Origin of the sequence: Paenibacillus sp. FSL H8-0315 (genome assembly GCF_038005365.1) — a bacterium.
GTDB lineage: Bacteria > Bacillota > Bacilli > Paenibacillales > Paenibacillaceae > Paenibacillus_AQ > Paenibacillus_AQ odorifer.
The window spans coordinates 4,152,344-4,210,014 of record NZ_JBBOTA010000001.1; the positions used below are offsets into that span (position 1 = coordinate 4,152,344).

The 57,671-nt window shown below is 43.2% G+C and carries 46 protein-coding genes and 1 riboswitch (2 of these 47 running past the window's edge); of the genes, 32 read left to right on the forward strand and 14 right to left on the reverse strand.

What is annotated here, in order from left to right:
* On the reverse strand, positions 1-1,172 hold the 5' portion of the coding sequence (locus tag MHB56_RS18090) for a flavocytochrome c (protein WP_076302898.1). The gene continues 352 nt to the left of window position 1, outside the view; the window shows 1,172 of its 1,524 coding nt (coding positions 1-1,172); it begins with the start codon at positions 1,170-1,172; the stop codon falls past the left edge of the window.
* A gap of 483 nt (positions 1,173-1,655) precedes the next feature.
* Between MHB56_RS18090 and MHB56_RS18095 the strand changes: the two genes are divergently transcribed.
* On the forward strand, positions 1,656-2,543 hold the full coding sequence (locus MHB56_RS18095) for a spermine/spermidine synthase domain-containing protein (RefSeq protein WP_341143831.1): 888 nt from the start codon (positions 1,656-1,658) through the stop codon (positions 2,541-2,543).
* A gap of 51 nt (positions 2,544-2,594) precedes the next feature.
* Positions 2,595-3,464: an aminoglycoside phosphotransferase family protein gene (locus tag MHB56_RS18100; protein ID WP_076128561.1), complete on the forward strand. Its 870-nt coding sequence runs from the start codon at positions 2,595-2,597 to the stop codon at positions 3,462-3,464.
* A gap of 226 nt (positions 3,465-3,690) precedes the next feature.
* Here MHB56_RS18100 and MHB56_RS29875 read toward each other — a convergent pair whose 3' ends face one another.
* Positions 3,691-3,771: a putative holin-like toxin gene (locus MHB56_RS29875; protein ID WP_367946913.1), complete on the reverse strand. Its 81-nt coding sequence runs from the start codon at positions 3,769-3,771 to the stop codon at positions 3,691-3,693.
* A gap of 365 nt (positions 3,772-4,136) precedes the next feature.
* Between MHB56_RS29875 and MHB56_RS18105 the strand changes: the two genes are divergently transcribed.
* The 4 genes from MHB56_RS18105 to MHB56_RS18120 all read left to right on the forward strand — a co-directional run bounded on the left by MHB56_RS18105 (position 4,137) and on the right by MHB56_RS18120 (position 10,363).
* A complete protein-coding gene (locus MHB56_RS18105) occupies positions 4,137-5,693 on the forward strand; it encodes a glycosyltransferase family 39 protein (protein WP_341143832.1) in 1,557 nt (518 codons plus the stop codon).
* 31 nt (positions 5,694-5,724) lie between these two features.
* Positions 5,725-5,973 carry a hypothetical protein gene (locus MHB56_RS18110; protein ID WP_076306694.1) on the forward strand — a complete coding sequence of 83 codons (249 nt, stop codon included), beginning with the start codon at positions 5,725-5,727 and terminating at the stop codon, positions 5,971-5,973.
* 96 nt (positions 5,974-6,069) lie between these two features.
* Positions 6,070-6,822, forward strand: a complete 753-nt coding sequence (yaaA, locus tag MHB56_RS18115) for a peroxide stress protein YaaA (RefSeq protein WP_076279447.1) — start codon at positions 6,070-6,072, stop codon at positions 6,820-6,822.
* Positions 6,823-6,997: 175 nt separating this feature from the next.
* Positions 6,998-10,363: a HEAT repeat domain-containing protein gene (locus MHB56_RS18120; protein ID WP_341143833.1), complete on the forward strand. Its 3,366-nt coding sequence runs from the start codon at positions 6,998-7,000 to the stop codon at positions 10,361-10,363.
* An 81-nt stretch (positions 10,364-10,444) separates the two neighbouring features.
* Here the strand turns inward: MHB56_RS18120 and MHB56_RS18125 are convergent, their stop codons facing one another.
* Complete coding sequence (locus MHB56_RS18125; protein WP_036684845.1) at positions 10,445-12,220, reverse strand: ABC transporter ATP-binding protein; 1,776 nt, start codon at positions 12,218-12,220, stop codon at positions 10,445-10,447.
* On the reverse strand, positions 12,207-13,982 hold the full coding sequence (locus MHB56_RS18130; RefSeq protein WP_076098706.1) for an ABC transporter ATP-binding protein: 1,776 nt from the start codon (positions 13,980-13,982) through the stop codon (positions 12,207-12,209). The genes MHB56_RS18125 and MHB56_RS18130 overlap by 14 nt, the downstream gene beginning before the upstream one ends.
* 274 nt (positions 13,983-14,256) lie before the next feature.
* Here MHB56_RS18130 and MHB56_RS18135 point away from each other — a divergent pair, with 274 nt between their 5' ends.
* From MHB56_RS18135 to MHB56_RS18145, 3 genes are all read left to right on the forward strand, one after another.
* On the forward strand, positions 14,257-14,958 hold the full coding sequence (locus MHB56_RS18135; RefSeq protein ID WP_036684849.1) for an ABC transporter ATP-binding protein: 702 nt from the start codon (positions 14,257-14,259) through the stop codon (positions 14,956-14,958).
* A 13-nt stretch (positions 14,959-14,971) separates the two neighbouring features.
* Positions 14,972-17,617, forward strand: a complete 2,646-nt coding sequence (locus MHB56_RS18140; RefSeq protein ID WP_341143834.1) for an FtsX-like permease family protein — start codon at positions 14,972-14,974, stop codon at positions 17,615-17,617.
* 583 nt (positions 17,618-18,200) lie between these two features.
* Positions 18,201-18,428, forward strand: coding sequence for a hypothetical protein (locus MHB56_RS18145; protein ID WP_341143835.1), 228 nt, complete (start codon positions 18,201-18,203; stop codon positions 18,426-18,428).
* 123 nt (positions 18,429-18,551) lie between these two features.
* On the opposite strand, the gene MHB56_RS18150 is transcribed toward MHB56_RS18145, so the two are convergent.
* Both MHB56_RS18150 and MHB56_RS18155 read right to left on the reverse strand, forming a co-directional pair.
* Positions 18,552-18,998 (reverse strand): GNAT family N-acetyltransferase, encoded by a 447-nt coding sequence (locus MHB56_RS18150; protein WP_076190108.1) that lies wholly within the window; start codon positions 18,996-18,998, stop codon positions 18,552-18,554.
* A 21-nt stretch (positions 18,999-19,019) separates the two neighbouring features.
* Complete coding sequence (locus tag MHB56_RS18155) at positions 19,020-20,009, reverse strand: DUF4003 family protein (protein ID WP_076190109.1); 990 nt, start codon at positions 20,007-20,009, stop codon at positions 19,020-19,022.
* A gap of 223 nt (positions 20,010-20,232) precedes the next feature.
* Between MHB56_RS18155 and MHB56_RS18160 the strand changes: the two genes are divergently transcribed.
* On the forward strand, positions 20,233-21,075 hold the full coding sequence (locus MHB56_RS18160; protein WP_076190110.1) for an aldo/keto reductase: 843 nt from the start codon (positions 20,233-20,235) through the stop codon (positions 21,073-21,075).
* A 44-nt stretch (positions 21,076-21,119) separates the two neighbouring features.
* Here the strand turns inward: MHB56_RS18160 and MHB56_RS18165 are convergent, their stop codons facing one another.
* Positions 21,120-21,686, reverse strand: coding sequence for a TetR/AcrR family transcriptional regulator (locus MHB56_RS18165; protein WP_076128582.1), 567 nt, complete (start codon positions 21,684-21,686; stop codon positions 21,120-21,122).
* 194 nt (positions 21,687-21,880) lie between these two features.
* Here MHB56_RS18165 and lpdA point away from each other — a divergent pair, with 194 nt between their 5' ends.
* From lpdA to MHB56_RS18180, 3 genes are read left to right on the forward strand one after another with little or no spacing between them, the layout of a single operon-like run.
* A complete protein-coding gene (gene lpdA / locus MHB56_RS18170; RefSeq protein WP_076190111.1) occupies positions 21,881-23,275 on the forward strand; it encodes a dihydrolipoyl dehydrogenase in 1,395 nt (464 codons plus the stop codon).
* A complete protein-coding gene (locus tag MHB56_RS18175; protein WP_076128586.1) occupies positions 23,272-23,901 on the forward strand; it encodes an HlyD family efflux transporter periplasmic adaptor subunit in 630 nt (209 codons plus the stop codon). The genes lpdA and MHB56_RS18175 overlap by 4 nt, the downstream gene beginning before the upstream one ends.
* Entirely contained in the window at positions 23,885-25,036 is a 1,152-nt protein-coding gene (locus MHB56_RS18180; protein WP_341143836.1) for an ABC transporter permease, read from the forward strand. Before MHB56_RS18175 ends, MHB56_RS18180 begins: the two co-directional genes overlap by 17 nt.
* Positions 25,037-25,056: 20 nt before the next feature.
* Here MHB56_RS18180 and MHB56_RS18185 read toward each other — a convergent pair whose 3' ends face one another.
* Entirely contained in the window at positions 25,057-25,680 is a 624-nt protein-coding gene (locus tag MHB56_RS18185; RefSeq protein WP_076190113.1) for an NAD(P)H-dependent oxidoreductase, read from the reverse strand.
* 168 nt (positions 25,681-25,848) lie between these two features.
* Here MHB56_RS18185 and MHB56_RS18190 point away from each other — a divergent pair, with 168 nt between their 5' ends.
* Positions 25,849-26,523, forward strand: a complete 675-nt coding sequence (locus tag MHB56_RS18190) for a winged helix DNA-binding protein (protein WP_339246438.1) — start codon at positions 25,849-25,851, stop codon at positions 26,521-26,523.
* Positions 26,524-26,525: 2 nt separating this feature from the next.
* Here MHB56_RS18190 and MHB56_RS18195 read toward each other — a convergent pair whose 3' ends face one another.
* The 3 genes from MHB56_RS18195 to MHB56_RS18205 all read right to left on the reverse strand — a co-directional run bounded on the left by MHB56_RS18195 (position 26,526) and on the right by MHB56_RS18205 (position 29,007).
* Positions 26,526-27,839 carry a purine/pyrimidine permease gene (locus tag MHB56_RS18195; RefSeq protein WP_341143837.1) on the reverse strand — a complete coding sequence of 438 codons (1,314 nt, stop codon included), beginning with the start codon at positions 27,837-27,839 and terminating at the stop codon, positions 26,526-26,528.
* A gap of 100 nt (positions 27,840-27,939) precedes the next feature.
* The gene (gene cynS / locus MHB56_RS18200; protein WP_341143838.1) at positions 27,940-28,383 is read right to left on the reverse strand and encodes a cyanase; all 444 of its coding nucleotides are present in this window, start codon (positions 28,381-28,383) and stop codon (positions 27,940-27,942) included.
* A gap of 39 nt (positions 28,384-28,422) precedes the next feature.
* Positions 28,423-29,007 carry a beta-class carbonic anhydrase gene (locus tag MHB56_RS18205; RefSeq protein WP_076185111.1) on the reverse strand — a complete coding sequence of 195 codons (585 nt, stop codon included), beginning with the start codon at positions 29,005-29,007 and terminating at the stop codon, positions 28,423-28,425.
* Between the two features lie 138 nt (positions 29,008-29,145).
* On the opposite strand from MHB56_RS18205, the gene MHB56_RS18210 reads away from it, so the two are divergent.
* On the forward strand, positions 29,146-29,583 hold the full coding sequence (locus MHB56_RS18210; RefSeq protein WP_341143839.1) for an Lrp/AsnC family transcriptional regulator: 438 nt from the start codon (positions 29,146-29,148) through the stop codon (positions 29,581-29,583).
* Positions 29,584-29,627: 44 nt separating this feature from the next.
* Here MHB56_RS18210 and MHB56_RS18215 read toward each other — a convergent pair whose 3' ends face one another.
* A complete protein-coding gene (locus tag MHB56_RS18215) occupies positions 29,628-30,566 on the reverse strand; it encodes a helix-turn-helix transcriptional regulator (RefSeq protein WP_341143840.1) in 939 nt (312 codons plus the stop codon).
* A 99-nt stretch (positions 30,567-30,665) separates the two neighbouring features.
* On the opposite strand from MHB56_RS18215, the gene MHB56_RS18220 reads away from it, so the two are divergent.
* From MHB56_RS18220 to MHB56_RS18255, 8 genes are all read left to right on the forward strand, one after another.
* Positions 30,666-31,115, forward strand: coding sequence for a VOC family protein (locus MHB56_RS18220; protein WP_076128596.1), 450 nt, complete (start codon positions 30,666-30,668; stop codon positions 31,113-31,115).
* Between the two features lie 240 nt (positions 31,116-31,355).
* Positions 31,356-33,053, forward strand: coding sequence for a hypothetical protein (locus MHB56_RS18225; RefSeq protein WP_341143841.1), 1,698 nt, complete (start codon positions 31,356-31,358; stop codon positions 33,051-33,053).
* A gap of 113 nt (positions 33,054-33,166) precedes the next feature.
* Entirely contained in the window at positions 33,167-35,047 is a 1,881-nt protein-coding gene (locus MHB56_RS18230) for a PAS domain S-box protein (RefSeq protein ID WP_076185104.1), read from the forward strand.
* A gap of 233 nt (positions 35,048-35,280) precedes the next feature.
* Positions 35,281-35,625, forward strand: a complete 345-nt coding sequence (locus MHB56_RS18235) for a YojF family protein (protein WP_076128602.1) — start codon at positions 35,281-35,283, stop codon at positions 35,623-35,625.
* A gap of 23 nt (positions 35,626-35,648) precedes the next feature.
* Positions 35,649-36,302 (forward strand): bacillithiol biosynthesis deacetylase BshB2, encoded by a 654-nt coding sequence (gene bshB2 / locus MHB56_RS18240; protein WP_038574105.1) that lies wholly within the window; start codon positions 35,649-35,651, stop codon positions 36,300-36,302.
* Between the two features lie 203 nt (positions 36,303-36,505).
* The gene (locus tag MHB56_RS18245) at positions 36,506-38,413 is read left to right on the forward strand and encodes a flagellin N-terminal helical domain-containing protein (RefSeq protein WP_076302913.1); all 1,908 of its coding nucleotides are present in this window, start codon (positions 36,506-36,508) and stop codon (positions 38,411-38,413) included.
* Positions 38,414-38,578: 165 nt separating this feature from the next.
* Complete coding sequence (locus MHB56_RS18250; RefSeq protein WP_280753663.1) at positions 38,579-39,952, forward strand: hypothetical protein; 1,374 nt, start codon at positions 38,579-38,581, stop codon at positions 39,950-39,952.
* Between the two features lie 80 nt (positions 39,953-40,032).
* Positions 40,033-40,689, forward strand: a complete 657-nt coding sequence (locus tag MHB56_RS18255; protein WP_038574107.1) for a M48 family metallopeptidase — start codon at positions 40,033-40,035, stop codon at positions 40,687-40,689.
* 57 nt (positions 40,690-40,746) lie between these two features.
* Here MHB56_RS18255 and MHB56_RS18260 read toward each other — a convergent pair whose 3' ends face one another.
* The gene (locus tag MHB56_RS18260; protein ID WP_076305179.1) at positions 40,747-42,444 is read right to left on the reverse strand and encodes a PucR family transcriptional regulator; all 1,698 of its coding nucleotides are present in this window, start codon (positions 42,442-42,444) and stop codon (positions 40,747-40,749) included.
* Between the two features lie 541 nt (positions 42,445-42,985).
* On the opposite strand from MHB56_RS18260, the gene MHB56_RS18265 reads away from it, so the two are divergent.
* From MHB56_RS18265 to MHB56_RS18300, 8 genes are all read left to right on the forward strand, one after another.
* Positions 42,986-43,696, forward strand: coding sequence for a DUF2877 domain-containing protein (locus MHB56_RS18265; protein WP_081383427.1), 711 nt, complete (start codon positions 42,986-42,988; stop codon positions 43,694-43,696).
* A gap of 3 nt (positions 43,697-43,699) precedes the next feature.
* The gene (gene fdrA, locus MHB56_RS18270; RefSeq protein ID WP_076302916.1) at positions 43,700-45,244 is read left to right on the forward strand and encodes an acyl-CoA synthetase FdrA; all 1,545 of its coding nucleotides are present in this window, start codon (positions 43,700-43,702) and stop codon (positions 45,242-45,244) included.
* Between the two features lies 1 nt (position 45,245).
* A complete protein-coding gene (locus tag MHB56_RS18275) occupies positions 45,246-46,676 on the forward strand; it encodes a YlbE family protein (protein ID WP_076302917.1) in 1,431 nt (476 codons plus the stop codon).
* 89 nt (positions 46,677-46,765) lie between these two features.
* Positions 46,766-48,307 (forward strand): hypothetical protein, encoded by a 1,542-nt coding sequence (locus tag MHB56_RS18280; RefSeq protein WP_036684876.1) that lies wholly within the window; start codon positions 46,766-46,768, stop codon positions 48,305-48,307.
* Positions 48,308-48,341: 34 nt separating this feature from the next.
* Positions 48,342-49,607, forward strand: coding sequence for a tetratricopeptide repeat protein (locus tag MHB56_RS18285; RefSeq protein ID WP_339281685.1), 1,266 nt, complete (start codon positions 48,342-48,344; stop codon positions 49,605-49,607).
* A 36-nt stretch (positions 49,608-49,643) separates the two neighbouring features.
* The gene (arcC, locus tag MHB56_RS18290) at positions 49,644-50,594 is read left to right on the forward strand and encodes a carbamate kinase (protein WP_076128616.1); all 951 of its coding nucleotides are present in this window, start codon (positions 49,644-49,646) and stop codon (positions 50,592-50,594) included.
* A gap of 192 nt (positions 50,595-50,786) precedes the next feature.
* Positions 50,787-51,368 (forward strand): hypothetical protein, encoded by a 582-nt coding sequence (locus MHB56_RS18295; RefSeq protein ID WP_076305183.1) that lies wholly within the window; start codon positions 50,787-50,789, stop codon positions 51,366-51,368.
* Positions 51,369-51,389: 21 nt separating this feature from the next.
* Entirely contained in the window at positions 51,390-51,683 is a 294-nt protein-coding gene (locus tag MHB56_RS18300) for a transposase (protein ID WP_076310523.1), read from the forward strand.
* Between the two features lie 69 nt (positions 51,684-51,752).
* Here MHB56_RS18300 and MHB56_RS18305 read toward each other — a convergent pair whose 3' ends face one another.
* Positions 51,753-53,474 (reverse strand): cellulase family glycosylhydrolase, encoded by a 1,722-nt coding sequence (locus MHB56_RS18305; protein ID WP_339281686.1) that lies wholly within the window; start codon positions 53,472-53,474, stop codon positions 51,753-51,755.
* Positions 53,475-53,815: 341 nt separating this feature from the next.
* Positions 53,816-54,016, forward strand: a riboswitch (cobalamin riboswitch).
* Positions 54,017-54,179: 163 nt separating this feature from the next.
* On the opposite strand from MHB56_RS18305, the gene MHB56_RS18310 reads away from it, so the two are divergent.
* Positions 54,180-57,671, forward strand: partial view of an S-layer homology domain-containing protein gene (locus MHB56_RS18310; RefSeq protein ID WP_341143842.1) — the 5' portion only. 2,100 nt of this gene lie beyond the right edge of the window; the window shows 3,492 of its 5,592 coding nt (coding positions 1-3,492); it begins with the start codon at positions 54,180-54,182; the stop codon falls past the right edge of the window.

Below are 57,671 nucleotides of genomic sequence, written 5' to 3' on the forward strand. Positions count from 1 at the left end.
ACACCGATTTCTTTGGCCAAAGCTTCGATGGAATCCGCCTGAATCACGAAGCCCATTTTGTCATATTGTTCAACAGCCTTCACACGGGATTTAACACCGGAATCAAAGACCAGCGTAGCTGCTTTTTCAGGTAGTGTATTGATGGAAGCTGTTACTTTATCACGGGTATCCAATTCATTGGTGAACCGTGTACCTTCACTGGAAACAAGGATAGCGCCTTCCCCACGAACAGCTTCGCCGATGAGGTAGGATTTTTCTTGCTGCACAGTCGGGTGAACTTGGATTTGATCCATATCGACGGTTGTGCCGCCGAGTTTCTCAATCATCTTGATGCCGTCTCCGGTACTGCCGATTTGGTTAGTAGTAACGTAGCCTTCCAAGTCAGGTCTTACTTCGGAGATCAAATCCATATTGGCACCGAATCCGCCAGTGGTTACAACGACAGCATCTGCCGTAATTGTTTTTTCCTCTGTTTGGTTAAAGAGGACCTTGACGCCATTTACTTTGCCATCTTTTTCAGTGATTTCTTTGACATCAGCATTCACGAAAAGTGGGATTTCTTTCTCTTGTACGTTTTTTACTAAACCTTTGACAAGGTATTGACCCACAGCAGAGCCATCTTCAGGACGGTGTGTACGTTTTTCGTTCATGCCGCCTGTAATGGTGATATTGTTCAAGCGGATTCCGATGGAATCCAGCCAATCGATCGCACTCGCGGAATTATCAACGAAGAAACGAAGCATTTCTTTGTCGTTAGTGTCATGGCCACCTTTTAATGACTCTTCATAAAATAAATCATTGCTGTCTTCAATGTTTTGTTCTTTTTGGAATTTCGTTTCAGAAGCGTTCATTCCCGAAGAGGATTTGGTTGTGTTCCCGCCGGCAACCGGCATTTTTTCCAAAATAACAGGGTTCATGCCTTTCTCTTTGGCCTCAAGCGCCGCGGACATTCCCGCACCACCCGCACCGACAATGATGATATCATATTTATCTTTTAATTGATCGAATGGTGTGTAGCTTGCTTCAGATGCCCCGGAGACGGCTTCAACTTCTTTTTTCTCGTTGTTATTACTCTTGCTCTCGTTCACCTTGTCGTTTCCATTACCGCAACCTGCGATAACGAGCATGACAGAGAGGACGAGACTCAGAGCACCAGCTGCTTTCTTTTTCATTGTTAACCCTCCACTTTTATATTTCTCTATTAAGATGTACCAAAAGAACCCGACAAAAAAGAAAGGAAGTATCAGAGGGAGTTGGAAGTGGAGAAGCGCGCGCGTCGCTGTTATTCTCCTAACTTCAAATCTTCTACGGTTACGTCCACAGTTTCCATCGTTATTCTCTTTAGTTCATCTTCTTATTAAGTATACCATCAATCATGACTATTAGTGAAAGTTTTCACAAATTATACAAGTCGTCTATTCTAACATAGGGTAACGAAATATTGAGCGGATTAGGCGGAAAATGGACCATAAACCATATAACTAGAAGATTTGGCGTGAGATTTTCTCACTGTAGAAGTGGTAACTGTCACGGATTAGTAAAGCGGTTTTTGTTCTTCTGGATTTTTAAATGGTAAAATGAGAGTATTGCCTACTAGTCAATCCGGAAAGACTAACATGAGACATAGAAACAAATTCTAATTAATAGGTGAGAATATGGAATTTAATAATGTAATAAAAGAAACAGTAAAAGAAGATAACTATAAAGTATTTGCTTTACTAAGCCGCTATTTGAATAATACCCCCGACTTTATTAACAAAGAAGAAATTGAAGAAATCGTAAACTGTGGTGTATCTTATGAATACGCTTTTGGTTTAATGCTGGCTGCTGCTTTTGGGATGGATACGGTTGATAATGTTGATGATAAGGAATTGTTCAACCAATATTTTAGCAATATGCTTCATAAGCTTGATGCAAATGAATATTATGACAATCCATATTATAAAAATATCAAGATACCAACTATAAAGATTAATAATAGTGAATTAAAATATGAAAAATATAAACCTTTTGAAGGTTTTGTTTGCAATGATATCATCCGGACAGAAGAGGGAAGACAAATTCCTCAGGTTGGTTTTTTTCAAACTGAATTCATGTTCCCGGCTGTCTTGGAGAATGACAGAATCTGGATGACGATCACGCCAAATGAAATAGAAACAATGAAAGAAGCTGTTGATAAAGCGTTTGGGAATGTTCTTACGTTTGGGCTTGGACTTGGCTATTATGCTTATATGGTTTCTGAAAAAGTTAATGTTGAAAGCATAACGGTTGTTGAAAAAAATCAAGATGTCATTGATTTATTTAATAAATATGTACTGCCACAATTCAGTAATGCTCACAAGATCAGGCTTATCCAAGCAGATGCTTTCGAATATGCAGAACAATATATGTCTAAGGAAAAATATGATTTTGTATTTACGGATTTATGGCATGATGTTTCTGATGGAATGGACATGTATTTAAAAATGAAAAAGTTTGAAAAGAAAAGCCCGGATACTGTATTTATGTACTGGATAGAACAATCTATTTTATGTTATTTATAATTTTGAGTTCCGTTAATCTGTTGTAGCTGACTCCGAAAGGAAGACCCATTTTTGAAAACTCCTATATCTATCATAAATTGGCTAGAGCACAACGAAATCATAAACGACTTATTAAATCAGGAAGACAGCTTAACTGCGCATACAATGGATCAAGGATTTGAAGCTGAGGTCATGAGGATTAATTCTGATCAAGAGAGCTATGTACTGAAAACATGGAATAAGGAATCCAGACCGGATGTCCAGTTTCAATATCGTTTATTGGATGTTCTATCCGAACGAGGAGTAGCCGTCTCTAAACCAGTGGGCTGGGGAATCAATCCGGAGGGACATAAGGTGTTGTTAACAAGTTTTGACGGAACCCCTATTCATAAAATGAATACCAGGAAAATGAAGGAACTCGCAAGCCTATTAGCAAAAATACATAAAATTCGCGTTGAAGAGATTGGAAATATACAACTGCCAAAATACGATTTCATCGGCTACTTTTTCCCTGAAGCTAAAGAACAATCTGATATTTATAATGTATTGACTTCTCTGGTTGAGCAAACTCCAATGAAGCAAGACTGTATCATTCATGGGGATTTTCATATCGGAAATATAGTGGAGGATAAAGAGCGATATACCATAATCGATTGGACGAACGGCCAGTTGGGAGACTCTAGATATGATTTTGCCTGGTCACTTATTCTGCTGAAAATATATATCTCTGAGCGTTATGCTGATGTGTTCAGAACTGCTTATCTATTGGAAAATGATATGGATCAGGAAGAACTTGAGATCTTTGAAGCTTGGGCATGTCTACGGTGGATTTTGCTGAATAGAAGAGGTAGCACACCGAAAGGGCCTAATACAACGAAGAGAGTGAAAGGCTTAATCGCTAATAATCGGTTTTTAAAAAAGATGGATAGTAAATTGTTCTGATGTACGCAAGGATGGATGGATTTTCTGGGAGATTGGAAATGTAGTGTAACACCGTACATTATTACGTTATTAAATTATTTGTGGTATATTAAAGGTAGAAAAGACGTAAAATGCAAAGAGAGCCGTGCTGTAACACGACTCCCAAGGCAATAGCCGCTTTTAAGGGCGGTAGGCTTCAGCAAATAGGACACGACAGATAGACCGCATGCCTTTGTGAGTGGGCGGTCTATTTGCGTTTATTGGACAGCAGCGCTACGATAAGCGAACCAAAGGTTAGCATAAGCATCATTGCTTCAAACACTGTCACAAGGCATCCCTCCCTTCGGTGAGAGGTAGCCGACCGACCCTTTAAGCCTATTCTATTTGCTCCACCAGTATAGCATAATCGTTTGAAAGAGAATTAAGACTCTTGTCATAATACTCCCTAGGATTGGAGTAGTTTTCCATTTCCTCTCTTTGTCTCCGCAACTCTCTCCATTTTGAAACTTCCGTATCACATTTGCGATTTTTTGATTCCCAATTGTAGGACGTACCTCTCTTTCTAAATCTCTTCTTTGCGAATTCCCAAACATCCGATTTTCATTGGATTTTCAGTTTGGGTGTTTATAATGCTTTTTATGAATCGGGGCAGCGGATTGTAAAGGGCTTTCGATTGCGCAAAGGAGGTTTTCCATGATAAGAGGAATTAAAAAAACATTGTATCTCATACTTGCATTCTTTATCGGTCTTTTTATCGCATCCTCCTTTTTTATTAGGGCGAAATATAATTATTTCGTATATGGGGACACGCCAATTTTGGAGAGACAACAGCTGGGTCTTTTTATTCTAGTGATCGCAGTGGTGCTGGCATTAAGCGTTATTTTGTATAAAATGTGCCTGAAGCTTAATAAGTACAGTTGGAAAATAGTCATTCCAGCCATACTGCTGTTTTCTTTTGCAATCCAGATGGTGATTATCTTTCTGTTTCCACGCTTGCCGACGGATGATTCGCAGACAGTGCTTTCATTGGCACTCGACATGCTGTACAGGAATGATTATTCGTCGTTTGACACGAACGGCTATCTGCATATGTTTCCGTTTAATTTTTCGATCGTTTTATATTTAAAGACGTTGTTGTTGATCTTTCCGGATAATTATCTGGTAATCAAAATATTTAATATTCTGTTTACACTCTTAACCTCATTAATGATTTACATGCTGTATAAAGAGCTCAATTATAAGTCCAAGGATAAGGATTATGGCATCCTCGTGTTTGCTGCAACCTTTATCCCTTCATTGTTTATGAGTAATTTTATCTATAACGATGTGATCGCTACCGCCTTTCTGACAAGTGCTTTATATTTTGCCATAAGATTTATTAAAAGAAGGTCCATTAAGGATATTCTCTTCGCAGCTCTCTTACTGGCAATAGGCAACTATTTCCGCAGTATCGGTGTTATTTTTCTGATTACCGTGGTGGCGGGTCTTTTATTTAACATACGTTCTATCGGGGTGAAAAAGGTTTTTAGCGCTTTGTTTATCACGGCCATATTGTTTAATGTTCCCGGCTGGACGCAAAATGCTGTGCTGCAGGCGACGAATGTTGTAGATGAACCGATGAACGAAAATTCCGCACCTGTCTACATGTGGCTGAATATGGGGATCAATCTGGAGACGTTTGGGTTCTGGGACAACCGGGAGAGCTACGCTATCTATCAGCAGGATGCAAATTATAATAAGGCAGAAAGTACGGAGTTATTTAAAGAAGAAATCAGTAATAAACTCTCCGAGGCGGGCCTAAGTGACTTAGTGAAGATGTATTATAAAAAAATCGTTTGGACATGGACGGAAGGAACCTACCAGATGGAACGATATGGGCTCGGAAATGACGGATCATCCAGTAACGGGGGAAGAATGGGCTTTGTCATGGACCGTTATAGCTACACTAATGCTGCTACGGATTTGTTTAAGGCAGACTCCAATTATAGAAGCGGAATGTTGTGGCTGCTGTATGTTCTGAATTTTCTGATGTATGTATTTATACTCGTTCGCTTAATGGGTGGAATAAGAGCCAAAAGATTTGAAGAGACCTCTTTGATTCTTGTGGTGCTGGGCTTTATCGGATTCTATCTTTTATGGGAGATCAAGTCCCGGTATATTTACCCGGTGTATCCGCTGCAAATCGTATTATCCTACATGGGTTTTAAGGACGTATACGATTATATGTTAAAAAGATATTTTCCACGTTAACTATGTTCGCTCGGAAAGAGGGGATTCAAAGATGCGGATCAAGCGGTATTTCGCTTTGCTCATAGCAGTGCTAAGTTGTTCCATGGTGCTCGTCTCCTGCGATGCTATTACCGCACAGAAGATAACGAGTACTGACTCCGGGTCAAGAGCGAACGGGGGACAGGGCTTCACCGGCGGACGGGGGAAAGATGGGGGCGGATCTCCCGGCATGAATGGTGGGTCAAGGAGAAACGGCAACCCAGGTACAGATGGCGGTGGCGCACAAAGTGGGCGGCAGTGAACAAATTTCATGAACTTGCCCCAAGCCTACGAAGATTAAGTGTGATAGGATAATGTTACATTTAAATTCCCCGCGGGGGTAAGAAAAGGGAGCACCATGAGAATCATTATATCGCCTGCCAAGAAGATGAAGATGGATACGGATTTCTTGGATTGCCGCCAGATGCCGCAATTCATAAGCGAGTCGCAGACTCTTCTGGCCTTATTACAAAAGTTGAATTATGAAGAAGCCAAATCGTTATGGAAATGCAATGATGCCATCGCCACGCTGAATGTGGAGCGGATTCGGGATATGGATGTAACACGGAATCTTACACCGGCTATTTTTTCTTATGAGGGTATCCAGTACCAGTACATGGCACCCGGGGTACTTCAAATGGAGGAGCTGGAATATCTTCAGCAGCATTTACGGATATTGTCCGGATTCTATGGAATCGTCCGGCCATTTGACGGCGTTGTGCCGTACAGGCTGGAGATGCAGGCAAAGCTTAGCGGACCTGGTTTCAAGTCTATCTACGAGTTCTGGAACAGGAAGCTGGCAGATCAGCTGTTTTCGGAGACTGACATCATTCTGAATCTGGCCTCTAAGGAATACAGCAAGTGCATCTCCCCTTACATTGGCGGGAATGTTCGAATGGTTAGTTGTGTATTCGGGCAGGAGATCGGCGGTAAGGTAGTAGAGAGAGCGACCCTGGTCAAGATGGCCAGAGGTGAAATGGTACGCTTCATGGCTGAGCGGCAAATCAGCTGTGTGGAGGATATCAAAGGCTTCGACGGATTTGATTTCAGCTTTGCTGATGAGCTGTCGGATGAGCGTACGTATGTGTTTATTCAGAAAAAGAATGACTAGAGCAAGCAGTACATGATGGGTAATTCTGAAGGGGGTTGAATAACCTGCTTCAGGGTTACCTTTATTTTTTGGTCAACGAAACCAGATGCTGAATTCTAGTTTTTTTAAAGGGGATAGATTAGGGTATAGAGAATAAAGTTCGGGTGGAATAAGAACAGGTTAACGAGGAGGACTTATGATTTTCAAAAGAGATCCATTGGATAAACAGAGCTTACTTAAAGAATTGGATTCGCTAGGTTATTCCGACAGAATCAAGAAAGTAGCAATCCTAGGCCGTGATCATCTCGGATCTGTCCAGTACTCCCAATTACTAGCCTCTTTGCTGGAGGATGGCGTTTATGAAGCACGACTTGCCTTAATCGGCGCCATTGCAACACAAGATGCTGCTATTATTCTATCAGCACTGCGGCATCCCAAGGCAAGTATCAGAAATACGGCTGCGGGTCTTTTGGCAAAGGTGGCTTTGGATGCTGATATTGAACATGAGCTCCCTCATTTATCCCATGATTGCCGCCGTAAGCTGCTGCACAGTATTTCACAGATTAACCGTCAGGAATTGGCGGAACGTTTATTGCCTATGGTGTACGCCCGGTGGGGGGCGGAGGAAGCCGCGATTATATTGCCGGCCTGTTATTCGGCAACGGTAAGTAAATGGCTTGCTGATATCGGATATGCCATAAAAGACTGGAAGAAATTATCCAGCCGACATATTGACGTAGTAGCAGAATACTTTGCAACAACACTGGAAAGCACACCACTTAGGGAAAAAGGCTATGTCTGGTGGAGATTCTCATCAGCTCTGGAGATCCTATGCAATCTGCAGGCAGATTTGGTGCTGGAGTGTGCGCTGAACCATGGACCTATGGGCATCATACATCCTGCGTTAAAAGAACAGCTTGGCACGCTTGTACGCCAAAATCCTAATAAGGTGTATCAGCTGTTAACACGAACGGAGTCGCGGAGCGATCTGATTTCTTATGGTGTTCCTGAAGCTGTTCTTAAAAGGAAAAAATATTTATCCATGGATCAATGGATGGAGATAGCGAAACTACTCGCAGATCACCCTATGCACATAGCAAAGCTGCTTCAGAATATTGCACCCTCTAACCGCAAGGTCATTTTCGATGCTGTGTATGAAGAAGATAAACGCAATGAACGTATTTTTCCGGAAAGATTACTATATGTATTACCACATGCCTTGCGTGACAAGGAAGCCACCCGGATGCTTGGCCTTCGTGAAATCAATGATGACCGGGAGAGAACAGTCAGATTTACTGCTTGCCGTTCTATTCTTCATTCAAGAGCGGGACTTGAACAAGCAACACAGGTATCCAGTGCAGACGAACGTGCCACGGCGCTTATGCAGCTGATCAGAAGTACCGTTCTGTCGAGACAGGGCATGAATGAAACTTTGGTGTATCTGGGCCGGATTAAAAATGATCAGGATCCTGTCCGGGGCGCTGTGTTTAAAGAGCTATCGGAAAGTCCTGCGTCTGTGTTCACGGATGCCCATGTACAAGAGCTTACTTTGCTTGTTGATAGTGTTATAGAGGCCAGAGATACTTCATATGGTACAAAATTTTCCGTTCAACAACTGGCGTTTGCTATTCTCCGGCATAACGCATTACATCCTCACGGTGAGCTGTTTAAGTTTTCTTTAAATACGATTCAGAAATTGGCCAAGCAGAATGGGCAGCTTTCCCTTCCATCCTTGGAGAAGAATTTACCCCGGGGAGTAGAAGAGATTATCTTCGACGAAATTTATACATTAGCTGTACAGGCCAACAAAAGAGAAGATTACAATCTGGTGTTAAGCCTAGCTAGCTCTTTCGGTAAAAGAGGTTACGGCATCATAAAACTTCAGAATCTGTTAAAGGAAGCAACGAAGGCAAAGGCGGATTCTACAGCCATACAAGCGGCCAGATACTGGCTTGCGCCTCGTACAACGCGTGATGCCAGAGTTAAGGAATTATTAGTTTTAGATAAATCGTATATTACGATCCATGAAGTGTTCCAGCATCTGCATCTGAAGCGTCAGGAATGGCTCGATCCTTTTATTTCAGGAGCTGTCATTAAGGGCAAGTTCCTATCAGGCAAAACTATCTATCTTGTGCCGGCCGCGGATGGATTCTACAGATGGCTGCCACGTCAGCAACAAGCTTTAAGTGCCTTATTAGAAAAAATTGCATACGATGCCAAACGTAATCTTTGGGAGCGTGCAAGCGTTATTAAGATCATGGCAAGCATGCCTGATCTCGGTTCGGATAGGTTACTTGGGCTTATGCAGGATAAGGAAGTAACTGTAGTAGAAGCTGCACTTCATGCCTTTTCGCTTATGGAAGAACCGGAGAAGGCACTTCCCGTTCTGCTGGAGAATCTGGATGGGGACCGGGCCCGTGTAGCCATGTACTCGATACCCAGATGCATCCGCAGGGTGAATCCGGTGTTACTGGTTACCATGCTGAAAGAGCTTCTGAATCGGGATAAGCTGAAGATCACTGTCAGAAAAGAAGCCATCCGCTTACTGGGCGCTTATAGAAGCGATGACAGCCTTCCGCTATTGATGAATGAGTTCGAGAAACCCAATGCACACAAGGATGTAATCATAGCCATAGGGCATGCTGCGAAACAGCTTTTAGATGATGAACGCGCTTGGGATATGTTAAGTACAATGGCTTCTTCATCAGAAAGTGACATTGCAGGAAGTTTATTATCTCAACAGCCTAATGCTCTTCCGCTAGACTTTAGACCACGTTATCTAGGATTAATCCTTGAAATCGCAAGGCACCAAGATGCGTATATTGGCAGATATGCTTTCATTTCTATGATGCGGTGGACAAATGGAAATGAAGGGATTGTTGCAGCTGCCACCGCTCAGTCTATTACGGATTTGGAAGACAGCACTAGATGGGAAACTGCTATGAACACGCTGGTAGAAACCTGTCGCGATGGTAAGATCAATGAGGTTGTAGTTGGTGTATGTCAGAGACTGGTTAGTGCAGCGATAAGGGATGAATGGAACGCCACTGCCAAAAGAGATTTGCCTCATCGGCAACGTCTACTGAAATTAGTCAACCAGCTGATAGCGTTGCCAAAAATCACCCGGATGCACCTTATCCCTTTGTATACGGATCTGATTGACTGTCTGGCATCTGATGAGACCTTACAGCAAGCTGTGATGAAATTGTATATAGCAGCAATAGATTGGAATAATGTGAAGGAATCCGCCAATTATCTCAATCGGATGGTTACCACTATTTCAAAGCAGCCCCAGCTATTAAGCGATGTCTATAAGCAGGTCGCGTATAATTTAGAAGAGAGCACGGGATACTGGAGTCCGGAAACTTTATTGGAAATTGTAGATGTTCTAGGGTCTGAGAGCCGTTATGAATCTCAGTATATTGGACTTTCGTTGCTTGAAGTTGCCGGAAGTGCTCTATTGTGGAGTCCAGAGCCTGCAGAGCGTCTGCGGTTGTACAGAAATCACACGAACCTTGCGGTTCGCTCACTTGCGCTAAATATTTGGACGGCGATAGATTAGTTTTTGATATTTTTTGAAAATAATAAAACATCAAAAAGCTCAGGCTGCAAATCGGCCTGAGCTCTTTTGGTGTTTATTCGATTAAGCTTCCATCTTCTGTGCTGTGTAGAGGCGGTAGTAAAGGCCCCGCTGTGCGATAAGCTCATCATGTGAGCCGCTTTCCGCGATGCCTTTGTTAGATACGTACATAATACGATCGCAGTTTTTTACGGTGGAGAGGCGATGCGCGATAATGAACGAGGTGCGTCCCTTAAGCAGTTCATTCAGCCCTTTTTGCAATAAGCGCTCAGTCTTCGCATCAATGGAAGAAGTGGCTTCATCCAAGATGAGAATGCGCGGATCTGCCAAAAGTGTTCTTGCGAACGAAATGAGCTGCCGCTGTCCTTGAGACAGCTTGGAGCCACGTTCATTGACCTCTGTCATGTAGCCTTGATCGAATTCACGGATGAATTCGTCGGCGCAAACGGCCTTTGCAGCGGCGATTACTTCTTCTTCGGTCGCATCCAGTCGGCCGTACCGAATATTGTCCAGAATGGTACCGGAGAAGATGAAGCTATCCTGTAACATAATCCCCATCTGGCTGCGAAGAGATTTTAACGTCACCTGCGAGATATCCTGGCCGTCGATCAGAATCTGACCACTGGAAATGTTATAAAAGCGTGAGATCAGATTGACGACGGTTGTTTTGCCCGCACCTGTGGGTCCTACCAGCGCGATGCTTTCTCCCGCTTTGACCTTGAAGGAGATATTCTCCAGAATATTAAGCCCCGGGTCATAGGCGAAAGTTACATCGTCGAAGGTGACATGGCCCTGTACAGATGGCAGTGTTTTTGCATCCGGGATATCACTGACGGTAACCGGTTCATCCAGCGTTTCGAAGATACGCTCAAGATAGGCAACGGCGTTGATGAAGTTATTGTACAGGTTCGAAAGATTCAGAATCGGCTGCCAGAAGCGGGCAGCGTAGCTGCTCATCGCCAGAATGACACCGAGGGTCATGTCTTGAGGACTCAGTGTTAGTAGGCCTACAAGGAAAATTAATGATGTAACGATCGTAGACAAGTTGTCTACAGAGAACGGAATAAGTAAGTTGTAACGTTGAGCCTTCATCCATTCTTTACGGAAATTACCCGCGAGACGTGTGAAGATTCCTTCGTTACGTTGTTCCCGGGAGAACATTTGTGTCACACCAATACCGCTGATGCTCTCTTGCAGATAGGCGTTCAGGTTAGAGCTTTTGTTGGACACTGCTTGCCATGCCCGGCGTTGCCGGGTTTTGATCAGCAGCATGATGCCAAGGAAGACTGGCAGTCCGGCAAGGATGACAAATGAGAGTCGTACATCGACAGCGAACATGAAGGCTGCGATAAAGAGCAAATTCACGATTTCTAGAATAAAGTTGATAATCCCGTTGGACAGCACATCTGAAACGGCGTTGACGTAATTTACGACCCGGATAAGGATCTTGCCCTGTGGGCGGTCGTCATAATATTTGAAAGGCAATTCTTGCAGATGCTTAAACAAATCCGTTCGGATGTCAAAAATAATATCCTGCCCAACACTCGTCATGATGCGCGAGCGTATCGTAGCCAGATAAACGCTGACCACGATGGTCACAAGCATCAGTGCAGCCCAACCCAGCAGTGCAAGCTTCTCTTTTGCCGGAATGGTCACGTCGATGACATGTTGCATGATCAGCGGAGCCGACAGTGAAATGGCTGCTGAAAGTGCACTGAGCACGAACGCAACAATCATTGGCGTTTTCTTTCGTTTAATATATACCATCGCACGCCGGAAGTGTTTTATATTAAACGGCGATTCAAGATTTTCATCGACGTCAAATTTATTCCTTGCCACTTGCGGTCACCTGCCTTCCAATACCCTCGTTCTGCAGTTTAAACACTTCGTAATAGTAACCACGTTTCGCTAGCAGTTCAGTGTGAGTCCCTTCCTCAACTAGCTTCCCGCCATCCAGAATAAGAATACGGTCGGCTTGCGAGGTAGTAGATACACGCTGCGCAATAATAATTTTCGTACAAGGATAGTCCAGTTCACGTAGACTTTTTTGGATATGCTCCTCCGTCTCAAGGTCGACCGCAGAGGTCGTATCATCGAGAATCAGGATAGGACGGTGTACCGCCAAAGCACGCGCTAAGGCAATACGCTGCTTTTGCCCCCCCGATAGTCCGACTCCGCGTTCCCCGACAACGGTATCATAACCTTCAGGCATTTTGGTAATGAAGTCGTGTGCGGCTGCGAGCTCTGCATAACCCATTGCATCTTCTTCCGGAAGATCAGGATCGCCATAGGCGATGTTTCCATCAATGGTATCAGAGAACAAGAGTACATCTTGGGTCGCCATGCCGATATTTCCACGAAGTTCATCAAGCTCCAGCTGCCGAACATCAACACCGTCTACGAGTACGCGCCCTTCAGCTACATCGTAGAAGCGAGGGATGAGGTTGATGATTGTTGTTTTGCCTGATCCTGTCGCGCCCATGATTGCTACAGTTTCACCGGGTTCAACGGTAAAGCTAATATCGTCCAGCACGATAGCGCTATCATATTTGAAGCGGACATGATCGAATTCAATACGGCCTTCATAACGGCGTTTGTCAGTGACAGTATGCTCATTAACAATATTTGGCCGGGCATAATAGATATCTACGATTTTGGACAAGCTCGCAAAAAAGCGCTGAATGTCGTTGATAATGATACCGATGTTGCGCATAGGGTTCGATATAGCCCAAATAAGCGAAGAGAAGGCCATAAACTCACCGAAGGTGATCCGGCCGTTCATAAGGAACAAACCACCAACCAACATAAGGATTACGTTGAAGCCCTGAGCGAAGGATTCCAGATAAGGAAAATAATCAAGCCATACAAGGGCGGCCTTTTTGTTCGCTGTAGAATAGTTGACATTCTTCTCTGTGAATTTTTCGACCTCGAATTCCTCACGGGCAAAAGCCTTGACCACACGGTTGCCTGAGATATTCTCCTGTGTAGTCGTGTTAAGCTGGGACAGCCGTTCACGCAAGTCAATATACATAGGACGGACGCGTTTAGCGAATATGTAAGCCACGATAAAAATGGGCGGTGACAGGATAAGCATCCACAGCGTCAGTTCCGCATCTATGGTGAAAAAATAGATAACGGCGGCAAGGAAGATCGTTAGCGATTCAATGATCGTCTTAAAAATCCAGGCCATAGAGTGACGAACCATGTCCAGATCGCCTGTCATCTTGGTCATAAGATCGCCGGTACGATTATGATCGTAGTATTTTCTGTCCTGTCCCTGAATTTTGTTGTACAAATAAATGCGGACATTGTACATCATATTTTGCGAGGATATCTCGTACTGCATGGTCGTGAAATATGCGAGACCTGTGCGCAGTAGAGAAAATCCGATCATGCCCAGACAGAGCATAATCAATAATTGCCGTTCTTGTGTAAGATTCTGCAGAGCGTTGTCACCGGCTATAAACGTATCGACAATGCGCTGACTGATGTACGGATTCACGATTGTAAGACTTGAGCCCACCACCGAAAGGCAGAGTGCCAGAATGTATCGCGTCCGGTTTCCCTCTAGGTTCTGCCATAGCCATTTCAGTTCGAACATCTGATCACCTGTTTCTGATTGTTCTTGTTCCTTCACTCTTGCCTGAAAAGAGTAAATAAAACAAAGTGATTATAACATTATCAAATGACTAAGTATCGTTTACGGTAAAATTTCCTTGTTACATTATTGTTACAAAAAAATGAACTTATTAATGATGTGAATTTCACCTTGTGTAATGAGGGTTTGCCATTCGGGCTTGGGCGTTCTAATTATGATAAACTGAGACAATGTAGAGTAATTAGACTTAGTTCGGATAGGGACAGGAGGAAGAGGAATGAGTTTTGTTGCTGTAAAAGGGGAGTACAAGCGTTACAAGATGGGCGAGAATGTAATTGTCGCGAATGACGGGATTGATTTTGAGATAAAAAAAGGTGAATTTGCCGTGATCGTCGGCCCAAGTGGTGCGGGTAAATCTACGGTGCTTAATATTCTGGGTGGAATGGATTCCGCCGATGAAGGTCAGGTCATTGTGGATGGCATTGATATCGCCAAGTTTAGTGCCAAGGAGCTGACAGGCTACCGCCGAAATGACGTAGGTTTTGTATTTCAGTTCTATAATCTAGTACCTAATCTGACCACACTGGAAAATGTTGAGCTTGCTTCGCAGATTTCCCCGCGTGCACTAGATGCACGTAAGGTGCTGGAGGATGTGGGTCTGGGCGCGCGGTTAGATAATTTCCCGGCTCAGTTGTCCGGTGGTGAGCAACAACGTGTCGCTATCGCCAGAGCGTTGGCTAAACAGCCGAAGCTGCTGCTCTGCGACGAGCCGACAGGGGCGCTTGATTATAACACCGGCAAGCAGGTGCTGAAGCTGCTGCAGGATACTTGTCGTAACACCGGGACAACGGTCATCGTAATTACACATAATCTGGCGATCGCTCCGATGGCTGACAGGGTTATAGAGATTAACAACGCTAAGGTACGGAAGATGGTGATCAATCCTTCGCCGGTATCCGTTGACGATATTGAATGGTAAGGAGAAGGCATCTATGAAAAAGCGAGCATTGTGGAAAGATATTTTTCGTGAAATTGGGCATACCAAAGCCCGGTTTATTTCGATTTTTGCAATTATTATGTTAGGCGTCAGCTTTTTTGCCGGAATCAAGGCTACTGGGCCAGATATGCTGAATACAGCTGGAACCTTTTACAAAGAGCAGCGCTTGATGGATCTGGAGGTGCAGACTAACTACGGCCTGACCGAAGACAACATTGGATTACTCAGAAATGTACAGGGGATCGATGAGATTCAACCGAGCTATAGTGCAGATGTATTCATAGGTGATAATGCCTTAATACTTAAAGTCAATTCTTACAACACGGATAAACCACTTAATCAATACCGTATTATTGAAGGCCATCTACCGGAGCGTTCCGGTGAAATCGTGCTGGACGATAAGCTAGCGGAAGAATATGCGTTGGGTGACAAGGTATCTTTTAGTGGAAACGGTACGGATGCGGAGCTGTCGAACAGCTTCGAAAGACTGGAGTATACTGTAGTTGGCTTTGTTAGAAGTCCACAGTTTATTGAGCAAAGTACCCGGGGCACCAGTGGGATCGGCAAAGGTACGGCGGATGCGTTCGCCGCGATCCCGGAGTCAGATTTCAAGCTTCCGGTGTATACGGAAGCCTATCTGTCCTTTAAGGATACAGCCGGAGTGAAGGCTTATTCGCCGGAGTATGAAGATCTGATCGAACAGCATACCCATGCTGTAGAGCAGGCGATGTCCGGCGTGCCGGAAGCACGGCTTGCTGAACTGCGTGCGGAAGGCGAGAAGGAGCTTTCTGGTGGCCGCGCAAAGGTGGCCGCCGCCGAGCAGCAGCTTGCGGATTTGCAGCGCCAGCCGGAGGAAGTGCAGCAGGAACAGGCTGCAAGTATAAAGGCAATTGCTGCCGGACTTGCTTCTGCCAAGGAGGAATTGGCGGCAGGGGAGCAAAAGCTTGCAGAGCTGGAGCAGCTTAAGGTCTACGTTACTGACCGAAGCGCTAATCCGGGATATGCCGAATATAAAGATAACGCTGATCGGTTGTCGGCGATTGCCAGTGCGTTTCCTGTGTTCTTTTTCCTGATTGCTGCGCTGGTCAGCTTGACGACCATGACACGGATGGTTGAGGAGCATCGCCTGCAGATCGGGACACTGAAAGCACTTGGTTATGGCAACCGCGACATTATGGCCAAATTTCTGGTCTATGGTACGCTTGCCAGTCTGGCGGCTTCAATTGCGGGTCTTGCGGTTGGTTTTACCCTGTTTCCGGGTATTATCTACGATGCGTATAGTGCAATCTATAATTTACCGGATATCACGAAGAACTTCTATCTTTCGTATTCGATCATATCCGTTATCGTAGCGTTAATATGTACTACGTTGACGGCGTGGATTGCTTCACGGGTAGAATTACGCAGCAATGCTTCCGTATTGATGCGTCCGAAGGCACCAAAGAGTGGTCAGCGTATTTTACTGGAGCGGATCACTTTTATATGGAAGCGATTGAGCTTTGTCCAAAAGGTTACCGCACGGAATCTATTCCGCTATAAGCAGCGGATGTTCATGACTGTATTCGGCGTGGCTGGCTGTACAGCGCTGATCCTGACGGGATTTGGTCTCAAGGATTCAATTGGCAGCATCGCCGGGTCGCAATTCGGCACGATTATGAAATATGATGCACTTGTGGCACTGCATGAAGATGTGTCTGCCGATGTGCTAAAAGCCTACGACCAACTAATCACTGGTGAATCTGCAGTAACTGGGACGCTGAGTGTGGCGCAAGAACGGATGACCGCACATGCTAGTGGTGTAAATGACCAAGAGGTTCATCTGTTCGTTCCTACCTCCGTTAACTCTTTATCCGATTTCGTGGAGTTGCGTGATCGAAAAAGTGGAGAAGGACGGATGCTTACGGATGATGGGGCTATTATCTCAGAGAAGCTAGCTAAGCTGTATGGGCTGGAGTCTGGCGATAAATTGACCGTGGTGGACAAAGATAATGAAACATTCGAGATTGAGGTCGCGGCGATTACAGAGAATTATGTAATGCACTATGTTTATATGACACCGGCGTATTATGCTTCTGTGTTCGGAGAAAAACCAGTATTCAACACAGAACTTCTGAACTACACCGCACATGATAAAACATGGGAAGACAAATTTGGTGAGAAGCTGACGGCTAATGAGGGCGTCGCTGCCATCAGCTTTTCCAGCAGTGTAGGTTCCGCCTTCGATGAGACTATGAAGAGTATGGACGTTGTAACCTTGGTGCTCATTGTTTCAGCGGCGGCGTTGGCTTTTGTCGTCCTCTACAATTTGACCAATATCAATGTGTCTGAGCGGATCCGGGAGCTGTCAACCATTAAGGTACTGGGCTTCTACGACAAGGAAGTAACCATGTATATTTACCGCGAGAATATGCTGCTTAGCCTACTCGGTATTGTGGCTGGATCGGGTCTCGGCATAGTGCTGCATAGCTTCGTCCTGAAGACGGCCGAGCTGGATGCGACGATGTTCGCTCCGATCATCAAGTGGCCAAGTTATATTTATGCGGCGCTCCTAACCCTATTGTTCTCCGGTATAGTCATGGCGTTCATGCATATTAAGCTCAAACGAATCCATATGATAGAGGCTTTGAAGTCGGTGGAATAGCATCTAAAAATGCCAGAGCTGCGGCTCTTTCTATGGAATAGCTTCACTGGAGTCCGAAACTATGCCTGAGGTTATCGGACGCTATCGGACACAGATGACCTTAAACGCCGGATTATCCGCCATTTGGGATGTTATCGGACTCCACAGCAGCTATTGGCATAAAAAATGCCAGATGTGAGGCTCTTTCTATGGAATAGCGCCACTGGAGTCCGAAACTATGCTTCTAAGGCGATAAACGTGCAAATAGCGCCCCCTGGGTCCGTAAGTAACTGGAGATGGTTAGGACCCGAAGATATCGGAGCCATCAGATGCCATCCGACGATTTCTGACGATATTGTTTGCTATCTGAATCTATGCCTGACGCTATCGGACGCTATCGGACCCAGATGACCTTAAACGCCGGATTATCCGCCATTTGCCATGGTATCGGACTCCATAGCAGCTATTGGCATAAAAAACGCCAGAAATGAGGCTCTTTCTATAGAATAGCGACACTGGAGTCCGAAACTATGCCTCAAAGGTGATAAATGAGCAAATAGCGTCATCTGAGTCCGGAAGCAACAGAGAGCATTGATTTGGCGATGTGCACGAGGGTATATGCGTAGATTTAGAAGTAGTTGCAGAAGTAGAAGTAGAAGTAGAAGTAGAAGTAGAAGTAGAAGTAGAAGTAGAAGTAGAAGTAGAAGTAGAAGTAGAAGTAGAAGTAGAAGTAGAAGCAGAAGCAGAGGTAGAGGTAGAGGTAGATACAGCTGAACCGAATACTCGGAGCCGCTTCGCCTATCTACGCCTAGCTTCTCCTATCCGCTCCTAGCTTCGCCAACCTAAACTGCAGACAACTAAACAACAGAGCAGCGTTCTCAAACGAGAGAATCGCTGCTCTGTTGTCTTTTTACAATATTAAAATGCATTGAACTGTCTCCTGCATAGGAAAAAGCTACTTAAGCGACATGTGCAGGATAGGAAAAGGATTACCTTGTTCGTCGAGTGCTGAACGCTCAAAAACCTGAAATCCCATATGCTCATAGAAACCTAAAGCTTGGGGATTTTGCTCATTCACATCCACGAGGTGTACGGCGAGTTTCTGCATGACATAAGCTACTAGCGCTTTTCCAACCCCTTTTCCCATTGCAGCAGGTTCTACGAACAGCATTTCAATCTTTTTATTCTGAACCCCTATGAAGCCAAGCAACTGTTCCTCATCATCTGTAAAAGCAAACAAATCGCTTATGCCCTCAAGCGCCTGCGTGACCAGCGGCCGCAAAGCATCAATATCCTGCTCGGATAGAAAAAGATGAGTATGCCGCACGGATGATTCCCAAATGTTCAGTAGACGGTTTAACAATTCTTCATTTCTAGTTGTGAAGATTTTTATTGAGTCCATATCTTTCCCTCACGATTCAATCTAATTCGAAGAAGAAGCTGCAGCCGCAGCTGATGCAGCCGCTGCCCCGGCAAGAGCAGCCTGTTGCGCAATTACAATATTGGTAATGTTGGTAGAAAGCATCGAAGTTAATACGCCGTTTTGCACATCCTCCACAGATCTGAAGGCTACCAGTGCAGAAGACAAGAGCAGTAATTCCTGCTTGCCAATAGACCAGTTCCCGAAGCCCTTTTTTGTACGCAAAAATTCGTAAGTCTCCGAGACATCAGTAACGATGTCCTCCTTGTTGCAAGGGAGCAGGGATAACACGCCCAGTGAGGAGAGGGTATATTCTTTGTCTAGCCGGATACCCTGTGCACGAAATGCATCTCTTAATGCCAATACACGGTCCGCTGCTTGAGGGGCTTCTTCCCCAAGAACCAATACCTGGGTCAGGGCTTGCACACTGTTGCCTGACATAAACTCGGGCTTAAGCGTTACATAGAGCTGCTCCATGCGGTCCACGCCACTCTCAACATCGATATCGGAAAGACCAAGCATCGCGGAGAAGATATAATCGTCCTGTCCGGTAAGGAAACGATGTTTTGCCTTCATACTATCGTAAAATAGCTTTGCCCGTTCTACCGTATGCTGATATTGATCCGATGTTGCATTAGCAGCGATTTGATAGGCAGCAACGACGAGATAATCAGAGGCTCTGAATTTGGCTTCCTTCATTAAATCATACACGGCAAGTGTGTTTGCAAGCAGAGTTTCCTTCTCGTCAGAAAGAGAGAGCAGGGCGGCAATGCTGATCACCGAAGCCCCTCTAAATTGAGAGAAAATCCCGGTACTCTCCTTAATTAGCTCATAGCTGGCACGGATGGCTTCGTCATCTGCAACTTTGTCTTCTACAGCATACAATAGTGCCGCTAACCGATTAACCATTGCATTTTGCCATGGGAAAGCTTTTTTGATCCTCTGAGCGTTGTCTGTGAACAATTCAAGCCTAGCTGGATATTGCTCCTTCATTGGATACACCTCTTATCTCTACTTTTAATTCATAACATTACGAAAATCCTGTGTTGTAGATTCATTTTACTATAAAAAATAAATCGGATGCCCACGAAAGCGGCTTACTAATAGGCTAGAGGTTGTTCAGGTGACCCAATGATTGAGTTTACTATGAGGATGTTATAATAATTATAAGATGGATCGACAGGGGTTTAAATGACAACAAAGGAGAAGAGCGACGATGACTGAGAGAATACCTGAAATCGTATTGAACGATGGAGTGAAGGTGCCTGCGATTGGTTTTGGTACCTACGCGTTAAACGGAACTGAGGGAGCACAAAACATCACTAAGGCGATTGATGTTGGCTATCGTCTGATCGATACTGCGTTTAATTATGAGAACGAAGGTGCTGTAGGCCAGGCTGTTCGGCAAAGTTCTGTGCCTAGGGAAGAGCTACTCATTACTTCCAAACTGCCAGGACGCCATCACTCTTATAAAGAAGCGTTGTCTACTATACAGGAGTCTTTATTCAGAGCCGGATTGGATTACTATGATTTCTATCTCATCCACTGGCCTAACCCTAGAGTGAATTTATATGTTGAGGCCTGGCAGGCGATGATCGAGGCACGTAAGCAAGGTTTGATTCGCTCCATCGGTGTATGTAACTTTTTGCCGGAGCATATTGAACGTTTGATACAAGAAACTGGTATAGCGCCGAGTATGAATCAGATTGAGCTGCATCCTCATTTTAATCAGGAAGAGCAACGTGCATGGAACAAAGAGCATGGGGTAGTGATTGAATCGTGGAGTCCATTGGGACGGGCTAGCAGTGTACTGGAAAATGAGGAAATAGCGGAAATAGGCAAGGTTCATAATAAATCGATATCGCAGGTTATCTTACGTTGGCATATACAGCTTGGGGCTATTCCCATTCCAAAGGCTTCTTCTCTAGAGCATCAGCGTGATAATCTGAATATTTTTGATTTTGAATTATCGGAAGCGGAAATGACCGTTATTTCCGCATTAACCTCGCCAACAGGTCGCATAGCTGATCAAGATCCCGCATCGTATGAAGAATTTTAATAAATTTAACTACAACACGCCATTTATTGGCGTGTTTTTTTATATTAGGCTCTTACTAGCGCTTTGGCATACTGTTTGCCAGACGAGAGTAGGTTGTCGCTCAGTTCAGGATCTTTAACCGTCCGTGCAAGAACAAGGGAGCCAACCATAGTACTGAACAGTGCACTACCTTTGGACGCGTCAATTCCCGCCAGATTAGAGATAAAAGCAATCATCCGCTCCAGTTCCTGCGTGAATACCTGCCGAACTTCTTCTGAGGAACGGGATATTTCGCTAGAAAGGGCAGGGATAATGCAGCCCATCTCCATTTTGTCGCGGTGATACGGACTTAAATAATAATCAATGACAGCATTGATTTTGGGGTTCTGCTCTTCCTGGTCAGCGACCTTCTGCAGAAGGGCGATGGTATCGCTGATGGCATACCGGCAGGCTTCCGCGACAAGCTGTTCTTTGTTGTCAAAATGGGAATAAAACCCGCCATGAGTTAATCCGGCCCCCTTCATAATGAACGGAACGCTTACATCGTGAATACCGTTGGTGCGAAAAGCCTGAGCAGCACTTTCAACGATTTTATTTCGCACTTTTATTTTATGACCTTTGGGGTACGGCATTGTAATCACTCCACAGCTTCATAGTTCTACTTTTAAAATATTATAGGCGTCATAATAAAGCCTGTCAATTTAGCGATTCTGAGAAAGTTAGCTTGTGAAAGGCAAGGCAAGGTTATTGACTGTTTTAAAATATGATGGTAATAATATATTACGATCATCATATTTTAAAAAAGTTCAACAGGAGGTATCAGGAGATGAGTAAGCTTGAAGCCGTAGAAACATTGGTCATTGGATCAGGTCCGGGAGGTTATGTGGCGGCGCTGCGATCTGCACAGCTTGGGATGAAAACAGCGATTGTTGAACGCAACCAGCTTGGCGGAGTCTGCACGCATGTTGGATGTATCCCATCCAAAGCATTAATTGCTGAATCACATCGCTATAATTTGCTCAGACCGTTCAATTTTGCAGATGCGTCAGCATCTTTTAAAAATGCTCAGGATTTTAAACAAGGAGTTGTGAATAAGCAGGCAGGTGGAGTCAGTTATTTATTAAAGACTGCTGGGGTGAGCATTTTCGAAGGAGAGGCTAGCTTGGTGGATGAACATACAGCTATCATCAGTCAGTCTGGACAGGAGCAAACCTTATCCTTTAAAAACGCTATCCTGGCTACAGGATCTCGTCCGATTGAGCTGCCAGCCTTTCCTGTTGGCGGACGTATTTTGTCTTCCACAGAAGCGCTGTCGCTCCCTGAGATTCCAACTAGCCTAGTAGTTATAGGTGGGGGCTATATTGGTGTCGAGCTGGGGCAGATGTATGCCAAATTCGGAACAAAGGTAACGATTCTGGAAGGGGGAGAACAAGTGCTGCCTGGATTTGAGGCGGAGCTTGTGAGCCCTGTTGGAACGCAGCTGAAAGCCGATGGCATGAAAATTATTACCGGAGCGACAGCTGTGAACGTAGTGGAGAGTGCAGATACCATTACACTGCATTATTTAAAAAATCAGGAACAGCAGCATGTTACAGCGGAATATGTGTTAGTTACTGTGGGCAGAAAACCAAATACAGACGGCAATTTAGGACTAGATCGCATAGGCTTGCCAGTGACGAGTAGGGGATTGATTGCGACGGACGAACAGTGCAGAACAGCTATCCCGCATATTTTTGCAATTGGAGATATTACGGCAGGCCCGACTCTCGCTCATAAGGCATCGTACGAAGCAAAGATTGCGGCAGAGGCCATTGCAGGTCTCTCCTCCGAAGTTGATTATCGAGCCATCCCGCTCGTTGTTTTTTCGCACCCAGAGCTGGCCAGTGTCGGCTTAAGTGAAACAGAAGCAAAGGCAAAAGGCATTTCGCTGGTTATTGGCAAATCCTCCTTTGGGATTAACGGGAGAGCCTTGGCCTTGAGGGAGACGGAAGGTTTCGTCAAGCTTGTAGCGGACCTAAATTCAGGAGTCGTAGTGGGTGCACAAATCGTTGGAGTAGAGGCATCCACACTCGTGTCGGAGCTTGCTCTTGCTATTGAGATGGGAGCCACTGTGGAGGACTTGGCGATGACCATTCACCCTCATCCCACATTGGGAGAAGTAATTATGGAGGCTGCTGAAAATGCAGTTAAAAAAATGGTGATGAAAGAGAGTGGAAAATGAAGATAAAAGCAGGGCTATATATAGGAATTGCGATTGTGCTGATTGTTGGAGGGGCGCTTCTTGCTGTAAAAGGAAAGGATGCAGTCAGTCAGGCTGAGAGCAGGAAACAAGGGATTCTGGATGCGGAGCAAAAGACAATATTTTATCAGAATAGTCCAGGGTCAATTGTCGAGGTCGGTGTGGCTGCAGGTGATTCTATAAAACAGGGAGAGGTGCTGTTTAAGGTTAAATCTGCTGAAGGAGAAACGGATGTAGTTGCGCCGGAGGACGGATCAGTCAACAAGATTATTGTAAAGCCGGGGGATCTAGTCCAGCTAGGAATGCCAATGGCGGTTTTGCAAAAAAACAGCTTTTATACAGATCTCTACATACAAGAAAGTGAAATCCAAAAGCTAGAGGTGAATCAAAGTATTGGAGTTCATTTTCCATATTTGGAGCACCCAACGGAGGTGACAGGTGTAATTACATCTATCGCAGCCGCGCCTCAATTTGCGAGCTTACGTATGTCACGTGAAAAAGGGCAAGCCGATTTAAGCATGTTTCTTGTCCGTGTAACTATGGATGGGAATGCTGATTTGCTTCCGGGGATGACAGCGGAGGTGAAGCTCGATGAAGTCACTGATTGACGAATGGAAGTACGTGGCGGGTAGTAAGTATTTACGCCTGATTTTTATAGGTCCGCTTATTGCGGCCCTGTTTTTTGGCTTAATGTTCTCGAAGAACCAAATCAGCGAATCGCATGTTATTGTCATTGATGAGGATCACAGTTCGTATTCACGACAGCTGATCTCAAAGATAAATGCCTCTCCATATATGAACGTAACAAATGTGTACTCCAGCCGCCTGAACCCAGAGACGTTACTGGCAAATGAGCAGGCTGTAGCGGTCATCATGCTTCCCAAAGAGTTGGGGCAACATCAGCAGCAGGGGATATCAACAAATATTGGCATCTTAATGGATAATACAATGCCATCAGGGTTAACCAGCATCCGGACTGCGATTCAGGAAGTGATCCAGACGGAAAATGTGACTCTTTCTATGACCCGGCTCCTCCAAAAGGGGATGGATGCCGAAACCTCTAAAGGGCTTGCTTCTCCGTTATCTCTCCAGCAGCGGATGTTATTTAACCCGACCACAAGTTATGTGGGTTTTATGGTCGTTGGATTTGTGAATATTGTGGTGCTGATGATTACAACAAGCGCAGCGGGTTCAATTGTCCCTCGGTTGCGACAGGAGGGGAAACTCTTTGCAAACGGGAAGTCTCCTTGGCAGATTTGGGTTCGCAGTGTACCTTACGCTGTTTTGACCACTATTTCGCTGCTCCTATGTTACGGCTTATTAAAGCAGGTGGGGGGAATGCGCTTTGAAGCGGAGCCTTATCTGTTTATTATTCCGCTGTTTGTATATGCCTTTGCCTTGTCGCTTATGGGCCTGTTGATTGGTTATACTGCCAAAGACGTATCCAAAGTTAATTTACGAACCAATTTCGTGTTGTATCCGTCGTTTCTTGCTACTGGAATCCAGCTGAGTCCACTTGCCTTTCCAGAGTTCTTTCAAATTTCCGCATGGGTATTACCTATGAACTGGCTTAATCGCCTCATACGTGGAATGGCTTTTCGGGATGGGGCGCTAACAGCCTACAGTCAGGAGCTGGGGGCGCTGCTGATTATTATCGGCGTTGTATCCTTATTCATTGGATTGCTGGTGCTTAGGGAGATGAAGAAACCAGAGATTCAGTTCTCAGAATCAGTCAGCGCTTGAGTAATTTGATCTAGTCTAGTTTAGTCCAGTCGTGCAAACCGTTGTTCTGTTTTATCAAGATGTTTCACCCGCTCTTCTAAGCTGCGATCTGACATCCCGGCATAATTATACCAACGAAGATTCTTACGTATTCCCATTTTGCGAAAGGTGCCTCTGAATAGAATTTTGGTGATGGGGTTGCCAAAAATCCAGCGATAAAAGAAGTCGGGCGTGTTCATTACGGTCAGCAGGGACACTCCTTTAATATTCGGGAGCAAGCATTTGAAGGGCCGCCCAGGTTTAGTTTCTTCGTAGACAATGCCTTTTGCGAATACCTTATCAAGAAAACCTTTGGTAAGAGCGGGCATGGCTTCCCACCATATAGGGAAAATGAAGACAATATGATCCGCTGCTATAAGACGCTGCTGATAATTGGCGACTAGCGGGTCGGGGGTTCTCTTTTGCCGCCAAGCAGTGAGTTCTTTGTGCGACATGACGGGATCAAATCCATCGGCATGCAGATCGATAAGATCAATTGTATGGCCTTTGGTGGTGAGACCTCGCATTACGGAGGCTAATAAGGCTGCGGAATAGCTTCGCTGATGGGGGACATTCTCGGACGCTGTTGCTCCGTATGGATGATCAAAAATAATTAAGACATTCATATAAATACCTTCTTTTCGTATTATTGTTTCCTTGAAATTAAATATTAACTATGGAAACAATAATACGTTTTAAGTTTCCTTGTTGTCAATATTATTTCTAGGAAACTTTATTTATGATCTGTGTCTTGTTAAAATGAGCATAAGATGAATTTACGAGGAGACTTAACAGTGACGCATTCTTTCGAGAACTTACCTAATAAGGATATTTTGATAAAAAAACTGATAGAGATGATTCCCCAACTACAAAAGCGATTTCAATCGGAGGATGATGAAGAGAAGGAATGGTTGATTCAGAACTGCAGTAATCCCCTTATCATTGATTTCCTCCAAGACTCCACAGTCATGATGCTGCATGTAATAGATGCGATTGGACAGCTTGAGCCGGTGAATGGCACTACCATTTCGAAGCAATTCGGAATTCCGAAAGGCAGCGTGTCCAAAATCACTAGAAAATTAGTGCAACAAGAAATTATTCGCACGGAGTTTCTCCCCGATAATAAAAAAGAAGTGCTTTTTCTTACAACACCTCTAGGGAAAGAAATATTCGATTTGCATTTAGCCCTACATAAGCAGATGAATAAAGGGATAAACCGGTTTCTACAGAGATATAACCCAGATGAATTGTTATTTATAATCCAAGCCTTCGAGGATACTTTGGAAGCGTCATGGGTTCATTCGGAATCGGTTGCTGAAGAAGAACTATTAAACACTGGAGAATCTCTTGAGGCAATGAAAAACGATGAAATGAGTCAAATCGTAGACATGCTTAACCAACTGGATACGCGTAACCTCAAAAAGGCTAAGGCAGTTCTCCAAGCTATGTTTTTCACCCCTTTTGATTAGCTTTATATTTTTTGATAATGGCTTATTTTCTTTTCACCCTTCCACAATTGCTCTAAAAGCATGGCCAGTATAGTGCCGACAAGCAGACCATTACTGCAAATATATCGAAGTGTGGAAGGAAGACTCTGAAATACCGCTGGAGGCAAAAACATAAGTCCGATGCTCACCAACAACGTTATTCCTAGTATCGTTAATCGGCGATGATCAAGCTGTTCCCGCAAAAAGGATTGGAATGCAATCCCTACGATTTGTACAAAAGTAGCTAGAAGTGCTGCACTGGCTACTGGCGCTGGAAGTAACGCTAGCACATTGACAACGGACGGCATAAGCGCGATAACGGTTAGTAACAGACAGGCCATAAGAAATGGCCGAATTCGCTTTTGCCCCGTTAATTTCATAAAGCCCGCCGAGGCTGGCAATGGAACAACGCCTATCGTTGAGAATAGGGCGGCTAGTATATGAGAGATCCCTCCCGTCCAAATCCCTCGACTTAATGCTGTTTTTTCATCTTTCGGTACAACCAGAACTACTTGTTTTACAGCGGAAATAGAAGAAATTGTATTGGATACTAACAAAAACGTAAACAACAGTGAGGTAATCACGATCCCTAGATCGAATTGAGGTACTCCCCAAGCAAAAATTTGAGGGAACTTCAAGACGGGAGTTGAAGCTGTAAATGTTAGCCTCACTTTCCCCAATGCTGCAAATAGTCCCGAACCCAAGCCGATTCCAATCAGTACGGCGTAACTACTAATCCATCCTCTTCCTTTAATAGAGAGAAAAATAACAAGTCCAAAAATAAAAAAGGATATGAGTGCTGCCATAACATCTGGTTCGGCGCTTGTTCCCTGTAATCCAAGCATGCCCTTGACTAATACACCGCTTAATTGCAAGGAGAGAATGAACAAAAATGAACCTGAAACTAAGGGTGTAAATAAAAATTGAAGCCTATAAACTAGCCCTGTAGTTCCTAATACGAAGAGAAGAAGACCGGCTACGATTAATCCTCCTTCTAGAATTTGTAATGTATGCATCTTATCTTGCCCTTGAATGAAGGCTAAGTTGCCTAATATGACAAAGATACTTACCCATGATCCCGCAGGTCCATCTGCAATAGGGTATTTATGTCCGAAGCACCCCTGAATAAACGAACTGATTCCTACAACGAAAAACGTCCGCTGCATTAAGGTTGAAATTTGTTCAAACGACAATTGAAAAATACCTCCAATGACAATGGGCAGAGCCACTGCATTGGCTAGCAAAAAAATAAACCATTGTACAGTACTGAGACTATTAGTAACGCGTTTATTCTCCATATCAACTCACCTTTACTATTGTTAACTTTACAATCTATACGGAAAATGAAAGCCACCTTTCGATTTGAAATCGTTAAAAGGTGGCTTGCTTATTAATCTATTACCATTTGCGATATGGCAAAAACTTTCCGTTCATCGTCAGAATGATGCGGTCACCGTTCGGATCTTCTTGCTTTTGTACGTCGAATTGGAAATCGATTGCGCTCATGATACCTTCGCCAAGCTTCTCCAAAACAAGTTCTCTAATCGTTGGACCGTATACAAGCAGCATTTCGTATAGGCGATACAATCCTGGATCTGTAGGCGGCATTTCGATGACATCACCACGGTGTGGGATTTGTGCGAGCGCTTGAACCACTTGTTCGTCGAGTTCAAGCAATTCCCCCATTTTATCTGCTTCATTACGTGTCATTGTTGCTTGACCCAACAGTGCAGTTACAACCCAGCTCTCTGAATGCTCGCTTACCTTTGCGATTTCGCCCCAAGTTAATCCTTTTGCAAATTTAGCGTCCAATATCTGTTGTGTCGCTTCTTTTCTATTCATATTTCATTGCTCCCTTTAGTTTAGTATAATGAGTATCGCTTAGTGCTTGTCGTGGCCTGTTACTTGTTCATATCCATTTACAATCAGATCGAGTTTACCAGTGTCTGGTGCAATCACCAGACCATGAACAGCTACCTCTTTCGGAATGAGCGGATGATTACGCACCAGATCTATGTTTCCTCTAATCGAATCTACGACATTCGTAAAGCCGAACAACCATTTATGAAGATCGATACCTGCATATTCAAGTGAAGAAAGAATTTCTGGTGTCGCGACTCCGCGATCCATTATTTTTTGAAGTGTTCCTTCAGGGTTACTTTGACTCATGCCACAATTGTGGTGACCGATGATATAAATTTCTTCCGCATTCAGTTCGTAGACAGCCGTTACGATACTGCGCATGATGCTTCCAAATGCATGGGTAATCGTTCCACCTGCTGTTTTGATGACTTTGGCATCCCCATTGTGTATGTTTAGGGCTTTAGGCAGCAGCTCAATCAGTCGAGCATCCATGCATGTTACGACAATCATGCGTTTTTTAGGGAATTTCGTTCCCTCATAAGGTAGATACTCCTTGTCTTCTACGAACTGATCGTTATACTCCAAAATTTCTTGTAATAGCATTCTTGGGCCTCCTTTGAAGTGTTTTAGTTATCACTGTTTCAATGGCTACTAACTAGTGAATCAGGATATAACTAAGTATAGATATTCATGCTTAAATGCTGAATAAGTTGGCGAAACGCTATATGTCCATTTGCTTTCATGACGAAAGGATTGATTTTTATTTTTGATCATATCGATTTTGCGATACTAGCATTACTAAGAGAAAACTCCAGAATTCAGTGGAAGGACATTGGCCAAAAGATACATATGACCGGCCAAGCGGTCGGAAATCGCATTAGGCGTTTAGAAGATTTTGGGGTTATCGAGCAATATACGATCGTTACTAATAAAGCAAAGCTAGGTCTGTCTATCACAGCCTTTATTACATTTTTTGTGGAATCAGCCAATCATCCTTTATTTCAGAAGTTCGTGATGGCAGAGGATGCTATTACCGAAGTGCATCGAATTAGCGGAGAAGGATGTTATGTATTAACCGGACATTTTGCTTCTAATGAGGAGCTTGAGGCATTTCTGGCTCAACTTTTGAATCATGGGAATTATCGAGTGAGTCTATCCATCGGAAAAATAAAATCTTAATCCATACAAAAAAGAGGGGCGTAGACCCCTCTTTTTTTTCCAATTTATAATTTTTGATAATGATGTAAGAGATTCTCTATTCTATTCTGAATCATTTGTTTTAAGGCTTCAGGTTTCACGGATGTAACAGCATGACCATATCGCATAAAATAATTAGCCAAGAAATCCTCTTCACCTGGATTATAGAATCCCTTAATGACTGTTTTCGGACCAACTTCTATTTTCATAGAAGGATAATGCTCTTTATAAAAAATATCCTTTGCTTGTTCCGCAATCTCAACTTCAAAGTCAATACTTTTCGCAGACTGATAGATTTCTAATGAACGACTAAGAAGTTCTTCTATAGAATAACGAGCTTTGCTTTCCTCTTCTTCAATGAAGGTTATTCGATCACATCTAAAAACTCTATATGTATTCGTCGTAAGCTCTATTCCAGTGGCATACCATTGACCAAACTTAGCGGAAATCCTAAAGAATTGAACAGGGTAGCTTTTTGTTTGGTTTTCTTTTGTATATGCAATGTTACAGGCACTCTCATTTAGAATACTTGCTAGGATTTTATCTAAAAAACGGCTGACATGCTTATGCTGATACATTTCGAATTGCAGGACCTTTTTCATTTTGTGAATTTGGTTGATTTGTGTACTCGATAGACAGTGCTCGAACTTTTCGTTTAGCTTGTTAACACTCAGATGAAAGGGTGTAGATTGATAAGATTCTAACGTCAGCATGGCAAAATACAGCGCATAGACTTCATCTATCGTGAAAATAATAGGGGATAACAATCTGTTTTTTAGAATACCATAACGTCCGTGTCTTCCATGTTCTGCGAAAATAGGCATACCTAATTGTTCTAATGAACTAATATCGCGTAGAGCTGTGCTTTTTGAAATAGCGTATTTATCCATGAGATCACTTAAATTAAAGAATTCTCGACTGTTTAAGTACCTCATCATGTCATTTAATCGTTCTGATTTTTTCATATATAAAACTCCTTATAAAGGTGTCATATTTTGATACCTTTATATAGGATAATAAGTTTAAGGCCAGATATCAAATATATAAAAGGAGAGAGTTATACTATGAGTACAACCCTAGAAGTAGCTATTTTTTTATCGATGAATGGAAGAGCTAAGGAAGCTATAGAATTTTACAAAGAACATTTTAACGCAGAGGAATTGCTACGTGTCACCTATCAACAACTAGCAGAGCGTGACAGCTCCATACAGCTTACGGATGAAAATAAGGATTATATTACTCACTCTGTCCTGTTAATCGGAAAAACAAAAATAATGATAGCAGAAGATACAATGAATACGAATGAGAAATATACAGTGGGCAATAACACTTCATTATGTATTCAAAGTGCTGACTTAGAGGGGATTGAAGGTTTTTATAAAAGCTTAATCACAGACGAGCGCGTGAAAATTATTGCTCCTTTATCTAGCAATGTGTTTAGCAAAGCCTACGGTATCATTGAAGATCCCTTTGGTATTCAAATCCAACTCATGTTTGATGAAAGATTACATTAAAAAAGCTTCCTGCTTCTAAAACAAACTAAGTTTAATATTCAGCCGACTAAATTTCAGGTGTATTGTCCTGAGTTTGGCCGGCTTTTTTCTTGAGAGACGGGTTGTCCCAACCAAACGATAGAACGCAGATCGCGAGACTGTGCAGATTGTGCTTTTTACGTTCATTTCAAAATTAAGGCGGCACAGCAAATTACCGATAAATATAATAGCTAATGATTATATCTAATGGAGGAAAGACGGATGAAGAGGATTTTTAGTATATTGCTGATGTTATTACTGGTTACACCAGCACTCGGCACTACAACCTTTGCGAGCAATACGGTGAAGGCTAAGGTAACCGAGAGCAGTACATATTTTGATGGAGAACAGCGGAACCTGAATGGGTTCAACATATCGAATAACAATTATTTCAGACTACGCGATTTGGCAGAGTATTTCTCGGGAACGAGCAGCCAGTTTGATATCACTTGGAATAAAGCGAACAATGCGATTGAGATCATAACTGGACAAGCTTATACGCCCGAAAAGAAAACAACAAGTAACTATTATAGCCGCAATAAAAATTATGCTGCTACGCTTTCAAGCTCTAAGGTGCTAGTCAACGGACAGTTACAGTCTATTACAGCGTACAATATTGATGATAACAATTATTTTCAGTTGAGAGATTTGGCGGGCAAAATCCCGTTCGATATTGAATTTGACGTTCAGTCTGACCGCATATCGTTATTTTCCAAAATCCCAGATCATGCTTACCGGGTAAAGACGGCGGCTGTAGCTGAGAGTAACGGGGAATCTTCTTATTTTCCTAGATGGAAAAGTACGGCCTCTTCTTATCTTGTGAATAATAAGGATGGGACTGTAAGTGTTATTGAGGCGAACAAAGAGTTTACGATTGAAACGTACAATGAGAAGTACGAACTAACAGGCAATAAGAGCATTCCTTTTGAGCTTCCGGTGTTTGGTGGCTTCTTTAGTGGGGAGAAGTATAACTATATTGCTTTTGGCCAAGAGAACCGCGAAGAGAATGATAACAAAGAAGTCATTCGTATTGTCCGTTATGATAAAAGTTTCAATAGAGTAGACAGTGTCTCCATAAAGGGTGGGGAGAGCTATACCGTTAGCCCTTTTGATTCAGGCTCCGGCAGGATGGCTGAAGCTGGAGATACGCTTGTATTTCACACTTCACGTACACGATACACGACAGAAGATAAATTAAATCATCAATCCCAGCTTACCATTATCGTAAATACTAAATCCATGACGGTGACCAATGATCTGGGAAGATTCCAGAAGAATCATGTCAGTCACTCTTTTGACCAATATGTATTGTTTGATGGTGCAGCGCATGTTCTAGTCGATCATGGCGATGCTTATCCCCGTTCGATTGTTCTGAATAAAGGAGACGGAGCCAGTTATAACGAAGTGGATTTATTTAATATTCCCGGCAAAATCGGAGCGAACGCGACGGGTGTTTCTATAGGCGGATTTGAGATGTCCCCGGCGAACTATATAGTCGCTATGAATTCGGTAGATCATTCCCTAGTCAAAGAGTATACATCTTTTGAGATGGTGGGTTTAGAAACGGACCAAAGGGATGTCATACTTAGTGTGTTGCCCAAGTCCAACCTGAGCAGTACTTCGGTGAATCACATTACCTTGGCTAAATATGTAGGCACGAACCTGATCGCATCCATCCCTAAACTAGTAAAAATCACAGACGATAAAATGATGGTGCTGTGGCAGGAGTTTGATAAAGAGAATCATCCGGGTGATCTGAAATATGTTCTTATAGATGGAGCGGGAAAAGCTACTAGCGACATCCAAACGATCAAGCATTTTGCCTTATCAGAGTGCAGTCCTATTATTAGTGGAGACAAAATCATTTGGTATACGAACAATAAAGGATCCAGAGTGTTCTATTCGATCCCGTTAAATTAACGGATTCAATTAACAACAAAGTGGGTAAATTAGACTATAAGCTATAAATAGGACCTTCTAAATAGAAGGTCTATTTTTTCACGCAAAAATTACATCATCCCATGGAGGTCGCTATGCATCGCGTAAATCTAAACCAGGAACAATTCAACCAACAGGTGATTAATCACGCCTCCTTTGGGATCGCCCTTTTATCGCCAAATGGTTTGATTCTGACCGTAAACCCGGCCTTTGAGCAGACTTTTGGTTATTCCACTGAAGAGTTTGAGGGTATGCGGTTAGAAGACCTTTCTCACCCCGAGGATTTCGGCAACCTTCATGATTTAAAAGCAGTTTTGGGTGAGGAAACAGAAGTGCAGATGGAAAAGCAGTTTATCACAAAAAATGGAGATTATATTTGGGGACAGCTCACGCTCCACCTATTCAGCGACGAGTCGAACCAGCCAGCATACTTCATTTGCCAAATCGTTAACATTACAAAGCAAAAGGAATCCGAGCAACGCCTTCAGGAGTCTGTTGAACGGTATACGTCGCTTAAAAAATATAACCATGACGCCGTCATTTCTTTTGACCTTGATGGTCGAATCATTAATACCAATAGTATGGCGGAAAAGATAACGGGCTATGCCATCGAGTCCGAGTTGATCGGGATGAAGCTTGCGAGTCTGATTGGAGAAGAGAATGTCCAGCGCATTCTGGAAAGAGCCCTTTACGATAATACAGTTGAGCAGTATATCAATAAGCTTGTCACTAAGGACAGCGAAGTCGTTGAAGTGCTCACCAGTATTGCACCTATTTATGTGAACAATCATAATATCGGATTTTATCTTATATGCAAGGACATTTCCGAGCAAAGGCAATTGTCGCTAGCTAAGGAAGCCGCAGAGTCCACGAATAGAGCTAAAAGTGAGTTCCTGGCTATGATGAGTCATGAAATTCGCACTCCCATGAACGGGGTGATAGGCATGACTGATATTCTGCTTGAAACAGAGCTTAATGAAGAACAACGTGAATATGTAGAAATCATTCGCAAAAGCGGAGGAATCCTGCTCAATATAATCAATGATATTCTTGATCTTTCAAAAATTGAGGCAGGCCGCAGCGAGCTACAAGAGGATACATTCGATCTGCGAACTTGCCTCAAGGACAGCTTTTCTGTTATTGCAATAAAAGCTGAACAAAAACATCTGGAGCTCACCAGCATCATAAATCATGATGTTCCTGACTTTATTTACGGTGACGAGGAACGCTTGAAGCAGGTGTTCTTGAACCTGCTAGGGAATGCTGTGAAATTCACACCCGCGGGCAGCATATCGGTAAAAGTGAGGCTTGTAAAGGAAGATCCCTTCCTGCTGGCCTTTACGGTAACCGATACTGGCATTGGAATTGATCCTGATCGACTTACTGATATTTTTGAACCGTTTGAGCAGGTGGATAGCTTTATGATGCGGAGACACGAAGGCACGGGTCTTGGCCTTGCCATCAGCCGCAGAATTGTCGAAATGATGGGTGGTGAGATCTATGCGGAGAGTGACGGCAAGAGCGGTACGTCGGTTACCTTCACAATCAGGCCCAAGAAATCAGTGGTAATCCCTAGCCAAGAGGCTAACATTAACAAGCTTCATACCGCACGTGAGGCGAGAATTTTACTTGCTGAAGACAACTCTATCAATGCGCTAGTGCTGACCAAAATACTCGAAAAAATGGGTCACAGCGTTATCGCCGTAACAAATGGCATAGATGCGGTTGAAGCAGCACGGAAAGAACCCTTTGATCTTATTTTATTGGATCTTCACATGCCCATTATGAACGGTATAGAGGCTATGAAGATGTTAAGAGATGAGCATCAAGAGAAATGTCCGCCCATCATCGCGGTCACGGCTAATGCTTTGAAGGGTGACCGTGAAAATTGTCTAGCTGCCGGAATGGACGAGTATATCAGCAAGCCTGTAAAGCGTGAAGTCATCATAAAGATGTTAGATCAGTTTGTGATCTAATATAAACAGCATAACCTCTCAGTGATATTATCCCCTTCAGGTGAACAGTAAAAAGCCAGTCCATTACTGTTACACTTGGAGGGGATCGCTCTATCCATTGAATTACATAGCATTGCACGTTATACTTTGAAAAGAAATACGGACCCGCTTATCATATAACAGATCCGTCCTTCTATAAGGTATGGATCTTATTTTTTGTATGTATATATTCAGTCAGAGACGGAGGCGCAACATTGCAGCTAATCAATCAATCGGAAGTACAAGATAGGATCGACCTGCTTAAAGATCAGGATCTATATATCCATCTTGAGATGACAACGGGAGCCTACGCTGCCCATTTAGATAGTTCGAAGCATCCAGCCGCTACTTTTATTACCAATGCTGTTATTCGATATTCCCATGGTTCGATTTCCGGCAACGGTCCTTATCGGGTCGGCTTAAAAATGTCGCAGGGCTGGGTTTACTCGGAAGGGCTAACTCACTATGAAGAGAGTGAGACAGGCAGATTGATTATGGCTGGACATGATGCTCAAGGCAAACTGATCGTATCGTTACAATTAAGCCGAGAGCCGTTCTAATGGAAGAGGAGATGAAGAGTTCTGTGGAAAAACATATTCTTGTTATTTTGCCACATCCGGATGATGAGGCCTTCGGTATATCAGGTACCCTTGCCAAACATATACAAAATGGGACCCAAGTTACCTACGCATGCCTAACGCTTGGAGAAATGGGCCGCAATATGGGCATCCCGCCCTTCGCAAATCGGGTAACCCTCCCAGAAATACGTAAGAAGGAGCTGGAGGAATCCTGCGAGGCTATTGGCATACAGGATTTAAGAATGCTTGGTTTTCACGACAAGACGATAGAATTCGAAGATCAAGTCTTGCTCGATGGGCAGATTGATGCGCTCTTGAAAGAGCTTAAACCTTCGTTGATCATCACTTTCTATCCAGGGTACAGCGTACATCCTGATCACGATGCTACTGGAGCCGCAGTGATCCGAACCGTTGCAAGACTTCCAAAGGAAGAAAGACCTCCTGTTCACTGTATAGCTTTTGCTAATAATATTGTAGAGATTGGGGAGCCAAAGGTTATCAATGATGTGAGAGATTTCCTCAAGCACAAGATGGCGTCCATTCAGGCGCATCGTTCCCAATTCCAAGCTGCTGAGCTGTTGGGCAGCAAACCTTTAAATGATAAAGAGATCCAAGCTCGTTTTGGAACAGAACATTTCTGGATTTATCCGTTTGAATGATAATGATCTAGTCAGAATTTTAGCGGTGATCTGTTGTCGGTGCTTAACCGGTGATAGATCGCCGTTTTTGTATGTGAATATTCAACTTTTCAGCGGGGGACGGTGGGAATTTAAGGCGAGGCCTTAAGACACGGGTAATTTGACCTAAAAAATTACTAAGGACTATCCGATATAGAAGATACTAACAATTGAAAGGTGATTAAATGCGAATCGGTCACAACATCACGTCTTTAAATAGTTTGAACAGATTAAATAAAAATAATAAATCTATTACAAGTTCACTAGAGAGGTTATCTTCTGGACTTCGGATAAATATAGCGGCAGATGATGCTGCAGGATTAGCAATTTCTGAGAAAATGAGAGCACAGATTCGTGGATTGTCTCAGGCAGCAAGGAATACACAGGATGGTATTTCACTAATTCAGACTGCTGAGAGTGGACTTGGAACTATACAAGATCCTAATCTGCTAAGACTACGGGAGCTTGCAATACAGGCTTCAAATGATACCTTAACAAATTTTGATCGAACATTGATTCAAAAAGAAGTTGAGCAGATAAAGCTTGGGATAAATGATATTGCTAATAACACTCAATTTAATGGAATTTATTTATTGAATAATGACCTCGAAGTAAACACGAATATTACCCCAGTACAGGGCAATATAAGTACGAACTGGACCGCTAACATACCTGCCAGAGATTTATCTAAGACTTCAGATGGAGGTTACGTCGGAATAAGAATTCCCGGTAATAATCCCTTCAAATTAGATAGTATGGGTAATCTGGTTTGGTCACAAGCAATTCCTAATATGGATGTGTATAGTATTAAGGAATCTAGTGATGGTGGTTATATTTTATTAGGAAATGATTTCTCAGCAGGGGCAATTTCCGATCAAAGGATAAATATAATTAAATGGGATGCGAATTTGAATGAGCAGTGGAGTACAGGGGTATCTGGTGTCTACTCCATTATGGGGAATGAAGTAATTGAGACTAGTGACGGTTCCTTTATTGTGGCAGGGACGGGTTCCGGTATTCAAAATTGGGATGGCCTTATGGCTAAATTTAATAGTAGTGGTGTGCAACAATCCACCTCGATAGTGGGTTCTTCACAATCCAATCCTGTTGGCTATGGAAGCGAAGAATTTAATTCTATTATTGAAACTGCTGACGGCGGTTATTTGGCTATTGGTTCATCAAGTCTCCAACTAAACGGTTCTTATACCGATAAGTCAAGCTGGGTTGTGAAATATGATAGTAACTTAAATCCGTTATGGGACACACGAGTCGGTGCTGCTGGGGATGATGAAGGTTACCGGGCCATCGCAACCAGTGATGGAGGGGCCATAATTGTTGGTTCTTATAACGACTCTACTAAAACTAGTGGATTAATCTATAAACTAGACAGTAGTGGAAACGTATTGTGGGAGAAGAATATCTCAAATGAAACTTCCAACTCCAGTCAACTTACTAGCATTACAGAAATGAAAGATGGGAATTACATCGTTGGAGGAATAGTAGATAATAATTATCGTCTTTCCATCTTTGATCCACAGGGTAATGAATTGGCTAATGTTAATCTAAATGGTGGGGGCTCTACGGATAGACTAAATAACATTATTAGTAATGATGACGGAAGTTACACTTTTTCAACTACAACTGGGATAACCAATTTCAATGTATCTTACGGATCAAACCCTGGTACCACATATGATTACAAAACAGTAAATCTTCAGGTGGGAGCAAACTCTGGGAATAACTTCGCTGTTAAATTAACAGATGCTAGAACTACTGCTCTGGGAATTGCGGATATAGATCTTTCAACTAGACAAGGTGCCGAATTAGCGATTTCGAAAATAGACAAAGCTATAAATACCGTTTCATCCAGGCGTTCAATGTACGGCGCGTATCAAAATGCATTAGAACATATCCATAATAACCTAACCAATTACGAAGTAAACTTAACAGCAGCTGAATCACGAATAAGAGATGCGGATATGGCAAAGGAAATGATGAAGCTTACCAAATACAATGTCTTATCTCAAGCATCACAAGCGATGTTGGCTCAAGCTAATCAACAGCCTCAAGGCGTGTTAGAGTTGTTAAAATAGGGCTATACATACAGTCTATGCATTTCAGTGCATAGGCTTTTTTTAGAATCTATGATGATCTAAGAAATGATTTACAAAAAAATTTCCAGAGACTATTATATTTCTATGCGTAATATTTTCCTTTTTTAACTAGATTATTGTAAGAATTTATCTTTGGAGGTTCAAATGAAAAAGCACGACAAAATCATTTCCTTCATCTTCATGTTCATTATGATGGTGACGGCTATTTTCTGGGTAAACTCGACCACTAGTTGGACTATGATGGGTACCCTTGCTTCCGTAGCCTGTTTCGTACTTTTTGTATTATTGGGACTCCGCACTATACCTGTTTTGACAGATTTTGTTCTGACAAATCCAGCACCTGAAGTAACTCTGGAAGATAAAATACGGGACAGAAAGCAGGCTTGGCTATATATTATCGGCTGGGTTGTGGCTAGTAGGGTCTTGCTTATGATTATCGGGTATATATTTTTGATCATACAGAATGGCTATTCCGGTGGTTTGTTTAGCAAAATAGCTGAGACCTGGCATATATCGGGGATCGACGCTTCACATTATTTGGGCATCGCGGAGAATTGGTATGTGACGGAGGGAGATCCGAAATACCATATTGTGTTTTTTCCTTTTTTTCCAAATCTAATTAAAGTAGTTCAGGTATTTGTAGGGAATTATCTCGTCGCTGGATTCATCGTTTCTAATATTTGCTCGCTTGTCGCTGCCTTGGTCGCCTATGAGCTTGCCGCACTAGACATGCATCGAAAGAGTGCTATGCGAGTAGTAAAGTATATTTTTATATTTCCGGCTGCGTTCTTTTTCTTCATCCCAATGACCGAATCTTTATTTCTGGCCTTATCGCTGTTGTGTTTATATTTTGTGAGAAAAAAAGAATGGCTCATCGGATGTTTATGCGGTGCACTCGCAGCATATACGCGTTCTCCAGGGGTGCTGTTGATTGTACCGGTTGCGATTGAATTTGCACGGGAACTTATCGGGAATTATAAATTACTAGATAAAAAAGCGTTTATACATAAACTGACCACTGCCATTGGTTGTCTTGCTATCATATCGATGGGTATGCTGGCTTATCTTTATATCAACTACTATGTTACGGGAAATGCTTTTCAGTTCAGTATTTACCAGAGGGAGCATTGGTCACAGAAGTTCTATCTTTTTTTCGATACCGTAAGATATCAGATGGAATATGCGGTGGGCACCTTTAAAAGTGGAGATAGCCGTTCTTTTCTCGGCATGTGGCTGCCCAATTTAATCGCTATATTCTCAGCACTAATTATCATGTTTATGGGAGCGAGAAAACTACGGCCATCCTACACTGCTTATTTTATCGTGTATTTTGCTTTCGTAGTGGGAGCTACCTGGTTGCTGTCAGCCCCGCGTTATTTGCTTGTTGCATTTCCGCTAGCTTTTGCAGCCGTTGCGCTCACTAATGAAAAGCCGAAGGATGTTGCACTCACTGTTATATCTGTTGTGGGTAGTATACTGTACTTGGCAATGTTTGTAGCGGGATATCCGGTGTACTGAGGAATCGTGTTAAAATAGGAGAACGCCTAGGTGCGTTCTTCTTTTTTATTGCGAATAATCTTATAGAAACGATGGTGGGTATGAAGATTGATTACGACAATCAGGTGATCGAGTTTAATGTTCAATATGGAAACGGGAAAAAAATCTCCATTCATATAGATTCGTCAGGGCGCATAACACTCAAGGTACCTAAGAAAACATCTGAAGAGACGATTAAAAGTGTGGTTGAGCGTAATGGAAAAATGATTGTGGAGAAGCTGCAAAGTCTCGAAGCGGCTCGTGAAACACCAAAGATGATCAGAGCGTACGAAGATGAAGGAAAGTTCCTGTATCTAGGCAAATATTATTCTCTGCATGAGCTTATAGAGACAGCGGAGCTAAGTGAAGAACAACTTCAGTTAAAGCTGAAAAAGTTCTATTTCTCTAGCTGCAAGAAGCTTATAGGAGAGCGGATCACTAGGTACCAGACGCAGCTTAGAGTAAAACCTAAGAGTATCGAGATTGTAGAGTCCAGGACCAAATGGGGAAGCTGCAGCTCCGATAAAAAGCTAACCTTTAACTATCGTCTGGCCATGGCTCCCGTGGAGGTTATCGATTATGTGATCATCCATGAGTTATGTCATTTGCTGCATATGAACCATGATCGCTCCTTTTGGCGACGGGTTGGAAGCCTAATGCCGGATTATAAGGAGAAGGAAGAATATTTAGCAAGATATGGACGGGCTATGACGTTATGAAAAAAGGGTATTCCAGTGCAACTAGAGTAATGGTTGCCGGGAATACCCTTCGTTATTTTAACCCCTTTGCAGCAATCGATAGAGGTTAAGTGCCAGTTGAATCTCGAATAGCTCATCTGAGTTTTTCAGATCTATATTTAGCAAATCTTTGATTTTATCAATCCGGTAAATAAAGGTGTTGCGGTGAATAAACATCGCTTTGGCGGCTTCGGTTACATTCTGATTGTACATAAAATAATACTCCAAGGTAGACATGAATCTCGTGTTCATCGTCTGGTCATGTTCATGGATGCCTCCCAGAACTTTGTTAAAGAATGTCTCCATTTCCGTAGGCTTAATATTGGAATCCAAAAAATGATAGACAGAATAATCCTCGAAGTGAGCAATGCTCCGGCTGTCTTTATTAAACCGCTGCATGAGCCGCATAGCTTCCTGGGCCTCGAAGAAGCTTCGATGGAGCGAAGCAAGTGTCTTATACTGACTGCCAATGCCGATGAGAAAATGATTTTTAGTCATTTCCTGAGCCAGCAACTGCAGCACCTCTTGAGCAAAGGCTTTCGTATCGCTTACGGAAATTGGCGGTTTATTTTCATTTTTTCCGATCAAGATGATAATTTGCTGATTGCGATAGTAACAGATTAGCTCTCCACCTGCATTACTGGACAAGCCATAGATCAAATTGACACATTTTTTGACCATATGCTCCATTTCGTATTTTCTATAAACCATGTCCGTGTAGTTTTCCAGCTGTGTAGCTTCAATATGGATAACTGTACAGTAATACGCATAGTTAACTTTAAGCCCATGCATAGCAGATAGGGAATGCAGTGTTTCTGTTGAAGTAATATTGCCAGCTAATAAGTCGTCGAAGAAGTCCTGCCTAATTTTATGCTTTACCTCTTCGATTTCCTTGGCTTTGATCCGGTCCAGTGCAAGCATCGTGGATACATGCTCTAACGCGGTGTAGTCAAATTCAACCAGCTTGCGTACCGTTTGCAGAACGACGATATACGCGTAAGCGTTACTGGATACAGAAACCGGCATAATGCAGCACTTGTACGGCTGTCCCTGAGAATAGTAGGTGCGTTTGATGGATTTTTTGATTTCAGTAATATACTTTGGGAAAGCTACCGTGAACTCTGGTGGAAAAACAGGCCTGTTCTTCACCAGTGGCAGGAATTCCTGAAGTGGAGATGGGTTATCCTTATGATCTGTATAGCAGAGTAGGTTCCAGTCTCTATCTAATATAAGAACAGGGTTATGGATCGTGTCGGACAATTCCGCCGATATTTGCTCAATACCGCCTCCTTCGAGTGCGATTTTGAACAGCGCATTATGAAGGTCGAGCGAGCGTCGGTTCACAGCATCGTAATCCGCGTTGGTCTTTTCGTTAATGATCGCAATGACTCTGGACAAGGTGTATTCAAAAGGGAGCTCCAGTAGCGGGAGTCCATGCTTATCAGCAAGCTCGATCATATTCTGCGGGATAGCATCGAAATATCGCTTCATTTTGATGCAGAGTCCTGCACAGTTATTCTCCACCAGCTCATGAATGAATTTGTTCTGCAGCTCCGTGCTGTCTTTGAAGATATATCCGGTGGATAAAAGCAGCTCGTTCGAGGTCAGCCAGTCAAATACGTCCGGATTCTCGATGATATTAACTACGGAGATTTGATTGTTTAGGCCAGAATGCCCCGCAACGATCTTTATGCCTTCGATGGATTTGATTTGTAAGATATCTTTTATCGTTAGCATCAATTCACACCTCTCATCTTCGCCCATTGTGCAATGTGCATAGTGATTACTTGTTGTTTTTAGTGTTCTTGTATGATGACCCCCAGTGTACGGAGGACTACAATAAGGGTGTCAGGTAACGTTTATCCGTTAAACTGTGATATATTTCACAAAAATATCCTTTTTCACACAGAAAGCAGCTCAATCTTCATCATTCTTGGAATTTTATGAACTGAGTGTAACATCTTCTATCATTCATCATCAACCGTTACGGTTTTTTTATGAGAACGCTTTCTATATAGGATAACCTGACAGTAAGTGACCAAACCATTATCTACTTCCTTCTCAAGGGGGCGATCAAACGGAGCATTCTCAGAGCAAGTGTACCTCTTATTTAAAAGCTGGGATATCCAGTGATAGCGCGTTCTTTCATCGGATTCGAGAATCAAGATTTTTCGGAAATGTACACAGCATATTTGAGCGGACGATAAATGTAAGGTGCAAGGCAACTGATGAATTATATACCATTGCGAGCAGTAGGATAGATAATGCGCCTAATACTTTGATCACAGAGGTTAGTAGTTTTTCGGATCTTGGACTGGTTGTGGGAGATGAAGTTTTTGCGGAGAATGATCAATTATATATTGGCACTAAGCTTTCAATATCGATCAAGGAACTGACAGTTTGGCAGAGCTCTTTATCTATTTTTCCAATAGAAGTAAAGACGCTAAGAGATAATTTGGCTGCGGCAAGGGCTTTTATCAATAGCTATGGAAAAGCAGGCGGTATGAAGCAGTTTGCGGGTTCTAGCAGCTTTGAGAGAGAAACGATGCGGCTGCTGGAAGAGCGATCTTCAGGTCTTCTCAATGCCTTGGCGAATGACAGCATGGAAGAGGCTACTCATTATGCAATTCGACTAATGGGGTTAGGCTCAGGGCTGACTCCGTCGGGAGATGATTTTTTAGTTGGATTGTTTGCTGCGATCCATCTGCCTCAGAGTCCTATTAGTAAATATCAGCCGTGGTGCAGGGAAGTCGTGAACGAAGCAGCTGAATTAACGAATGAAATAAGCTATATGGCTCTGAAAAAAGCGGCTTGGGGTCAGGTGAGAGAGTCAATGGGTCAGATGCTGCATTCGCTCATGTATGAGAGTAAGGAAAATATGCTTCTTGGCTTATCGGCAGTGCTGGATATAGGTTCTTCTTCCGGAACAGATATTGCCTTGGGGATCATTAGCGGTTTGAATCTTAATCTAGAACAACGTTGGAGGTAAGATATGTCGACTAAAATAGTAATTAAAAGAAACACATACTTTGATTCCGTCTCGCTCATGTCGTTGTCGACCAAAGCGAATCAAATAGAGGGTGTCGAACAAGCTTTTATCGCAATGGCTACTCAAATGAATAAAGAGGTATTAGCGAATGTAGGGCTGATAACCCCTGAGCTAGAGGAAGCTAAGAATAGTGACCTGATGATCGTAATCAAAGCAGCATCCCCTGAGCTGGCTGAAGTTGCCTTTGAAGCAATCGAAGAGCTGTTTATTAAAAAAGACAGTGCAGTTGGCGGTACAGAGCTTAAATATCCAACAATTGAGTCGGCAGTGAAGAATATGACAGCAGCTAATCTTGCAGTGATTTCAGTCAACGGAGCGTTTGCAGCCAGAGAAGCAAGAAAAGCGCTGGAGAATAATCTACATGTCATGATGTTCAGTGACAACGTAAGCGTAGAAGACGAAATTGAATTAAAAAAAATAGCACATGAGCGTGGATTGCTGATGATGGGGCCGGATTGCGGAACCGCGATCATTGGAAATATGGCCTTATGTTTTGCCAATAAGGTTCGTAAAGGCAATATCGGCATCGTGGGTGCATCCGGCACAGGAAGTCAGGAAATCAGCGTGCGGATTCACGATTTTGGCGGAGGCATCTCACAGTTGATTGGCACAGGCGGCAGAGACCTAAGTGAACGTGTCGGCGGAGTAATGATGCTTGATGCGATGAAAGCGCTTAACGAAGACGAAGCCACTAAGGTCATTGTGTTGATTTCCAAGCCACCCGCCAAAAGTGTGGAACAAAAAGTGCTGAATGAAATCAAAAATATGCATAAGCCTGTCGTGGTCTGCTTTATCGGAGGAACGGAGGAAGCTGTTCTGGAAGCAGGTGGACATTTTGCCAAAACAACCAAAGAGGCCGCGCTAAAGGCGGTAATTCTATCCGGCATTGATGAGAGTCAAATTGACAAGCATCCGCTAAACCTTCCGCTGATTGAGGAGATTAAGGTCAAGCTGAAGCCAGAACAGAAGTATATTCGTGGGTTATTCTGCGGCGGTACTTTATGTGATGAAGCAATGTATCTAGCGATGGAGAAATACGACGATGTCTATAGCAATATTCCAAAAGATCCGGAATATCAGCTGGGTGATATCCATATCAGCCAAGCGCATACGTTTATTGACTTTGGGGATGATGGGTTCACTAACGGCAAACCACATCCGATGATTGATCCTTCTTCACGGATTGCCAGATTCAAGCAGGAAGCAAAGGACCCGGCGGTGGGCGTGATCATTATGGATTTTGTATTAGGCTATGGATCGCATGAGGATCCAGTAGGTGTTATGGTGCCTGCAATTATTGAGGCTAAGCAAGCAGCGGAACAAGAAGGCAGACATTTGGAGATTGTCGGCTATGTACTTGGAACCGATCTGGATACACCTTTCGTCCAAGAACAGCTTGATAAGCTGGTATCCGCGGGCGTTACCTATGCAAGCAGTAATACGAATGCAGGACTTCTTGCCAGAGGTTTTGTAGAGAAGGGAGTATAACATGAGCAGAATCAATGAGTTATTTAAGAGTGAACTTCACGTTATCAATGTCGGCCTAGAAATGTTCAAGGATGATATCCTGAAGCAAAAAGGCAACGTAACCCATCTGGAATGGAAGCCACCTGGTGGAGGTAAGCCCGAATTAATTGCCGCACTGGATGCGTTAGAGCAAGAGGGGATTGCTGCAAAGATTGAGGCTGCCAACAAGCTGGCTGTAGAGCGAATCGTGAATTCACAACCGGTATTGGTTGGTTTTGATCAAGCGATCAATGTCGTACCAGGGATGACTAAGACTACGATATTACATGCAGGGCCTCCGATTACCTGGGATAAGATGAGTGGTCCCATGAAAGGTGCAGTTACCGGCGCTTTGGTCTTTGAGGGCTTGGCGAAGGATCTGAATGAAGCTGCCGAACTAGCGGCATCAGGTGAGATTACGTTCTCCCCTTGTCACGAGCATAATTGTGTGGGGTCCATGGCAGGGGTAACCTCAGCCTCTATGTTCATGCACATTGTAGAGAATAAAACGTATGGCAACATCGCTTATACGAACCTTAGTGAGCAACTGTCGAAAATCTTGCGGATGGGTGCAAACGATGAAACGGTCGTTGCCCGTTTGATCTGGATGAGAGATGTGCTTGGACCGATGCTGCGTGAGGCGATGAAGTTCTCTGAGAACGGCATTGATCTGCGGCTCATGTTATCACAGGCGCTCCATATGGGAGATGAATGCCATAACCGCAACAACGCTGGAACGACTCTTTTGATTCAGGCATTAACGCCGCTTATCCTGAGAACGGATTTTACTAATGAGCAGAAAATCGAAGTGTTCGATTTTGTGGCAATGAGTGATTATTTCTCCGGACCAACCTGGATGGCTCTTTGTAAATGTGCGCTTGATGCTGCCCATGGCATCGAGCATAGCACCATCGTAACAACGATGGCCCGCAATGGCGTGGAATTCGGTATTCGTGTCAGTGGAATGCCAGGCAATACCTGGTTTACCGGCCCTGCGCAAAAGGTTGTCGGACCGATGTTTGCAGGGTATAAGCCGGAAGATTCGGGACTCGATATCGGTGACAGTGCGATTACCGAAACGTATGGTATAGGTGGCTTCGCCATGGCAACCGCGCCGGCGATTGTAGCATTAGTTGGGGGAACCGTAGATGATGCCATGAACTATTCTGTGAAAATGAAGGAAATTACTACGACGGAGAATCCAAATGTGACGATTCCTTTGTTGAACTTCCGCGGAATTCCTACTGGAATCGATATTCGTAAAGTGGGTCAAACCAGCATTATGCCAGTGATCAACACGGCTATTGCCCATAAGGATCCAGGCATCGGAATGATTGGAGCCGGAATCACTCATCCTCCAATCGAGTGTTTCGAGCAAGCCATTCTCGCTTTTAGCCAGAGCATGCATTCATAGAACCACCCGCCCTTCAGGCCTATTCAAGGGCCTGAGGGCTTCATAAGCCATTGGTATGTAAGCGCTAACGATCTAGGGGGAGATTTATTATGGATCAAGTATTTATGAAGATGTTCTGGAAAAAGGGAGATTGGGCCGCGTTTTTCGGGCTGCTTGCTAACAATTTAACCAATCTGCTTACGATGATTTCATTGTTAATTTTTGTAGTAGGATTTCCGGAAGGTATGGTTTACGGCAGAGTCGTTCCTGCGTTTGGACTCGCGATTTTTATCGCAAGTATTGCTTATGGCTGGTTTGGATATCAGCTAGCCAAAAAAACAGGCCGAACGGATATAACCGCATTACCTTCAGGACCTAGTGCTCCATCGATTTTTACGGTAACTTTTCTAGTGTTAATTCCCGTATTTAGAGAAACCAATGATGCATCATTTGCGCTGCAAATTGGTCTCGTATGGTGCCTGTTCGAAGCTTTGATCCTTATTGTCGGCTCATTTCTGGGAGATGTGCTGCGTAAGGTTATTCCAAGAACCGTACTTTTATCTTGTTTATCTGGACTTGGATTGTTATTGCTGGCCATGAACCCGATGCTGCAATCCTTCGAAACACCAGTGGTTGCTTTTGTTGTACTTGTGATCATCTTTATTAACTGGTTTGGCAAATCGCCGATATTCAAAAAAATTCCTACAGGATTCCTGCTGCTGATTGCAGGAACCGCGCTGGCTTGGATATTCGGCTTGCAGAATCCAGAAGCGATCACAACGGCTCTTTCAACACTGGGGTTTAATCCACCTGAGGTGCATATTACCAGCTTAATTCAAGGGATTCCGCATGCCTTGCCATACCTGGCTTCTGCAATTCCATTGGGACTGGCGAATTATATTTTTGACCTTGAAAATATTGAGAGCGCACATGCTGCGGGAGATCCTTATAACACTCGTAACGTCATGCTAACGAACGGGGTTGCTTCAAGTATTGGTGCTTTTACAGGTAATCCGTTCCCGGTAACTGTGTACATTGGTCATGCAGGCTGGAAATCTATTGGGGCTGGACTTGGTTATACCATAGCTTCTGGTTTCTCCATGTTAATTATTTGTCTCTTTGGTATAGGGGCACTGCTGTTGTCTATCATACCTGTTGTGGCGATTGTTCCGATTCTGGTCTATGTCGGGGTCGTTACGGCGAATCAGGTGGTTCGAGAGACACCTAAAAATGAAGTTCCCGTTATCTTTATCACCTTGTTCCCATGGATTGCTAACTGGGCTTTAACGCTTGCGAACAACATTTTTAATGCGGCTGAAACTTCGGCTTCTAAGGTGGGGATTGATCTCTTATTAAGTAAAGGGGTTTATTACAACGGCCTGATGCATTTAGGAAATGGTGCACCGCTTAGCAGCTTGATTTGGGGCTCCATCACTATTTTCTCTATCCTGAATAAACCACTGCGGGCTGCTGTCTTTGCTGTAATCGCGTCTGGCCTATCTTTATTTGGGATCATTCACGCGCCGACTGTTGGATTTGCTCAAGCTTCACTTATGCCGTTCGTATACGCCTATTTGATGGTTGCAGGATTATTTGTTTATAAGCATTTTTCAGACCTTCGTGACCCAGCGAACAAGCTGCAATCCGAATAAATAATTGATAAAAAGAAATAGGAGAGCTAGAGCCATGACTAATCAAACTCTGTCAGAAGATTTAATTCAAGCAGCGGATCGCGGGGATTTAGCTGCCGTAGAACAGCTTTTAGCTCGTGGTGCCGATGTTCATCATAAGGATGCCAGTGGTCGTACTGCGCTGATGGCGGCAACGCAAAAAAATCATATTCCTCTCGCTCAAAAGCTGATTGAAGCAGGCAGTGACGTGAATGCAAGAGATATCACTATGTTATCACCCTACCTGTGTGCCGGTGCCAATGGATTCCATGAGATTCTGTCTTTAACTCTTGCCGCAGGTGCGGATACAACCAGTGTAAATCGTTTTGGGGGAACTACACTGCTTCCTTCCAGCGAGAAGGGGTATCTAAGAACTGTTCAGAAATGCCTGGAAGCAGGCGTTGCAGTTAACCATATGAACAATCTGGGATGGTCTGCCTTGTTGGAGGCAGTAATTCTCGGGAATGGTGGCCGTTTATACTCTGATATTATTCAGTTGTTGGTGGATGCTGGAGCGGATGTTCAATTGCCGGATCGTGACGGCAAATCATCGTTGCAGCATGCAGAAGAGCTGGGACAGGAGAGGGTCATCCGTATTCTCAATAAAGAAAAGCTAACGATTCATCCAAGTATTCAAAGCGCTCAAGAGCTAGCTCGGGCAGAGGATTTCCTGAAAGCAAGTTTGGTTATGGAACATGCAATGCAAGAGGACAGTAATAATTCAGACTTCTATTACTATAAAGGATACTTCTTAGGGGAACTCGGGAGATATGAGGAAGCTTTGGCAGCCTATCAACAGGCACTTACTATCGAACCGGATGACCTTGATTTCTATTTCTATACCGCAAATGCCTACCGAATGATGAAGCGATCCGAGCAAGCGTTAGCAGAGTATGACAAAGCGATAGAACGCGATCCTGGCGAAAGCTTCTTCCGCTATCATAAATCCAATTATTTAAGAGAGTTGGGCAGGCATGAGGAAGCGGTTAAAGTTATGGATCAGCTTCTGGAACAGCAGCCTGAACGGTATGATTTCTCGTTTCATAAGGCGAACAGCTTGAGATCACTTGGCCGGCATCAAGAGGCAGTTGAGGCGATTGAGAACGCAATTGCTAACGATCCGAGCAATCCTTTATATCATCATCATAAGGCACAGTCACTTGGTTTACTTGGTGATCATGAAATGGCCATTCAAGAAATAGATATTGCTATCAGCTATAATCCTGCCAATCCGGATTTTCACTCCGCGAAGGAACAATTTCAGCTGGCCCTTAAACGCTAATAAATGAGGATCAACTGATCCGTCAGGAGGAATGGAATGAGTAAATTTATAGTTGTAGCCATTGGCGGTAATTCATTGGTGAAAGACAATGGCCGCGATTCTATAGAGGATCAGTCTGAGGCAGTACGTGAAATTGCTGTGAATATCGCTGATCTGGTGCAAGCAGGCAACGATGTGGTGGTTACTCACGGCAACGGTCCACAGGTTGGATTCGAGCTGAGACGAAGCGAGGTGGCTTCGGAAGTCACTGGAATGGATGTTACTCCGCTGGTCAATTGCGTGGCGGGCACGCAAGGGGGCATAGGCTATTTAATTCAGCAGGCCTTAACAAATGAATTCATTCATCGCAGATTAGACAAAAAGGTTGCCACAGTCATTACTCAGGTCGAGGTTAGCAAAAATGATCCGAATTTTCAGTCTCCCTCGAAACCAGTGGGCTCCTTCTTCACGCTTGAGCAAGCAGAGGAGATGAAGCGTGCCAAGCCAGATTGGGTCATCATTGAGGATTCAGGACGAGGTTACCGCCGTGTTGTTCCATCGCCTAAGCCGATTGATATCGTTGAAAAAGACGTCATTAAATCACTCATTGAGACGGGTTATGTGGTAATCGCTGTTGGCGGAGGCGGGATTCCTGTGATCAAAACCGAAAATAATACCTACGAAGGTATCGATGCAGTCATTGACAAAGACTTTGCTACAAGTCTGCTGGCCGAACAGATCGATGCAGAATCTCTTATCATTACAACAGGAGTTCCTCAGGTATGTGTGAATTTCGGTACGCCTGAGCAGAAGGCTCTTGAAGAAGTTACAGCGGCAGAAATGTTGGTATATGCGGAGCAGGGTCATTTTCCTGCTGGCAGTATGCAGCCTAAAATTGAAGCAAGTCTTGGCTTTTTGAAAAAAGAGGGACGCAGAGTTATCATTACCAATCCGGAAAATATGAAAGCTGCGATGAGCCAACAGGCTGGCACACATATTGTAAATTAATAGGATCTAATTTATCTCATCATTTCATGGAGACCGCCACTGATCTAAATCAGGGCGGTTTTTTGACATATTCATGAATTGTTATCTAACTGTTGCTTTCAGATGGCCATATTCTGGTGAATAAAAGGAAGATAAGAGGTAAAACTATGTCCACTATAGAGAAAAAAATACATTAAAATGCGGGGGTAAAAGATGATATCGAATAAAGGAACAACACAACGTTTTACCAGGGCTACAATTCTTTGTTGTATTTGTGCATGTACGGTATTGCTAAGTGGTTGCACTAAAGCAGCGGATGAGACTCAAGTGCCTACTCCAACAGCTCAAGTAGAAACCGCAGCACCTTCTGCAGAAGCAACTACACCTGTACCTACGAATAACGCAACAGAACAACCCCTAACATCTGCGTCACCCGGCTCAAATACTGGGAAACTTCCAGAGGGGGTTAGCATTCAGAGAGTTATCAAGGAGGTTTCGTTAAAAGATAACTATCATAAAAAGGTTGAGCTGCTAACTGACGGAGGCAAGCGGGTCACCATCACAGATCCGAATCAAAAGATTGTTTTGCAGCAGATTGAATATGACGGAAGGATCACTGCGGTTAAGGGTAAACAGGTTACTGTTCAAGTGGAGGGCGGTAAAGAGCAAACCTTAACGATTCCTGATCATATAGTCATTGAAGATGAAGACAAGCTCGGATTGAACAATGGCGTTGAAATCGAGTGGACGGTAAATGCAGACGGACAAATCGAAAGTGTGGAACTGGACGATTAAAAAATTACCGAGGTGAGCTGGATGAAATTTCTAATCGTACTTGGTAGTATTCTTGTTCCCATTGTTATGCTGATGTTACAGGGGAAATCGATAAAGTGGCGTATGGTTTTTAATGTTGTTTCGATCTTAAGTACGATTATCTTTGGAAATATTTCTGCCTTGGCAATTTACGAAATATTAAGAGATCATGCTGTATTTATGACCTCGATCCATGCGATATTTTTAAATCCAATGTTTCTTATTACCGGAGCCTATCTTGGCGTTTATTTAATTTATCGGTTGATGATAATTTCGTATGACGAGGTTTATATGTGATCGGTGCAATACAAATAGGGATGTTCCTGCGAAGGACACCCCTATTTGTGTTGTTAACAGGACGGGGGGTTAAGAGGACTTTCCTACAACGTTTGTTCCGCTCTTCGTGATCTTGTAGGTGATGATATCACCATTCCAGAAGTGGAACTTCAGGATTACCTCGCCGTCTTTAACATCTTTAAAGAACGCGGGAAGCAGCTTGATTTCTTTAGTGTTATAAGAAGGTGAGAAGGTATTGCCGAATTCCTTAAATGGAGTCCAGTCCTGCGGACCTGCATTGCCACCAGCGGTATATACAGCTTCCATTGTGGCAAGCTGGTTACCATTAAAGGTGGTCGGAATGGCAAAGGATTCAGTCGTGCCTTTTGCATCGCTTAATTTAGCTGTGTCATACACAATCACCTTAAGTCTCCACGCAACACCCTTGTTGAATTTCAGAGTCAGCACGGCATTTTCACCGTATTTTTGGGAAGCTGTGAGCTTTTTAAGTTGGCTGGCTTTGAGGATGAGCTCCTCACCATTTAAGGTGTAATCTTTACCTTTGGTCAGATACTTTCCGTTGGCACTAATGGTGGTTAGCTTATTTCCGTTCAGGTTCAGCTTAACCTTGGTATCTTTGATTTGTGCACCTTTTTTTAGGTAGACCAAATCGCTTTCGGTGCTGGAGGAACGCTCCTTCAGACCAGACATTAATACATTGTGGAGTTCAGGGTCAGACCACTTATAAGTTTTACGGTTGAAATGCTGCCCGTTATCCCAGAGCATGGAAGTCATTTTCTTTTCTTTCAAATAATAAGTCAGATACTCGAAGAATTTAAGCTTCTCGCCCTGTTCAATCACACCCGTGTCTTTATCGAAACCTAATAAACCAAATTCGCCGACGATGACAGGGATGCCTTTAGGTACAAATGTATTGTAAACGTTATCAAAAGTTTGAGTGATATCATTTTTTGTATCTTTTTCAAATGTGGTGTAGCCGGCAATGTTCACACTAAACGGCCAGAAGCCATAGAAGTGAACGGTCGCAATAATATTTGGATCGTTCAGAGCCGTAATCGTCTTATAGAGATGATCCATTCTTGTTTGCGTAGGTGAAGACTCTAATGAAGGTAATACAAGTGGGCGGAGGTCGTTTTTCCCACCGGATTTCCGCACGATTTGATAGAAAGAGTTATTAAGTTCAGTAAGCATTTGCTCCATTTTTGCTTCGTCTGTGCTTCCACCATCGGTGAACCGAGGTTCATTTATGCTCTCGAACATCAGCTTATCGGATTTGTCCTTGAAGCGATCGGCAATTTGAGTCCAAGCTGCATTATAACGTGCCAGCGTTTCATCGTGTTTTTCTTCCATATGGCTTACCCATAGCCAGGAATCATGGTGGACATTAATCATGACATAAAGCTTGGCGTCCAGTGCCCAGCCGACAACTTCTTCCACACGGTCGAGGTAGGCCTTTTCTAGGGTATAGTCTGGTGCCGCACCCATGTGAGTATCCCAGGTCACAGGAATCCGAATGCTTTTATAGCCTTGAGCGGCGATCTTTTTAATAAGATCTTGGGTCACACGTGGATTGCCCCAGGAGGTTTCATCCTCACCTGTAGCATCTAAAGTATTGCCAAGGTTCCATCCGGGCTGCATTTCGTCTACATAGGATTGGATCTTACTCTTTGGCGCTGCCTTAGCTTGTTGCTCGTCCTTAGTTGCAGCTGCGGCCATGGATGAGAACAGAGAGAGCAGAAGAGCGGTGACAAGTGTCAATGATAAGAAGGATTTCTGGATTCGCGTAGTCATTGAATTCTCCTTTGTGAGATAAATTTAGGATGCTTGGACCTGGCTTTGACGCTGTACTTGGTGGTTAAATGAACGCAAACACCTCCAGTTTTATTTTGTAAACGCTTTCTGAATATACCCTAACATAGAATACACTTAGCGAGTACCTTACTAATTTGTGGTAAATTCATATAAGAATTAGTGATTTAAATTAATTTGCCCCACAGTTGGATAAAGAAATTATTTGAATAACCCTACTCGTAGAAATTGGTTATTCAATAGGATTATCTCTAGCTGCCCGTTATACAAAAAAGAAATATAACATGACAAAAGCATATATATTAGTTATGATGAAGCATGAAAATTTAAAATTAGAAATAGGTGCCAACTATGAATGTTGCGGAAGTACAATCATAGATTGGTTAAATGGAAAGCGGGTGTGAATCCCGCGCGGTCCCGCCGCTGTGAAAGAGGAGTCCTTGCAAAATGCCACTGGGAAACTGGGAAGGCAGCAAGGGTGATGATACTTGAGCCAGAATATCTGCCTTTTTCTGTTACACCATCAAACTCTACGATCGATAGAGAGGTGCTTGAATAGTGTTTGCCAGCTATTATCGTGGTTCACTATCTTAACCTCTTGACGTTTATGTTGAGTGGTTTTTTTGTGGTTATGAGAAAGTTTATTCTGTTTTTTATCATAGGTATGAAGGGAAGGGTTATGGAAAAATGAAGAAAAATAAGTTTTTAGCGTGGTTACTTATTGTAGCTGTATTTATTACGACATTCTCTACAAGTGTAATCCCGGCTCAAGCAGATGGAGCAAGCTCTACCCTTAAAGGGTATGTATCTGTATCCGTAGAGAAATTCACCTTAGGCCAAGGGTATATTAAGGAACCTATTAAAGTTCCGATTTATGAAGGCGATAATGGCGCATCTTTAATAACACGTGCGCTAGGTGATGGCAATTATAGATATTTAGGAAATATAGATAGTGGTTTTTATTTATCAGAAGTTAAAGATAGTGGCAGAAGTGAAGTCAATATTCCACAATATATTTTAGATATGATTTCAGCCGATGGGAATACAGTCGGCACTAAAGCAGACCCAGATTGGTTAAGTCAGTTTGACTACACCTCCATGTCGGGTTGGATGTATGCAGTAAATAATGTGTTTCCTCCGTTTGGGATGACCGATTATAAGCCTCAAGACGGTGACATCATTCGAACTCAGTTCACCACTTATGGCTATGGTTCTGATCTTGGCGGCTGGGGGGAAATCCCAGTTCAACTTGCCAATAAGGATGCTTTAACTGCGGAAATCGCCGAGATTAACAGTGCCCCTAATAAAGAAACTATTTTGGACAGACCAGTAGTGCAATCGGCAGTTTATGAAGCCTATTCCGTGCTCGAAAACATGGCAAGCTCTCAAATAAGTGTAGATCATGCGCTTGTCGGTCTTAATAATGCATTAGACATAGAACCCCCTGTTATTACAGTAAGTGGCATACAAGATAAACAGGAAGTATCCAATAAAGAAATAAGCTTCAAAGTAGCTGTCACAGACAATGTATATAGTGACATTACTCCAGAAGTGAAGCTGAATGGAGTTACTTTATCACCTGCAAATGGGGAGTACAAAGCTACTCTGAATTCAGGCAGTAATGCAATTACTGTAACGGCTCTTGACGGAGCTGGAAACAAAACAAATGTAACTTATCAGGTTACTTACAAACTGGAAACTACAGTTGCCGTCAAACAACAGTTAGATAAAAACCTTGCTTATATTTTAAATACTGTAAAGAATCCCACGTTTGGAACAGGTAGCGGAGAATGGTCAATCCTTTCTTTGGCCCGGGCGAACTATACAGTACCTAACGGTTATTACGATCTTTATTACAACAATGTAGCAACGAAAATAGCATCAATCATTAAAGAGGATGGAAAACTCGACGCCAATAAAAGCACAGAGAATTCCAGAGCAATATTAGGACTTACCTCTATCGGAAAAGATATCACAAATGTTGCGGGATATGATCTGAGAAAAGCACTCGCTGATTATCAATATATCCAAAAGCAAGGCAATAATGGTCCGATTTTTGCTCTGATTGCGCTAGATAGCCATAACTATGAGATTCCTGTAGTTGATGGAGTTACAGAACAGACCACAAGAGAAAAACTAGTTCAGTATATTTTAGATAAAGAGGTTAAAAAAGGTACAGCAGAAGCTGGTGGCTGGGCATTAGGCGTAACCAAAGCCGATGTCGATATGACTGCGATGGCGATGCAAGCTCTTGCACCTTATTATGCAACCCGTGATGATGTAAAAGCTGCCGTGGATCGGGCCATCCAATGGCTGTCCGATAACCAAAACAATCAAGGCGGATTTACAAGCTGGGGAAGCACTAGCAGCGAAAGTATCTCGCAGGTAATTGTAGCCTTAACTGGTGTAGGCGTAGATCCGCACACTGACGCTAGATTTGTTAAAAGTGGAAATTCGCTTATTGATGCATTACTTAGCTTTGCTGCACCTGAGGGTGGATTTAAGCATATCCTCACAGGCAAAGTAGACAATATGGCAACGGACCAAGGTACGTATGCACTTGTGTCCTATGATCGTCTGATCAATCATAGCAACCGTCTCTTTGATATGAATGATGTACAATTAGAACAACCTACTACTGTTGTAGCCAAACAACAATTAAATAAAAGCCTTGCCTATATTTTAAACACTGTAAAGAACCCGTCGTTTGGAACAGGCAGTGGAGAATGGTCAATCCTTTCTCTGGCCCGGGCGAACTATACAGTACCTAACGGTTATTACGATCTTTATTACAACAATGTAGCAACGAAAATAGCATCAATCATTAAAGAGGATGGAAAACTCGACGCCAATAAAAGCACAGAGAATTCCAGAGCAATATTAGGACTTACCTCTATCGGAAAAGATATCACAAATGTTGCGGGATATGATCTGAGAAAAGCACTCGCTGATTATCAATATATCCAAAAGCAAGGCAATAATGGTCCGATTTTTGCTCTGATTGCGCTAGATAGCCATAACTATGAGATTCCTGTAGTTGATGGAGTTACAGAACAGACCACAAGAGAAAAACTAGTTCAGTATATTTTAGATAAAGAGGTTAAAAAAGGTACAGCAGAAGCTGGTGGCTGGGCATTAGGCGTAACCAAAGCCGATGTCGATATGACTGCGATGGCGATGCAAGCTCTTGCACCTTATTATGCAACCCGTGATGATGTAAAAGCTGCCGTGGATCGGGCCATCCAATGGCTGTCCGATAACCAAAACAATCAAGGCGGATTTACAAGCTGGGGAAGCACTAGCAGCGAAAGTATCTCGCAGGTAATTGTAGCCTTAACTGGTGTAGGCGTAGATCCGCACACTGACGCTAGATTTGTTAAAAGTGGAAATTCGCTTATTGATGCATTACTTAGCTTTGCTGCACCTGAGGGTGGATTTAAGCATATCCTCACAGGCAAAGTGGACAATATGGCGACGGACCAAGGTACGTATGCTCTTGTGTCCTATGATCGTCTGATCAATCATAGCAACCGTCTCTTTGATATGAATGATGTGCAACTGGAACAACCAGAAGAACCGGGGCCTGGGCAACCAGAGGGTCCGAAAGAACTTCCGTTACCTTCTGGGGAGAACCCGAAAGTTGAAATCCCAAATGACGCTAATGATTATATCGTTCCGATCAGCACTGGAGATAGCAACAAAGAAATCACAGTAGCTATTTCGGAAGAAAATCAATCGAAGGTTAGTGTCAATTTACCAAGTAACAGCGACCTTCCTCAGATAGAGGCCATAAAAGGTAACGTATCTGTAGTCATTCCTAAGGGTGCAAAAGTTACAAGTGGGGATGCCTCTGCGATTGAACTGATTTCAGCTTTAACCGGTGCAGAATCTGCACTAAAAGATAGTGTGTATCAGATTATTCCTGGGGACAAGAAGCTTGATAACATTCTTCAAGCATTTTCCATGGGTGGTAGTGCAAGAGTAGAATTTAGTCAATTTATTACGTTAACCTTTAAGGACCTTAAAGGAAAAGAAGCTGCTTATATTCAAAATGGCACCCCTCATGCCATTCAAAAATTTGCAAGTGATGACTTAGGTTTTGCAAGCGGTAAGTCTGAGTATGCCTATGATAGTGGAAATGACTTAATTGTAAAAACCAATCACTTCACTGACTACATT

What these genes read in the sequence shown, in the direction of transcription:
- MHB56_RS18305 (WP_339281686.1), bottom strand. Translation starts at nt 53,474, where the DNA reads ATGACTACGCGAATCCAGAAATCCTTCTTATCATTGACACTTGTCACC.
- MHB56_RS18135 (WP_036684849.1), top strand. Translation starts at nt 14,257, where the DNA reads ATGAGTTTTGTTGCTGTAAAAGGGGAGTACAAGCGTTACAAGATGGGC.
- MHB56_RS18245 (WP_076302913.1), top strand. Translation starts at nt 36,506, where the DNA reads ATGCGAATCGGTCACAACATCACGTCTTTAAATAGTTTGAACAGATTA.
- cynS (WP_341143838.1), bottom strand. Translation starts at nt 28,383, where the DNA reads ATGAATAGAAAAGAAGCGACACAACAGATATTGGACGCTAAATTTGCA.
- MHB56_RS18250 (WP_280753663.1), top strand. Translation starts at nt 38,579, where the DNA reads ATGAAAAAGCACGACAAAATCATTTCCTTCATCTTCATGTTCATTATG.
- MHB56_RS18130 (WP_076098706.1), bottom strand. Translation starts at nt 13,982, where the DNA reads ATGTTCGAACTGAAATGGCTATGGCAGAACCTAGAGGGAAACCGGACG.
- MHB56_RS18095 (WP_341143831.1), top strand. Translation starts at nt 1,656, where the DNA reads ATGGAATTTAATAATGTAATAAAAGAAACAGTAAAAGAAGATAACTAT.
- MHB56_RS18220 (WP_076128596.1), top strand. Translation starts at nt 30,666, where the DNA reads ATGAGTACAACCCTAGAAGTAGCTATTTTTTTATCGATGAATGGAAGA.
- MHB56_RS18205 (WP_076185111.1), bottom strand. Translation starts at nt 29,007, where the DNA reads ATGCTATTACAAGAAATTTTGGAGTATAACGATCAGTTCGTAGAAGAC.
- MHB56_RS18230 (WP_076185104.1), top strand. Translation starts at nt 33,167, where the DNA reads ATGCATCGCGTAAATCTAAACCAGGAACAATTCAACCAACAGGTGATT.
- MHB56_RS18175 (WP_076128586.1), top strand. Translation starts at nt 23,272, where the DNA reads ATGAAGATAAAAGCAGGGCTATATATAGGAATTGCGATTGTGCTGATT.
- MHB56_RS18110 (WP_076306694.1), top strand. Translation starts at nt 5,725, where the DNA reads ATGCGGATCAAGCGGTATTTCGCTTTGCTCATAGCAGTGCTAAGTTGT.
- MHB56_RS18180 (WP_341143836.1), top strand. Translation starts at nt 23,885, where the DNA reads ATGAAGTCACTGATTGACGAATGGAAGTACGTGGCGGGTAGTAAGTAT.
- arcC (WP_076128616.1), top strand. Translation starts at nt 49,644, where the DNA reads ATGAGTAAATTTATAGTTGTAGCCATTGGCGGTAATTCATTGGTGAAA.
- MHB56_RS18260 (WP_076305179.1), bottom strand. Translation starts at nt 42,444, where the DNA reads ATGCTAACGATAAAAGATATCTTACAAATCAAATCCATCGAAGGCATA.
- fdrA (WP_076302916.1), top strand. Translation starts at nt 43,700, where the DNA reads ATGTCGACTAAAATAGTAATTAAAAGAAACACATACTTTGATTCCGTC.
- MHB56_RS18150 (WP_076190108.1), bottom strand. Translation starts at nt 18,998, where the DNA reads ATGGACTCAATAAAAATCTTCACAACTAGAAATGAAGAATTGTTAAAC.
- MHB56_RS18295 (WP_076305183.1), top strand. Translation starts at nt 50,787, where the DNA reads ATGATATCGAATAAAGGAACAACACAACGTTTTACCAGGGCTACAATT.
- MHB56_RS18215 (WP_341143840.1), bottom strand. Translation starts at nt 30,566, where the DNA reads ATGAAAAAATCAGAACGATTAAATGACATGATGAGGTACTTAAACAGT.
- MHB56_RS18300 (WP_076310523.1), top strand. Translation starts at nt 51,390, where the DNA reads ATGAAATTTCTAATCGTACTTGGTAGTATTCTTGTTCCCATTGTTATG.
- MHB56_RS18120 (WP_341143833.1), top strand. Translation starts at nt 6,998, where the DNA reads ATGATTTTCAAAAGAGATCCATTGGATAAACAGAGCTTACTTAAAGAA.
- MHB56_RS18195 (WP_341143837.1), bottom strand. Translation starts at nt 27,839, where the DNA reads ATGGAGAATAAACGCGTTACTAATAGTCTCAGTACTGTACAATGGTTT.
- MHB56_RS18210 (WP_341143839.1), top strand. Translation starts at nt 29,146, where the DNA reads ATGACGAAAGGATTGATTTTTATTTTTGATCATATCGATTTTGCGATA.
- MHB56_RS18155 (WP_076190109.1), bottom strand. Translation starts at nt 20,009, where the DNA reads ATGAAGGAGCAATATCCAGCTAGGCTTGAATTGTTCACAGACAACGCT.
- MHB56_RS18140 (WP_341143834.1), top strand. Translation starts at nt 14,972, where the DNA reads ATGAAAAAGCGAGCATTGTGGAAAGATATTTTTCGTGAAATTGGGCAT.
- MHB56_RS18275 (WP_076302917.1), top strand. Translation starts at nt 45,246, where the DNA reads ATGAGCAGAATCAATGAGTTATTTAAGAGTGAACTTCACGTTATCAAT.
- MHB56_RS18280 (WP_036684876.1), top strand. Translation starts at nt 46,766, where the DNA reads ATGGATCAAGTATTTATGAAGATGTTCTGGAAAAAGGGAGATTGGGCC.
- MHB56_RS18160 (WP_076190110.1), top strand. Translation starts at nt 20,233, where the DNA reads ATGACTGAGAGAATACCTGAAATCGTATTGAACGATGGAGTGAAGGTG.
- MHB56_RS18285 (WP_339281685.1), top strand. Translation starts at nt 48,342, where the DNA reads ATGACTAATCAAACTCTGTCAGAAGATTTAATTCAAGCAGCGGATCGC.
- MHB56_RS18105 (WP_341143832.1), top strand. Translation starts at nt 4,137, where the DNA reads ATGATAAGAGGAATTAAAAAAACATTGTATCTCATACTTGCATTCTTT.
- MHB56_RS18225 (WP_341143841.1), top strand. Translation starts at nt 31,356, where the DNA reads ATGAAGAGGATTTTTAGTATATTGCTGATGTTATTACTGGTTACACCA.
- MHB56_RS18255 (WP_038574107.1), top strand. Translation starts at nt 40,033, where the DNA reads ATGAAGATTGATTACGACAATCAGGTGATCGAGTTTAATGTTCAATAT.
- yaaA (WP_076279447.1), top strand. Translation starts at nt 6,070, where the DNA reads ATGAGAATCATTATATCGCCTGCCAAGAAGATGAAGATGGATACGGAT.
- MHB56_RS18185 (WP_076190113.1), bottom strand. Translation starts at nt 25,680, where the DNA reads ATGAATGTCTTAATTATTTTTGATCATCCATACGGAGCAACAGCGTCC.
- lpdA (WP_076190111.1), top strand. Translation starts at nt 21,881, where the DNA reads ATGAGTAAGCTTGAAGCCGTAGAAACATTGGTCATTGGATCAGGTCCG.
- MHB56_RS18165 (WP_076128582.1), bottom strand. Translation starts at nt 21,686, where the DNA reads ATGCCGTACCCCAAAGGTCATAAAATAAAAGTGCGAAATAAAATCGTT.